Origin of the sequence: Lysinibacillus sp. NPDC096382, from assembly GCF_044762845.1 — a bacterium.
Taxonomy (GTDB): domain Bacteria; phylum Bacillota; class Bacilli; order Bacillales_A; family Planococcaceae; genus Lysinibacillus.
The window spans coordinates 57,672-115,342 of the sequence record NZ_JBIWFC010000002.1; the positions used below are offsets into that span (position 1 = coordinate 57,672).

Here is a 57,671-nt window from a genome sequence, read left to right on the forward strand (position 1 = left end):
AATCGGATTTAGTTTTTACCCGTACATTTACGTCGCTATTGATTGCCCTAATATTATTTAGAGATAACGCAGACGATTTTTTATCCCAACAGAAAATCGCTGATTGTAAAGATAAAATACTAGCTAATTTAGCAGCAGAGAAGGATGTAAGGGGCTATGTGCCAGTGAAAGGGTGGGCTCATAGTGTTGCCCACACGGCTGATGCAATCGATGAATTGGTGAAAAATCCAAAATTAAATAAAGCTTCTTATATTGAAATTGTAAGTGCATTATACAACGCCATTTTGCAAGAAAATTATGCTTTCATACATAATGAAGATGAACGGATTTTAGTACCTATTTTCACAATGCTTGGGCATGGTTTAGAGGAGCAAGAGATCATTAAATTACTGCAAGTATTACCTGCTACTTTAAAAGTAAAAAAAGAACAGCTCGATGTACAGCATCATAGAATCTTAGTTTTTAACTGTAAATCCTTTGTGAAAAGCTTTTATATTAAAACAAATGGGAATCCTAAGTTCGCGACTCTTCATAAAAGCCTCGAAGCATGTCTCGATGAATTATAGGAAAATTATTACCAATATTAGTACTTTGAAATTATTGACAGACAAAAATTAGTTTGTTAAGATGAGTGACAATAAAAGCATACAAATTCGTTGATGAGAAAGAGTAGTGTTTCATTTTGTTCTACAGAGAGCCGACATATTGGTGGAAGTCGGTGTGCAGGTGTTACGTGAAGATCCTCTCTGAGAAGATTGGCTGAACATAGTAAGCTAATTCGGGTGTCTACCGTTAAAAAGAACACGTATGATTGTACGTTGCTGAGTGCTATTGAACGTTGCTTCAATAGAATTAGGGTGGTATTCGCGGTTAACCCCGTCCCTTACTTGGGACGGGGTTTTTTGTATGCCTTTTATACACTTAGTATAGGAGGAATGTACATGCAAGTCGAAGAAAAAAAAGAAACAACTGTAGAAAGAGAAACAAGGATTCGTCGATTGTGGGAACAAGAAGGAACGTTCCAAGCTTCTGTGGCGAACCGTTCTAGCAATAAGCCTTTTGTTTTTTATGAAGGTCCGCCAACTGCGAATGGTTTACCACACGTAGGTCACGCATTTGGCAGAACAATTAAAGATGTTGTGGCTCGATATAAAACGATGCAAGGTTATTTGGTTGAACGTAAAGCTGGCTGGGATACACACGGTTTGCCTGTAGAGTTGGGCGTAGAAAAAAAGCTAGGAATCTCTGGCAAGCAAGAGATTGAGAACTATGGTGTTGAACAATTTATTCAAGAGTGTAAGGGCAGTGTCTTTACTTATGAGAAGAAATGGCGCTCCTTTACGGAACAGCTCGGCTATTGGATAGACATGGATGACCCGTATTTAACGCTAAGTAATGATTATATTGAGTCCGTTTGGAATATTTTAAGTCACGTGCACAAGAAAAAGCTTTTATATAAAGGGCACAGAGTTTCACCATATTGCCCTAGCTGTCAAACATCATTAAGCTCTCATGAGGTTGCACAGGGCTATAAGGATGTAAAGGATTTGTCTGTCACAGCAATGTTTAAGCTTACAGATAAAGATGAATATTTTCTAGGCTGGACAACGACTCCATGGACATTACCCGCCAATGTTGCATTAGCCATGAATCCTAAGCTTATGTATGTTCGAGTGAAGCAGCACAATAAAGTCTATATCGTAGCAAAATCACTAGTGCATAAAGTTTTTGCTGATTCTGTTGAAGTGTTAAGTGAACATGAGGGGCATGAATATGAAGGTGTGTCGTACACCCCACCATTTTCTTATGTCAAAGTTAATAAGGGGCATGTCGTTGTATTAGCGGATTATGTCACAGAGCATAGTGGAACTGGTATCGTCCATATCGCACCTGCGTATGGGGAGGACGATTATAAAACGGTACAGCAAAATGAGCTGTCGTTTGTTAATGTTGTTGATTTAAAGGGCTGCTATACAGAAGAGGTTCCAGAGCTTGCTGGTAAATTTGTGAAGGATTGTGATGTCAATATTATTAAAATGCTCGCTAAAAAGGAGCTATTGTTTGATAAGGGAAAATATGCGCATAGTTACCCTCATTGCTGGCGTTGTGATTCACCATTGCTTTATTACGCAACTGACAGTTGGTTTATCAAAATGTCTTCATTGAAAGATAAACTTTTACAAAATAATAAACAAGTTACATGGTATCCTGATCACATTAAACACGGTAGATTTGGCAATTTCTTAGAAAACTTAGTGGACTGGAATATTAGCCGTAATCGCTATTGGGGTACACCGCTAAATGTGTGGGTTTGTCAGGATTGTGGTCATGAAGAGGCACCAAATAGTATGGCATCTTTAAAAGAATTAGCGAAAGGCACTTTACAAGACATCGAGCTTCACAAGCCGTATATTGACGAGGTTGTGTGTACTTGTCCGAAATGTAGTGGTGATATGAAACGTACACCAGAAGTGATTGATGTATGGTTTGATAGTGGATCCATGCCATTTGCGCAGCATCATTATCCTTTTGGAGACCTTACTACTTTTAACAATCAATTCCCTGCTGATGTTGTCATCGAAGGCATCGACCAAACACGAGGCTTTTTCTATAGTTTATTAGCGGTTTCGACTTTATTTACAGGAAAGGCACCTTATAAAAATGTCCTTTCCTTAGGGCATGTTTTAGATGAACATGGGCAGAAAATGTCGAAAAGTAAAGGGAATGCATTAGAGCCAGTTGAACTAATAGAACAGTACGGAGCAGATGCTTTAAGATGGGCGTTCTTAGTGGACAGTTCTCCTTGGAATCCTAAACGCTTTTCTAAGAAGATTGTGACGGATGCGAAATCAAAGTTAGTCGATACACTAGATAATACGTTCAAATTTTATCAATTATATGCGGAAATAGATGGCTTCCAGTACGATGCTGAAAAGATAGGTACACGTACAAAGCTAGATCATTGGATACTTTCTCGGTTACACCACACAATTCAGCTTGTGACAAAATCAATGGATGACTATCAATTTACACAGGCAACACGTGAAATCGGCAAGCTTGTGGAAGAACTAAGTAACTGGTATATCCGTCGCTCACGAGCAAGATTTTGGGCAAACGGGCTGACAGAGGGTAAACGAGGTGCCTATAGTACACTGTATGAGCTACTAACGACAATTTGTCAATTACTAGCACCATTCACACCATTTATTGCGGAAGATTTATACCGACAATTAACAGGGAAAAGTGTTCATTTACAAAACTACCCAACATACAATCAATCGCTCGTTAATGCTAAGCTTGAAAAAGAGATGGCGAATATTTTAACAGTCGTAGAGCTTGGCCGTAGCATCCGTAATAGTCAAGGAATCAAGGTAAAGCAGCCGTTGAGTGAAATCATTGTTTCTGTAGACGGCGAGTTAACAGATTATCAACCATATAGCGAGCTCGTGAAGGATGAATTAAATATAAAAGAATGCGTTTGGACAAATGATTTTTCAGCTTACGAAACCGTTCATTATAAGCTTAATTTTAAAACAGCAGGTGCAGCATTTGGAGCTAGAGTGAACAAAGTAAAGGATTATGTAGTGAATTTAAATGACGAGGAGAAAAATATATTACAGCGAACGGGTTCAGTTGCTTTATCGATTGATGGGGAACAGGTAACATTGTTAAAATTGCACGTGTTAATCGAATCCATTGTAAAGGACCAGTATATGTTAGCAGAAGATGCTTCATGCCGAGTTCTTATCAATGTTCATCTGACATCTAGCTTACTTGAGGAAGGGCAAATTAGGGAATTAATTCGCACAATTCAAGATAAACGCAAACAATGGCAACTCCCTGTTGAGCAATATGTATCGATTTCGATTACTGGAAGTGCCAAAGCAATAACCATCATCCAGCAGCACGAAGCGGTACTAAAGGCAAATGTGTTATTAAATGATATTCATTATGTGAGTGACCATCATAGTGAACAATATATTGAGACAGAAGTGTTTGATGAAAAAATTACTGTTTATTTCAAGCTATAAAATTCTTTATGCTCAGGTAAGTTTCAAACGCTCTGGTCGACAGAAGAAGTGATCAGGTAAGCCCAGAAACTGCTCCGGTACCAGTATTTTATAATGCACTTAAAACAAGCTGAAATAGGCTATTTTTAAGCTGAACTAATTTTGCTATTAGTTCAGCTTTTTTATGTTTAAAGATATAGTTTGAGTATATAAAAGTATAGTATTTGTAAATTTTCTAACGGAGCAGATATAAAAGTGCAGTATTATATTTGGTGAATATCTAAAACAAATTGTGTAGCGAGGATAATAAATAAATGGAAAAACTCCTTTTTAAAAAAGATTGATTAATGAAGTTTTATCAATTAAATGACCATTATTCAACTAAATCGACCGTAGACGGATGTTCATGTTGTTTCTTTTTTTTACTTACTATACAGCCTATACAACCAACAATAAATATAAGGATTGCAATTATTTCAAGTGGCACGAATAAAGTCAGAAATCCTATTCCTGCAAATCCGTCTTTTTTTATGTCTGCATAAATGAATGAACCAGCAACAGTGAATATAGGCGTAAAAAATAGCGCTAAGTACATGCCCCATATCACAAAATTAAGTGACCAAGAACGTTTAAAAGTAAGAACGAAAGCCATTATAAAAAAAATTATAAGCACTGCGGATAATGAAGTTATAATTTGAACCACACCCCTTTAATTTTCCATCTTTTCAAACTACTTGGTTCATCACCAAAAGTTGTGGATGACTTTTGTTAAAACGTCTACTATGTAAATAGTTGATTGGAGTGGAGACTGGGCGACTCCTCGGGGATCAGCAATAGAGGAACGAAGGCTAAAAGCATCACATCCTGTGATAACGCCTTCGTGACCAACATCGTGTTGGCCCGAGACCCTGCAGCGCAGCGGATGTTTTCTGTGCGAAAGCGTAGCGACAGCAACACCAAAAGCGGCTCATCGGACGGCCCCCAGGAAGCTTTGCTCTGTGCGAAAGCGAAGCGTCAGCTACAAAGCGCCCAGTCGGAACGGAAATCAACCACATGTTTTGGTGATGATTCAACTACTTTCGATTTTGACATAAATATTCAATGGAAAATCAGCTCTAGACTTTATCATAGACGAACAATCCTTCTTTTTTACAAAGCTAAACTGGGGAATATAGGAATTAAACAAAAATAGAGCGAGTAAAACGCTCTATAATCCCACTATTTATTCAAATAATTACTTATTTTTTTCAAGTTCTTCGATACGTTTTTCTAACTTTTTAATCTTAGCATCAGCTGAGACAGCAAAGGTGAATGATAAACAAGCAAAAGAAAAGGCTATAAGTGCAAAAGAGTTCATGTAAATACCTCCGAATTATAATAAAGGAATACTGTTTTACTTTACGTATAAAAATGGAAAAGGTTTCAAATAGTTCATGGCGATTGAAAAAGAAAAAGCTGCAGCGTCGTTACACGCTACAGTAAATGAATGAACACTAGTACTTATCGAATATCAAGAATTTGTGAAGAATCATATTTGAACTAACAGCGCAGGTTAGTTGAAGAAGGAAATAGTTGGATTTATATCGAAATATTATGTAATAAGATAGATTGGAGTGCCTACAATGTTAAAATTTTTTAAATATAACTGGCAAGTAAGAGATGAATGGTTTGATTGGTGCAATCAACTGACAATTGAAGAGTTGTTAAAAGACCGTAGGGGTGGGGTAGGAAATATATTATATACACTTTTTCACATAATTGATGTGGAATATAGTTGGATTCGTGGTATTCAAGGGAAAGAAGATGTAGCATTTCAGTTTGTTAATTATAATACACTTGAGAAGGTTAAATCTCTTTCAGCTAAATCACGAAATGAAATAGCTGAATTTTTAGAAACAAATTTAGAGAGTTTAAAAGAAAAACTAGTCAGTGTTTCTTGGGATGAAGATACATATACTGTTGATGAGATATTACACCATATCATTACTCACGAAATACACCACATGGGTCAACTTTCTGTGTGGGCGAGAGAATTAGAACTAAGCCCTGTACCTGCTAACTTTATTGGAAGAGAGTTAATGAGGAGGACTATTAATGAAAAGGAATGAAAAAACATATTTAAGTATAGAAGAGATTATTTCATTACCAACCTTATCCGATACAAACATAAGTGATGATGGCAAAAACGTAGCATTTGTCAAGAAGATAGCTAACTGGAAAGACAATATTTATAGGAATCATGTATGGGTATATGAAAAAGATAAGGGGCAGTGCTCCCCATTAACAACTGGGGATATGGATAGTTCAAACCCTATATGGTCTCCAGATTCTAGAGCTATCGCATACCTTAGTCCAGTTGATGACGGGCATAATAAAAAAAACCAGATCTTTGTTAAGTCTAAAGATGATTATAGGGGTGTTCAAATTACTGATGAGAAAGAAGGGGTCAGTAAATTCAAATGGGAGCCTACTGGCAAGGGTTTATATTATGTTGCACCATCAAAAGAATCTAAGGCGATAAAGAAACGTAAGGAACTATATGGAGATTTCCATCATATAGGTAAGGAATACCAGAAAAATTGTTTATATTATATTGAAATAGAAAAAGTGATACAAAATGATAAAGATGAACACGAAAATAGCGTTGTTAATCAACTAACTGATGGTAAGGATTTTCATGTCCATGAATTTGATATTTCGAATGATGGGAAAAAGGTTGTATTGATGGCTACTCCAAGTCCAAATATGGACGATTATAATAATGGAGTTCTATACATACTAGATATTAAAGCTAGGGAACTACAAAAGATAACGATAGATAAGTTGTTGGCAGGGAGCGTTTGCTTTTCTCCTGATGGCAGCAAAATATGTTACTCAGCAAGCATAAGGGAGAAGGATTACTATAAGACCCATATACAAGACAGTACGCTAGAGATATACGACATTAATAATGGAGAGCTAATTCACCCTTTAACAGATTTTGATAGTACGGTTATGCCATTACAGTGGACAGCTAAAGGAATATTAATTAGATGGCAGAATAAAACTAATTATCTTATTGGGTTGTTATCTGAGAATGGCACTGTGGAAATATTAAGCGAAAAAGTAGATAGCTTTATAATGGATGCTTCTATAACAAGGGATGGAAATCATCTATCCTATAATAAGGCTATAACAAATGAGACCTTTGAAATCTATTTAGACGATAAAAAAATAACGAATGAAAATAGCTTTTTCAAAGGAAAGCTTAAAAGTAATAGGGAAATAGTCTCGTGGCAAAGTAGAGATGGTCTTGAAATAGAGGGGGTTTTATCAACCCCAGTCGACTTTGACGCGAATAAAAAATATCCCTTATTAGTGGTAGTCCATGGTGGTCCAGCTTGGGCATCCTTTCCAATATTTTCAAACTGTTTTAATGAGAAATATCCTATTGAACAGTTTATCGAAAAAGGCTTTATCGTTTTAGAACCAAACTATAGAGGAAGTTCTGGTTATGGTAATGAATTTTTAAAAGCAAACTATAGAAAACTGGGGATTGTTAACTACGATGATGTTATATCTGGAGTGGATAAATTAGTTGACAAAGGGATGGCAGATAAAGATAGAGTAGGGGTTATGGGTTGGAGCAACGGGGGATATATAGCAGCTTTCTGTTCTACATTTAGTAGTAGATTTAAAGCTATTTCTGTTGGAGGCGGAATAACGAATTGGCGTACCCATTATGTAAATACAGATATACCTTACTTCATCAGGACGTATTTAGGAAATGATCCATGGAATGATCCAGAGATATATACTAAAACATCACCAATGACATATATTAAATCGGCCTGTACTCCTACTTTAATTCAACATGGCGAACAGGATGCAAGAGTACCAACTCCCAATGCATATGAGCTATACCAAGGATTAAAGGATATGGAAGTTGATACAGAATTAATTATTTTTAAAGGAATGGCATATAGTTCTGACCAGCCAGGAATTAATGTGGCAATTATGAAGCAGAATTTGATGTGGTTTTCCCACTATATTCTTGGAGAAAGTATGAAAGATTTTACGATTTTATGATGATTAAATGGATATCCTCACAGGATGCATAAAGATACAAAGGAACAAATGGTTCTCCATTGATTTTTAAGAAGATTAAAAATGAAGATGGGATTTGGCAAATGTCATTTATGCCTCCAAAGCTTTATTTTGGGTTTATTTATTTTAACAAACTATTTGTACTTAAAGTAGGGGGCGATTGTTCAATTAGAGCGCTTCTACTTTAATGTTACTATTAGTTTAAATGGATTTTTACATAAATAGGGGGATTAAAATGGAAATTCGTTCAGTTACAGGTTCAGACTACTATGTAATTTCACCGCTAATCAATGATTGGTGGGGTGGCAGGAATATGTCGGATATGTTACCAAAACTATTCTTCGACCATTTTACACAAACAAGTTTCATTGCAGAAAAGGATGGTAAACTTGTAGGCTTTCTAATAGGATTCCTTTCTCAAACTCATTCAAATGAGGCGTATATTCATTTTGTTGGAGTTCATCCTGAGTACAGAAAGCATCATATTGGACAACAATTATACAATAAATTTTTTTATGCTGTAAAACAAAATAATCGAAGTATTGTTCGATGTGTAACGTCACCTGTCAACAAAGTTTCGATTGCCTATCATACCAAGATGGGTTTTGAAATTGAAAATGGAGATAGAATTGTTGATGGTCTATCAGTAAATACTGAATATGACGGACCAAATCAAGACAGAGTTTTATTTGTAAAAAAATTAGATTAAATGCTAGTTTCATATAGTTGCCCTTTTTTCTTTATTGAACTAACTTAAGCAAGTTAGTTCAATAAAGAAAAAATGTATATAAAATAGCACTTTAGGGCGAAAGCTAGTAGAATGGGAAATTAGAGATTAGTTTAATAAAATACAGAAAACTCCAGTTATTATTGTGAGAAAAAGTAAGCAGAGAAGGTGTACTATGAACACGAATGATTGGAAAATAAGATTAGCGTTTCTCTTACAAAAGCAAAAAGAGAAAGAAAGAAATGATGAATTGCAGATGCAATTAGGTTGGATGTTGGAGCCGTTTTCGACTAAAGAAAGTATTATGCTGATAGATATTGAGGAAAAGGCGAAAATGAAAACTGAATTTATTACGAGCATCCCAATAAATGAATGGGTAAGTCTAGACTTAGAGAAAATGAATAACAAATTCGTGATACATAATGTTAATAGCGATAAGGTTGCATCGTTTTTAAAAGGTGAAGAACTTTACACCGAGAATTCTGTTTATCTTTTCTTACAAGACGACTTACCACCTTTCAGTACATTACCTTGTTAAGATGCCACTTTCCAAGGTTATTGAAAATATTATTCATTTAGCAGCAGAAGATTCCTATCAACAGTATGTATTTTGCCAATCACCTAAATTTGTAATAGAGTTCGTTGAACCTGACTTAATAACTATTGCTTGGTAACAAGGGGTTCTTGATGGATACGTTTCACTAACGGCGCAGGTTAGAGTAATTATAATAATGATAGTAATATAAAATCACTAGAAAGAATGGAGTGAATGACGATAGATGTAGGTCAATATTTACATAATGCTTTTCCAGGGCTTACTTTGGCACCTAGTCTTTATCATCAATGGAGTATAGGAATTCACTTTGAATTAGGAACGGGGATTTATCAGCTTAAAGATGATGGTAGTCTGAATCACGAAGTGTTTGACTGCGTATACAGTCAAGCATTGTCTATTTTCAACGAACTTTTTTCTGATTTGGATGAAATTTTTCTGGTTACGAATGTTTATCAGCACAGGTCTAATAAAATTAAGAAAAATCGAATAAAGGTTTATGATCGCTATGTAAAAAATAAAAAATTAAAATGCCATTTAACACAAGAAACTTTACCGTATGTATTTGATGCTGAAGAAGTTGACGATTATTATACTTGTCGATTTTCCCTAAAGTGCCGCAAACAAGATTTTAAATTCCCATTGCTTATTAAAGCAGCGTGTAATGAGGATTTCCCCTTAAAACCTAGGTTTGATAAAAAATGGGGGTCAGGTACAAACTATCCAGATGTGTTTTTTATAAATATGACTAAAAATGTGATCTTTTTTATTTATGATGATAGAGGATGCGAGGTCATCGCAACTAATAAAGAAACCATATACCCTTTATATAAAAAATACGGCGATTGGATTGATGAATACTCACGAGAAGAAATTATTAAACGTTTTAAATAAGAGTGTCATTATGTAATTTTCAACTTCTATAATCACTTGTTCTGGCAAAAGTGGTACATACGTACTAACAGAGGCATTTATTAAGATCATTGAGTTGCATATGCAGCTCTTTTTTATTGAACTAACGAAGCGCAATTTAGTTGAATAAGGAAAAAATTACATATATTAAATTCAGCCATACATTGTTAACATTTGATAGGTCAAGTATTCTATGGAAAGAAATTAGAGCGGAAGCGTTTCTCCAACAAGTGGAGACTTTCTTTACTAAACCATTGAATTAAAATATAGCTTCTACAAGGGTTGAAGTGTTTGATGAAACTTCAATTGAGAAACACGAGGTGAAAAGTAATGTATCAATTCCAACACGAGAGACAAAGAAAAGATATTTAAGGTATATGTCATTTTATTTATTATATCTGTATTGATAAATGTAGTTTCATTCTTTGTAGAAGGTAGTATCCTTCGTGGAATAATCAGTCTTTTATTTTTTTCTATTGTTCTACACTATGCTTTACGACAGAATGTTTGGGCGGGGTTATTCGTAAAATATATAGTATGGATACATATAGTTTTATTGTTTCTTATATTTCTCAATATGTTAATTTTAGTTTGTACCTTATTCAACTAGTTCAATAAGCGGTTGGTAACGTTACTTGGTATAATAGAAAGAATTTATATAAGGGAGTAACTCCAATGAAGGAAAATATAATGAAGTATATAGAAAGCCATTTTCCTAACCTAACAAGTGAATTGCATCTAAGGTTTGAACTTGGCGAGCCCTATGAAAATGGAACGGAAGATAGATTAAATCAAGTTGTAAAAAGAGTTACAACATTGTTTGAAGAAGTGTTCAAGCCCGATGATTCTATTTATATGTATATAAAAGATTGGGAAGTTACAGAGGATATTATGTTTGGAAATACTACTCCAGAATATCTGTATAGTTTATTAATTGATCAAAATATAGAAGAGGAAACGTTATTGGAGATAGAGAAGGATTATGATGAGGTAACGTCTCAAACAATAGAAGTTAAGAATGAATACAAAGTGAAATTTGTATACGCACAATTAAAGTCTGTACCCTACCAGGAAATACTTAAGGGTATAGGAAATTATGAACAAGGAAGAGAACCTTCTATTGGACAATCTGTGTACTTTATTAGTACTGATAAGAATTTAATATTTCATATGTATGACGATAGAGGTTGTTTAATACATTCTAAAGATGTGAAGAAATTGTTGCCTTTGTATCATACATATAATAATTGGCTAGTTGACTATTGGCGTGATTACTTTGATAGCATTTTCAAGATGGCATAATCTTTTTCATTCGACAAACGGAGTTCGATTGTCCAACACGCAGAAAACTTATTATAGGGAAGCATTTTCTTTAGTAAAAAAGCACTTTCAATTATGTGCTTCCCTAAGTATAAGAAAAATAAAGGGTTATGAATCCTACAAAATTTACGAAATGAAAAATCCTACTATATAATGACTAACAAAAATTGCAACATAGATTAAAGTAATATAAGGTTGATAATCAATATAAAATTCTTTATGTGTTAACCTAAATTTATGGGGAATTAAAACCCAACTAATATAATCAATTATTATAGAAAGTATTGTCCATTGGATAACCGTATTAAGCATAAATTCTTTTACATTATCCGTATCAATCCCTTTGCTATATAGCCATAGAAAAATTGGAAATATTAAAACATTGTAAAGAACCTGGTAGGGTCTAGATTTAACATAAACTGGTGATTTTAAAAAAGTTGTTCCTGCCTGCTTCGCATTTTGTACACCGTAAAATTTATTGGAGATTAACATATGAATAAAAACTACTAACGTTGCGACTGTATAAGCAAGTAACATCCATAAAAAAAACATACATATAAAATAAAATATTCCGGAAAATAGCCACTATTACTTCGATACTTTTAAAACCGCTCTGCTGCGTTCGTTGAATAACAGATAGAAAAACTTACAGATACTATAAATATACCTACCTATATCTTTAAACAAAAATATAAGCTGAACTACTATCGAAATTAGTTCAGCTTAAAAATTGCATTTGTTGCACATTGTATTTAGGATCGGGAAATATAAGAGCCTTACTCAACTCTTGGCTTTTCAAAAAAACAGTATCCTGAGCGTTTTTTTATGACATAGATTACAGTAAACCACTAACAAGGTAAAGAGCGGTTCCCCAAATAAAAATCGCTGAGCATTTATTAAAAATATTCATAAGCTTACCAGAGCTATCCAGTTTTTTTAAGGATGCTCCAGCAATGATAAGACCGAAAAACCATAACCAAGAAATCAAAACACATGCTGCAGTGAACAACATTTGCTCCGTCCCACTATATTTTAAAGCACTCGTTCCGATAACACCTATTGTATCTAAAATAGCATGTGGATTTAAGAGAGAGACCGAAACTGCAAATAAAATTTGTTTTTTTACAGGAAGTGCTTCGTTATTATCGGTAGATGCAGGATTTGAGCGCCAAATTGTATAGCCCATATAGAGTAAGAAAAGTATCCCAACACTCATCAAGGTGATACGTAACCACTCAAATTGCAACACAATTATAGATAAACCAAATACCGCAAGTAGTATTAGAAGCGTATCACAAATTGAGGCAGTGATGCTGGCGGGTAAGGCACGAACTAGATGGGGCTGTGTCGCACCTTGGGAAAAGACAAAGACATTTTGTACGCCAAGGGGCAAAATAAGTCCAAATGCTAAAATCATTCCATGTAGAAATGCTTCCAATGAAATACCTCCTTTCACTAAACATTTTAAATATGTTATAACTAAAAGAAAACGACCAATTGGATGGTTTTTAAGCCATCCAATTTCGAAAGTTTGAGGTGATACGGATGAGCTGGCAACCAAATAGAGAGGGAAAAATGACATTACAGCAGCAAATTATTCAGTGGATTACTGAACATATTGAACGGGGGGATTGGGTGGCAGGAACAAAGCTACCGACACAAAGACAGCTAGCGATGCAGTTTGGGATAAACCGTAGTACTGTTCAACAGGCGTTAGAGGAGTTAAAAGCGGTAGGAATATTGGAATCGAAAGTAGGTTCAGGTATTTATGTGGCACAAAATTCCTGGGATTCATTAATTGTACAAACACAACCAAATTGGCAAAAGTACATAGACACAAGTCTCCATAAGCCCAATTATCTTACCATTCAATTAATCAATGAATATGAGCAGCGCGATGATATCATTCGATTGGGCACTGGCGAGCTAGCACCTAGTTTATTGCCCACCACTGAAATTGAAGCTTCTTTGAAAGAGCTCTCTTTGCAGCCGAAAGCTTTAGGCTATTCATCACCACAAGGTAGCGATAAACTTCGAGAAGCAATTTGCGAATACGTGAAAAAAAGAGGGATCCATGCAAAGCCGCAAAATGTTTGTATTGTATCTGGTGCACTTCAAGCATTGCAGTTGATTGCTGTAGGACTACTTGAACAGGGTTCTATCGTATTCCAGGAACAGACGTCTTATTTAAATTCAGTCCATCCTTTCCAGTCTGTAGGAATGCAAATGCTATCTATCGATCGTGATGAACAGCTCGCACAAACGTTAGCCCAAAAGAAAAGAAAAAGGCAGGCCGTATTTTATGCTGTTCCCACTTTAAACAATCCGACTGGTGGGGTATGGACGTCGTTTGAAAAAAGGCAACTATATCAAGCGTGTAAAGAATCTCGTATTCCTATCATTGAGGATGACGTCTATCATGAATTGCTCTTTGAAGCCACAACGCCACCAATTAAATCAATGGATGAAAGCGGGCAAGTCCTTTATATTGGCAGTGTTTCGAAAACATTAAGCCCCGGACTTCGTATTGGCTGGTTAATAGGTCCAACTACAGTAATTGAGCGATTAGCAGATATAAAAATGCAAACAGATTACGGATCAAGCGCCATCTCACAGGAAATTGTGCTGCATTGGTTGCAATCAGGGAAGTATGAAAAGCATATTAAGAGTTTGCGGAAAGAATTAATACGGAGGGCCAATTTTGTTGAGGGTATATTACAAGAAAAATTTGAGGACATTGCTAGTTGGGATAAGCCGAAAGGTGGCTTTTATATTTGGCTAAAGTTTCATGAGCCAATCGTTGATAAAGAGTTATTCACCAAGCTATTGCATCGACAAGTTCTCATTAATCCTGGCTATATTTACGATCCGCAAGATACTCAGCATATTCGATTATCATATGCCTATGGAACAGAAGTAGAGTTGGAAAAAGGCTTAAATATCCTTTTTGAAATTGCAAGCAAGAAAAAATAAAGTTTTAGGTAGATTCTAAAAGAAGCCCGCTTTTCGAATTTCCTGCGACAAAAACCACACTCATAATAACTAGAAAGGTAAAGCTTGAACTCGAATAGTAAGATCAATAAATGCTTACGGGTATGAAAGATAAATGCTATTTATAAGAGAGTGATTCATGGCATGCGGAAGACAAATTTGACAAAATTAACTTCCCCTGAAAGAAGTCCCCGATTTTTAAAGAAAAAGGTGGGAGAATATTAAAAGTTTAGCAAATCCCTAATAAAAAAACTGACAACATTAGTTGTCAGTAAAAAGAATGATATTACCTATCTTTATGTTTATTTTTAGACTTTTGAACTTTGATCTTTCGAATATATTCTTTGCGTTCTTCTTTAAGTCGTTTACTGGTAATAGATTTTTCTTTTTTTCTAAGTGCCAATTCTGCTTTTATCGCTTCTTCGGCCTTAGAGGTGATACTTGGATTCCTTAGTTCTTTTGCAACTTTTCTTTGAAGCCTTTTAGGGTTGATTTTCTTCATTTTAATTTGTTGGATAGGTATTCCATCATGTTTATCATTATTTTTGATAAAATCCAACAAATTTTTATTTACAAAATCAAAGACTTCTTGATCTTTAGGTTCATTCCCAAAAGTATACTTGTATGCTTTGTATTTGTTTTCGGAAATGGTTTCAATTAGCCCTATATAAAATTGGCCATCATAAAAAATGGTTAGTTTCATAGTAGGTCCCTCCTCATATTAAAATCGAATGATGGACATCCCGAGGAGGGGAAGGTTACTGACATCATATTAATGATGCATCCGGACTACCAACCGAATCGTGTTTTTTCATTCAAATAGTATTATAAACGATTTGTTATTATTTGTAATGGAAAATTTATGATTCCGCTATAAATTATCAATTGATCTTGGTGGCTCTTTTCAGGCGTAACCTTTTGAGAAGAGAATAATTAATTCAAGTGAAGAGTTTGGCATGATTCAATTGTTGATAGGAATTAATTTATCAAGCTATTGCGTCGACAAGTCTATTCAATCTCGTGTATATCTTAATGTTTAACTTTTATTAAAATTGTATTTGAATAATAGTGTCATACCGATATTCATTAAAAAAATGTACAAGAAAAGGTACTAAGATATTGTTTGTTTGACAATAGATCCATCCGAAAATTAAACTTGGAACGGTTATATTTATTAACATTATAGGTTTTTTGAAGTATTGAGTATGCATCCCGATGAACAATAAAGTTGTAATGATAATGGCAGTGCATTGGTGTTCTAGAAATACAAGAAGTAAATTTTGAATAATTCCCCTAAACAAAAATTCTTCAAATAACGCGCCTATAAACATAAAGGCACCAATACTTAACAACGAATAGTCTTGATAGATTTGGTTAGTTTCGTCTATGTATTTCGATGGAATAAACAATGTTAAAATTACTCCAAACAAAAGTAGACCAAGTGAAGCGAGAACTACGCTTATTACCATGGTGAATGGCTGATTGAATGATAGGAAATCACGTATTGCGAATACATCATAAACTATTAAAGCGAAAATGATTGCTACACAAACGAATGTAAAAAAAGAGTATACAAAAATAGCGTCTTTCGGGCTAAAATCCTTCTTAATTTTTTTTTGATTTGTTTTTCTCCATATCTTCCCATCTTTCCTGATGCTTAAAGAATAAAGAGATATTTTACCATAATATTTTTGCGAAAAATGCAATTGCAACTACTTTTCCGACAAATCGTTTTTTTTTGAGAAAAAATCGAGGTTAGTAAAGGAAATCATGTAATCATTTATATTCATATATTCTAGAATTAGTGAAGTGAGCGTGCTTGGGGTAAATTACACAAGGGGAAATATTTTATGTTTGAACTTGTTTTTTGGAGGATATATTCAAAAATATGCTAAATTACTTTAGTGAAATATATACTTATTATGTATTAATGGTTTAGCGTAGTTTCTTTATAATGAGTTTTTATTGTGCCTTTTAGAATTATTTCCAATTGCTATTATGAAAATCGCTACAACAAAAACACACTGTCCTATATGTGTAGCGGAAGACCTCTTTTCTAGGGTTGGTTATGGTGAATTAATTCTCCCAATAAAAGGTCTTCCTTTTTTGTCGTTTTATCCATTTACACTCTCTTTTTTAATTGTCTATTAATACTCACTAATAAGCTCATAATAATAGAAAGTAAAGTAACTATTATTAGCCCAATAGACATTAGTATACCATCAATATAGTCAAGGAATCCTGTTGCGCCTAAAGCAAAAAAGCTGACGACACTTAAAAATAAAGTAAGGAAAAAAACTTGGAAATAATGCATGTTATCCACCTCCTATTTTTTAGATATGGAACGGATTTTCTTTAACTTCTTTCAGCAAATGTTTTTTGTAGAAAAGGCGAAGCGTCAGCTACAGAAGTCTACCACTCCTATAGGTGGTGAGATAAATGCGGGTTTATACGTGTGTTCAAACAGAGGAACCCAGTCTAAGAACGCCACGTCATGTGGCAACGACTGAGTGACCAATATCGGTGCTGTTGCTGACGCTGCGCTTTCGCACAGGCAAAAAACATGTTGCTGACGCTGCGTTAGCACTACGCTTTCGCGCAAAAAACATTTATATGCCTAAGCACAAAGCCGTTCCGGACGTAATTATGCCGAGGCATAATTGATTTTATTGTTATTTTTATATTAGCAAAATTCATGTATTCCCAAATTGGTAAAGAAAAAGGTTATTAGATTCTTGCTCTGATGTGGCTGAAAGGTTGATTTCAGTACTTTTGAGCTAGAACAGTTCCTATAGTGCTTGAGTAGTTCATTTCTAAATGATTAATTTTTAATCCAAGTAAGTAATCTTACAAGAGGAAAGAAACTAATAAAGAGTCACTCGGCTGGAAGTGACCCAAAGTTTAACTATAAGAGACTATTTAAACTTCTCAACTTTCTTAACTTTCATTGAAGCTACTTCTCCGCAATTCGTACAAATAGTCAAAATTAGTGGCGAACTCGAAAAATGGACCATATCGAGCTTAATGGGTTTTACATTTGCCATAGATCCGCCTAATTCACCTTGTGCGAAGGAATCACTACCACAAGCCTTACAAACTAAAGTATTATTTTCCATGTTAGCACCTCGTTATGTAATATATGTAAATTTTATCATGGAAATAGCCGCCGTGCCACCATACGCTACAGCAACTAAATGAACAATATGAGTATTTAATTAAAAAAAGAGCGATTAAAACTGCGCTCTAAAATTTAATTTATTCATTTGGTCTACTAACTTTTAATTTGTTACTATACCACTGACAGTAGGATAGATATTGCATTCATCGGTACAACTCCCCATTTTTATCTTTTTATACTATGAAAAGCCGCAGCGTTCGAAGGCTTTTGCGGACCTCAAATAATACTTGATTTATCTGGGAAATTAAAATAATGGTGTGATAGCAAACTGCAAAGACGTTTGGGGCGATGCATAATGTAAGCTATCCTGAAGTAAATATATGTAAAATTATTTGATAACATTCCAACTGTAAATATGGTTAAAAAGGGATAATAAAATAAGATGGGTTAAGCATTTTAGGTAAAACCGTTATATATAAGTAGCGATTACTCTGAAAAAGAAATAAATTTATGAAAAACTGCATCGCACCTCTATTTAAGGAAGCGATGTTTTACAAAGGGATTTTAAGGGGAAAAGCGAATATATAGTTTAAAATCGTAAAGGTGATTGGTCATTATGTTATCGAAATATCGCTCCAATACATATATTCCGGAAATGGTGAAGGCATGTAAAATGTTAGGCCAAAGACATGATTTCGAGTATTCTTGCTCAGATGAGGCAGGAAGATTGTTGTCAGTGCTTGTTAGTCAAATTACACATGGGACAATCCTTGAAGTCGGGACTGGCTTTGGGGTAGGCAGTGCTTGGATACTTTCTACCATTGCACCAAATGTTCAGTTTGTCTCAGTTGATCATGCAAAGGAAAAAATCGATGCTACTGCTCAAACACTTCATCATCAGCAGGCAGAATTTTTAGTAGGTGACTGGAAAGAAGTGATAGCGAAGGGTCCTTTTCAATTTATTTTTGCTGATGCAGCTGCTGCCAAAACGATTGAAGGCGTACAACTATTGTAGGCAATAGCAGTTGGAGGTATGTTAGTGATGGACGATTTTACACCAGAAGAACATTTTCCAGAAGAATGGAGAGGGAAACCTGATAAGGTTAGGGACTTTTGGTTAAATCATAATGAATTAAGAGCTACAGAAATCTATTTGACACCAACATCCTCTGCTATCCTCGCAACTAAACTGAAAGGGAAAGAATAATCCGAGTAAAGAATCCATACATATTTACATAACGATTTCTTTATGAAGAGGTGAATCATTGGAGAACATGCCAGAGGGCTATTCTTATGTTCCGCAGCCTATTCGGAAAGATGGGGCGGGGTGGGTTGATAAAGGGCCGAGAGATTTTATGAGAGATCTGGAAAATCCTAATATGCTTGTCCCTCCAAAAACAGATGCTGGACTTGTACCAAATTTAAAATTCTCTTTTTCTGATACGCATATGGTTTTAAAACATGGCGGTTGGTCTCGAGAAATTACTGTTCGTGATTTGCCAATCGCCACTACATTGGCAGGTGTTAATATGAGTTTGACACCAGGTGGAGTACGGGAACTGCATTGGCATCAACAAGCAGAATGGTCGTATATGCTTCTTGGTCATGCACGCATTACAGCAGTCGATCAAAATGGGCGTAATTTCATTGCTGATGTAGGACCGGGAGATTTATGGTATTTCCCACCTGGAATTCCACATTCCATACAGGGTCTTGATGATGGCTGTGAATTTTTACTGGTGTTTGATGATGGACATTTTTCAGATCTTAGTACATTTTCAATATCTGATTGGTTTGCTCATACTCCTAAAGATGTGCTGTCCTCTAACTTTGGCGTTCCTTTGAGTGCTTTTAAACATATCCCGAAAGAACAGGTCTATATTTATCAAGCTAAGGTTCCAGGACCTCTAGACTCACAAAAAGTACAATCCCCATACGGTACAGTCCCTCAAACCTTCAAGCATCGCCTGCTTGCCCAAACTCCTATTAAAACTCCTGGTGGTAGCGTTAGAATTGTGGATTCAACAAACTTTCCTATTTCAAAAAATATCGCCGCAGCGCTTGTCGAGATTAAGCCTGGTGCAATGAGAGAGCTGCATTGGCACCCGAATAACGACGAATGGCAATATTACCTTCAAGGTCAAGGCCGTATGACAGTGTTTGCTGCAAATGGTATGGCTCGAACATTCGATTATCGTGCAGGAGATGTAGGGTACGTGCCGTTTGCAAATGGTCACTACATTGAGAATACCGGCACAGAGACATTGTGGTTTCTTGAAATGTTTAAAAGTGATAGATTTCAGGATGTTTCGTTAAATCAATGGATGGCTCTTACTCCATCTGAGCTAGTACAAAGCAATTTAAATATTGGTCCTGAACTTCTTAACGTATTGAGAAAGGAAAAGTGGCCAGTTGTATAGATAGCTTGGATTTTCTAATTATCCAATGTGAGCGTTTAGAAAAGCAGGTAGGAAAGATCAAAGAACTTTCCTACCTGCATTTTTTTAATAGTGATATTTATTTCTAGTAGCAAGCAGTATCCCGATTGCTGGAACGGTACAAATAAGCATTGCTGCAAATGACAGTCCAGGAGAGATTTCGTATAAATAGCCGCCTAAAAATGTAAGGATCGCTGTACTTAATCCCATTGCTAATGCAGAGTAAATGCCTTGTGCATTTGGAATTTGCTCCTTCGGCAATGTTTTTGTTAAATAGCCGATAAAAGCGAAATGTGCGAGAGCGAAAGAAAATGCATGCAATGTTTGAGAAGCGATAAATACCCAGACATTAGGGAATAGGTAAATAAGTAACCAACGTAGCGAAGAACTACTTGCTGCTAAAAGTAATAAAGATGATGAACTCCATTTTTTAAATAATGTATCAGCCTTCATAAAGTATAAAATTTCGCAAATAACGGCGATGTTAATAATCATCCCCATATAGAATGGATCAACATGTAAATCCCCTAAATATAAATAGCCATAGCTGTAATAAGAAGCATGTGCGCCTTGCAACAGAATAACGACTAATAAAACAATAGGGAAGCCTTTAATAGACCATAATGTTTTCATCGACAATGATTTTGCCCGTTGTTCTTTCGTCGGTACAACGAGTAACTCTTTAGGTGTTGCCATTTGTTGCATCAGCAGCATACCGATCAGGCCGACCACCATACTCCAGAAGATAATGTCATTGCCAAATGCACCTGTCAGCATACTAATGATTAATACTGCAATGACAAAGCCAAGGGAACCATAGGAACGGCTTTTGCCATAGTGTACATTTCCATGCTGTACGAGCGTTGCCGCACTACTTTCAACGGCAGGTAGCAGTGCCGGATAGAAAACGCTAAATAAAAGGGTAACAATAAGAAGCGAGATAAAGCTCGTGCTTAGTATGTAAAGTAAAGTTGTGATTAGTGCACCTATTGCAAGAATACTAATGAGTCGTTTATTATGCACATATTTTGCAAGCGTCGGGAAGAAAAATAGATTTGATGTTGCTCGTGCTAAAAGACCACAGCCCATTACGACGCTAGCCTGTGAAACAGTAAGATGTTTGGCATCAACAAGCCAACCAGTCCAGTAAGGTAAGAAAATACCCCATGTAAAGAAAAATGCAAAGAAATTTTGAGAAAGCCATCGTTGATTGTTCATAAATTTTTTTGTACCTCCAATTTAACTATGTTGAATAATAGCACGTTCATCGTTACAATAATGTGAGATATCTCACATTTCGGAGGAGAGAGTAAAATAATGCATATACTGACAGCTGAAGAACGTTCTTATTATCTTGATAAATATCCAATAGATGATTTTTTTTCTTTTGAAATTGATCCATTTCTAGAAATATGTAAGTTTGACAAAGGGGAATGGATTTTTCAAGAAGGGTCATTTCCAGATACGCTATACTACATGATCGAAGGAAAGGCGAAGCTATACATGACACATAAAAATGGCAAGGTCTCGCTTATCGATTACTTGGAGGCACCACGTTTTATGGGGGAAATTGAGTTGCTTAATGAGGCAAGATATACGAAGGGGATTCAGACAGTAACCGAGACGATTTGTTTTTCGATTACACAGTCCTGCAAAGAAAAGTTACTCACGGATGTACTATTTTTGCGTAAACTTTGTGTGTTTTTAGGGGAAAAGGCGTTCAAAATGACGTCAAAATATACACAAAATCAAGCATTTCCACTTGAAAATCGATTGGCTGCATTTATTCAATTTTCGTCAGATCAAGGAGTTTATAAAGAAAAGCATACTGAAATCTGTGAATATTTAGGGGTTTCCTATCGACATTTATTATATGTACTTGCGCAATTTTGCGAAGAAAAAATTTTAGAGAAGATAAAGAATGGCTATCACATTATTAATGAAGAGCGTCTTGCCGAATTGGCACAGGAAATACAATAAAGAAAGGATACAGTTACGAAAGGTTATAAACAATAAATAAATGAACAGTCCAAGTTTATTTCATAGAATTGAGACTTCCACCCGTAAACGGCCAAGCTGGCTCCAGTGGGATTCTTGAATGATTTAACGTTCGCAGTCAATTTCTGTTTTAAACAGCCTTCAAGATTGGGGTATCCCATTACCCCTCCCTATCCAGTGTCTATAGAAGATAGCGCTACGCTACAATGACTATAGCGTATCGCTTTTTTGTCTGATTTGTTTTAGCGTCTTTGTCTTGACGACACATATAGTTTTACCAATCGCATGAATTAGGCGATGAACCTCATACTATATCTACTTTTCAATGAACGAGGATGTTTTAGAGACTTCTATACCAAAGAATGAGGTGCTTTTTGTATACCTAAAAATAGTGTCAAGAAACATAAATCCATTACAGTGTAACTTATAGCCATCTGTTTGGGGCTGGTTTATCTAGCTGCGAAGTTCGAGTAGTTTTAAAAAAAGGTAGTTGAATGTTCGATTTAATTTAGCTTTTAACTACTTGAATAAATTGCTACTTTGGCTTTAATAATCCCTTTAGTAAATAATCTTTTTCAATGATGTTAAAATATTAGGTCGTTAAGTATCTATCAAAAATCGCTGAATGTTACTTTAAAAGAGGAACGTTCAGCGATTTTTGATTTATGTATCATCTCGACAATCATTGAAGAACTTGTATTGAACGGATTACATTCATCTGTTGACGATAGGTACACTGTTTTAACTTTTACACTTAATATTGTCTTTTCATTTTCATACTTTGAACATATTCGTTTTTTCATGGAGGTCTTCAGCCATTTTAGAAATTGCCGAAGTAGATGCAGTAATTTCCTCCATAGAGGCTAACTGTTCTTCTGTTGCTGCTGAAATATTTTGTGTTCCTTCTGCAGAACTTTGGGCAATCCCACTGATTTGTTCCATGGATTTGGTCATTTGATTAGCTCCTACAACTATCTGTTGTACTGAAGATGATACTTCTTGAATTTGAACAGACACCTCATTAATGGCATGCTTAATCTTTTCAAAGGAACCACCTGCAATGTTTACATTGTTAATACCCGTTTCCACTTCATGCGTTGTATACTGCATAGAATCTACCGCTTTATTCGTTTCCGTTTGAATTCCTATAATTAACTCAGAAATTCTCTGTGCAGATATAGAGGATTCTTCGGCCAATTTTCTCACTTCTTCCGAAACGACAGCAAAGCCTTTTCCGTGTTCTCCTGCTCTTGCTGCTTCAATAGCTGCATTTAACGCCAGTAGATTGGTTTGTGCTGCAATACCAGTTATAACTTCAACAATTTGTCCAATCTCAGCTGAGCGTTCACCTAAACCTCTAATTACCTCACCTAGACTATCAATAGAAGTTTGAATCGAGTTCATTTGTTGAACAGCGGTATTTATAATATCATTTCCATCCACTGAAAGTTGTTCTGCTTGAATAGCAGCATCCGAAACATTAGTAGAATTTCTAGCTATTGTTTGGACATCTTGTACAATATGATCCACAACATCTGATGTTTCTATAGTCGTTCTAACTTGATCATCCGAACCACTTGCCACCTCTAACGTAACAGACGCAATGTGTTCACTTGCCTCACTTGTTTGTTCCGCACTTGCTGCAAGCTCAACTGAGAATGCAGCCAACTGTTCAGAAGATGTTTTTACCTGACCAATTAACTCTCGTAAATGAGCAATCATTTGGCTAAATGAAGACGTTAAGATACCTAGTTCATCCTTGGAATCATAGTCCACACTGAAATTCAGTTCCCCAGCTTCTGCTCGTTGAACAGCAAGTTTTAATTTTTCTATTGGGGAAATTAGATATTTTCGTACACCTATAAAACCTAACGCAACAAATAAAATTCCTAATACAATTGAAATGATAAGAGAGGTTGTAATTCCTTGACTTGCTTTTGCTTTACTTTCTTGATTCAAATTACTTGTATTTTTTTTATTTAATTCTGTCAGCTCTATTCCTTTTGACGTAATATCGTCAAGTATAGGCTTGGCACTTGAATTAAAGAGATTTGTTGCTTCTTCATTCTTATTAGCAACACTTAGTTGAAAGACTTGCTCCATGCTTTCTTTAAAACGTGGATATTGCTGAGTCAGTTCACTTATTATTTTTTTCTCATCTGGGTTCATATTGGCTGCTTTAAGAATTTCAAGATTCTTTTCATTTTCTTTAAAAGCAGTCGTTACTTCATCTTTAATTTGTGTCACAGTTGATTCATCAATAAAAAACATAGAACGATACATATTTGAAACAATAATCCAATTATTAAGTCTATAGTCAGACAGAACAATACTTGGTTCAAGACGATCTTTAAAAATATTATCTGTATTATTCTGTAAAGTTTTCATAGTCATATATCCATTCACTTGGATAATACCAATTGTTAAAATGGATATAAACATCAATAGGACCAACTTTTTAAATATGGACAGATTGCGTAGCATGGTTAAAACTCTCCTTTTTGAATTCAGTAATTTGATGAATGGTAGACAATGAATCGTTCCCTATTAAGGGTACGAGCAAACATGTTTTTAAATTACTACATGGCAACATGGAGGCTAACCATCTTGTTTGATCCTTTGTTTTCATTAAATTTATTCTCCTAGTCGTATACCTTTATTCTTATATACTTCCCTTACTTTTTATCTCCTCTCCTATAACACTAAAGTATTCTAATGATACTATTTACGATATATTTCGACATGCTTCGACGTTTTTTGAACAAAATATCGACAAACTAAAACAATTGAGGAAATAGTCCTGAATTACTACCGAATTATGGTGGGCTCGGTTCTATAAAATATTGATGGAATTAGCGAAAAAGTAGAGAGGACATCGATTTTTGGAAAGACTTCTCTCTTGGTGCGGTTTCGATTTTTAAAAAATGGTCGGTTTTATCTTATTCGGTTTGAAGTCGTTGAATCCGGGTCAGTACATTCCAAAAGAATCGTTCATATACGAAACTAGAGGACAGTTTAAAATACAGCGAGCGCCCAGATTTCACCAGTTTACTCGCTACTTTAATGAGTGCGTGCGAATCGTATGTATTTGAATGTCCTTGTGTTGAGGTAGGAAAGCAAGCGTACGCATCCAATTCGTTAGATTGTAAGCAAGCAGACTCAACATCATGCGTACTTCGTTGACAAGGAAATCATGGCTTTTCATCTGATCAAAGCCAAAACCATTCTTAGCTTCTTTAATGAAATTTTTTATCGTGCCTCATTTTTGATAAGACTGCACAATGGCTTTTGGAGAGAAACTTTCGCTGAAATTGGTCACGAAGAACGTGTGCGAGAAGAATAGTTCCCCAGCTGGACGAACGGATTGAATGATGACTCTTCTCGGTTTGGACCAAGACGCTGCCTGATAAATCGTTTCATCCACATATCGTTCTGTTACAGAAACGTCTCGTATTTCGGTAGCTGTGTATAGTTCTTCTGCGAGCGTTTTTAATTTGGCGTTCGCTTTAAACGAATGATGTAGAAAATAGATTCTTTTCCATAACTCATAAAGCTCAGGTTCCGCAAAACCACTATCTCCCCGTTTCAGGGAGTTGTTCGTTGTTGTGTTCAATGAGTGGTCGCATAAAATCAACAACGCCACTCAACGTATACACATTACCTGAACGTAATTGGGCTTTCAGAAAATCACCTGTCAATCCGTCAAAAGCGACTAACGGATGGTAGCCGACTGTACGATAATGAGCATTATACGCCGTTTCCTCTTGTGACTATATGTATCAGCGTGAGTCGAATCTAGATCGATAATAAGTGTTTTCGATTGTCTGAAATGATGGACACGATCTAGTAGTGTTTGATTGACCTGTTGTAATTGGTCGAGTGCTTCTTGGTCAAATCGGTTGAAAAAACGCGAAATACTCGGTTGAGAAGCGAGAGCAGGAATGCCTAGTGCTCATGTAAATATCGGATCATAGGTAAGTTGGTCCGTTGCATTGTCTGTATGATAACAACAATTAATTGATAAATTTTTTGACGTAATAAGTTATCATTTTGATGGAGGCAACTGAACGTTCATCCTTTAAGCGAAGATGCTTAGCGATTGTTTGAGAGAAGCCTAATTTTTCTTCAAATTCACGAAATAAAAGTTCACCCGTGTCCGAAGAAAGAGTAAGGTCAATTGCGGTAAAGTACCTATTAGAAGAATCTTTTCTATTTGGTTTTGTTTCGACGCAATAACCTTGAAAAGCTAATCATACAGCTTTTCAAAGGGGATTTTTGTAGTATGGTGAATAATCTAGGTTTAAATAAATAAAAAAGTGGTTATTCTATGAGTTTGAATGCAGAAAGAATCTTAAAAGAAGTCAGATAAATTCAATGAATCCAATCTTTGAATTTGATGAAGAAATGTTTTATTTATGGGGAAGACTACCTGGCTATTCTATTTTTATTTTTTCCAGTTTCACTTAAATTAGATACTTCTAAAACTCCTTGGGGGAGCGAGGTTAAATAAGTTAATTTAAACGTTCGAACCATTAGATGTAGCATATTAATTTATGATTCTCTATATGGTTATTACGCCCCGTAAGTTCTTCATTTTGTTTTTCTATTTCTCATGCAATTAGTTTTCTTGTATAGTTAGATGTAATTTCAGAAGCAAGGAGTGAATTTTATGCTTCACCAATAACAGTTCACTCACAAAACTTCAAGGACAAGCTTTAACCTTTATGTACGGTAATACCTAGAAAAGAAGGGCGGAAAGACTGAAGCCTCAATCTTATGCTGAAGAAATAAAGAATATAATAAGGTTAATTCAGTCCTTGTCTTATTATATTCACTTTTCTTAATCAGCCATCGTGCAATCTCCTTTCCGCTATGGTAAAAGTTAGCCTCATTGGCTCTTTGGTTTTGTATGGAGATATTTAGGGTTTCTTCTATAACGCCAAAAGGTATAACCCTTAAACATTGGTGTGTGTTCGGTGGAATCTTTGTGTGCCTTACCTCAGTTTCGATATAAGCTGTATTAGATTTTTGTGCATTTTGGAATGGATGAGTAAGTAATTCTCCTTGTTCCATTGTTGTGCTTGGTGAATAACAATTACCTTTCATTCAACATGCCCCCTTTGTCGTTAGTGTTATTGTACAAGACATACGGTCGGAATAGTCTCAATTTACAAGGCTTTAACGAAAACTTAAAGGTTAGTCGTTAGATTTGTAAAATGTAACCGTATTCATGCCATTAACGAATAGAAATCATAGAAAACTTGTATAATTTCAAGAGAAAAACACGTACTCGAACTATTGTGAATTTTCCTAACAAAACGTATTATTGTAATTAGATTTAACGTGAAAAGTTTCACAGAGTCACGTAATCGTGAGGAGGAATTTTTAATGGGTGCAATTCGAGTAGGTATTGTAGGTTATGGAAATTTAGGGCGCGGAGTAGAGTATGCTATCTCGCAAAATCCAGATATGGAATTAGTAGCGATATTTACACGTCGCGATCCTTCAACTGTAAACATCGCAAGTAATGCAAGTGTATATTTAGTAGATGATGCTGAAAAATTCCAAAATGACATTGATGTAATGATTTTATGTGGTGGCTCAGCTACAGATTTACCAGAGCAAGGACCACATTTTGCACAATGGTTTAATACAATTGATAGCTTTGATACACATGCGAAAATTCCTGAGTTTTTCGATGCAGTCGATGCAGTAGCTCAAAAATCTGGAAAAGTATCAGTCATTTCAGTTGGCTGGGATCCGGGTTTATTCTCATTAAATCGTATACTTGGGGAGACAGTTCTACCAGTGGGCACAACTTATACTTTCTGGGGAGATGGATTAAGTCAAGGACACTCAGATGCTATTCGTCGTATCGAAGGTGTTAACAATGCTGTACAATACACAATACCAATTAAAGAGGCTGTAGACCGTGTTCGCAATGGCGAAAATCCTGAGCTGACAACGCGTGAAAAACATGCACGTGAATGCTGGGTTGTTCTTGAGGCAGGTGCAGATGCTGCAAAAGTTGAGCAAGAAATCGTGACGATGTCGAATTATTTTGATGAGTATGACACTACAGTAAACTTTATTTCTGAAGAGGAATTTAAAGCAAACCACACTGGCATGCCACACGGTGGATTCGTAATTCGTAGTGGTGAAAGCGGCGCTAACGACAAACAAATTCTTGAATTCTCATTAAAGCTTGAGAGCAATCCAAACTTCACGTCTAGTGTTCTAGTAGCTTTTGCACGTGCAGCTTATCGCTTAAACGAAGCAGGAGACAAAGGTGCAAAAACAGTATTCGATATCCCATTCGGTCTGTTATCATCAAAATCAGCTGCTGAATTACGTAAAGAACTTTTATAATAATCAAAAATATCCACTGAAAGAAGTTAAAGCCTCCGGCGGATGTACAACTGCTGAAAAGTAAATTAAACTTGCATTCATCTCACAACTTTTAGAGAGGTGAGACTAAGGCTGAAAGAGGTTTAACTATCTATTAAGAGGCTGGGACATAACTAAATGGTTCTTTCATAAAGCCGAATAATCTCTAAATTAACAAAATACGATAACTAGAAAAACCGAACTATTCCGAAACACTTCATAAGAGTTTCATTGGATAGTTCGGTATTTTTGTTGACTGAAACACATTTGTCCTTTGTAAGTGAACGCATCGCTCCAAATATGTAAGGCAGATTTTTACACTAACCGTTCGGGTGCATACATATAAACCATCGCTCTAACGGTTGTATAAGGAAAATTATATTCACGTTTTTGAAAGTTGAATCCTTGATTTTCGTAGGCTAACAGTTCCCTTACTTACCGGAAATCTGTTTTTTCCTTAACTTTTTATATTAGAAGTATGACTTTTTCTTCTTATGAGAGTGTGTACGAGAAACAGCATCATTCTTGTCTACTTTATAAGCTTACTTTGCGTTTATAAAGTAAACTAGATGATCAGTCCATTTGTCGTCCTCGTATATGAATCCTTTCCTCGTGCATTCATAAACCATTCCAACACCTTCTGCTAACTTTATAGATGCTATATTATCAAGGTTTATGTGAGCTTCTATTCGATGATACTTTAATTTTTCAAACGCTAGAGCAATGGCTGCTTTTACAGATTCTTTACCATAACCTTGTCTCCAAAAGTGGTTATGAATTGTATATCCGAACCTGGCCCATTGAAATTCTTCCCTCATAATTGTCGAAAAGTCTATAAAGCCAATATGAGTATTGTCTACTTTTCTAAACACTCCAAATACATATACTTTGTCATCCTTAGCCATCTGATGATGTTTAGTAACTAAATCACGAAACCATTCTTTCGTACAGATGCTCATATCTAATTTACCTTCATCGTATTTATGTTGAGAAGGTAAACGATTTTCATATTGGGTAAGCCAAGTAGCATAATCACTTTCTTCTATTAATCGAATAACTAATCTTTCTGTTTCAGTTCTTATCTTATTCAATCGAACACCTCATCTATTCTATTCTTATATAGTATATTCGATATATGGAATTTATCTCCTTCTAATCAATTATGCCTCGGTAATAAATGCAACACTATATTGATGCACGACTCTTCCTGGAATATAGAAGTTAAACGGCTGAAATGCACTACAAAAAATTACTGTAAATCTTGCGAAGAATCCAGATGAAATATTTCGTGTTGGCGATAAGGTAAAAGTGGGCTATGATGGTAAAATAAAGGATAAAGTGCCAATTGGAATTGCTACACTTTCTTTAGAATTAATTTAGTAGTTGTACAATGTAACGTTGTTGCTTTGTAATTGGGGGGAGTTTTATATGGAAAAAGTAAATTTTTTTAATAGTGAACTATTTCATGAAAATGCTGAGAAAACTTTTTTAATACACAAAAATAAAATAACAGAATTACTACCAGAGGCTGATATCCAGCATGTTGGTAGTTCAGCAATTCCGAATAGCCTTACTAAAGGTGATTTAGACATCCAAGTACGTGTTAGTGCTGAACAATTTTCGAATGCAGTAGAACTTCTATCTAATTTATATGAAAGTAATGATGGAAGTGTCAAAACAGATACATTTAGGGCATTTAAAGATGATACAACTAAACCTCCTTTAGGAGTTCAATTAACTGTAATTGATTCTGAATTTGATTTCTTTTGGAAGTTTAGAGAAGTTTTATTGGCAAATAATAAATATCGAGATGCATATGATAAATTGAAGAAAGAATATGAAGCCAAATCAATGGATGCCTATAGGGAAGCTAAAGATATCTTTTTCCAAAGACTCATGGAAACCTCTGAGTTTAAGAAATATGATAAATAATCTTTGTGCTGAATTTTACCATTCGTCGATGGTAAAGAAACTTGAAAAAGATAGTAGTAAAATCAATTTGATAAACAAGGAGTATAAAACGGTAACTCCTCTCGTAATTTGTTTCAGCAACAATTACGATACGTGAGTTTTCTCATAAAATTATTAGATTTTAAAAGTTCAACCTCAAGTTACGGTGATGAACTATAACGCATAAAAAGTTTAGGATGCGTTTATAAGTATGCCATATATATTAGTTGATTGGAGTGGAGACTGGGTGACTACTTGAGGATTAGCGTCACAGATGAGACCCGGCTCATCCGACGCCCAAGGAAGCTTTTCTTTGCGCGAAAGCGAAGCGTCAGCACCAAAGCGCCCAGTCGGAACTGAAATCAACCCCACGTTATGATGATGAGTCTATAATTTAATAGATTTTAAGCTTTGAAGACTTGAAACCTTACATAACCAGTTGAATGGGGAGGTTATCACCAAATGACTACAGACATTATTATTCAATCAAAGTGTATTCCACCGAGTCCTTACAATCATTGTATTAGTAGAGCTATATTAATGAAAACATTGAAAAAAAGCCTAAACCATTCTTGCACACTAATTCATAGTGGAGCAGGGTATGGCAAAACAACCATGCTTACACAATTTCTACATGCACAATCAAGCAATTTTTCCTGGTATAGTGTGTCGGAGGAAGATGATAATATATTGCCGTTTTTAAGACATTTATTTTTTAGTATCACACGTATTGTTCCGAGCTTTGGTCAAGAATTTGATGCATGGAATCAATTATCCCGTTTTCCGAAAATAGAGGAACTTAATCGTTGGTTTAAGCTATTTGTCAATAGTTTATGTGAAATCCAAATGCCGATTTTAATTGTCATTGACGACTACCATCTTGTTGATCATGAATTTCATATTAATTATGTGATGGAAAAGATAATTGAGTTTTCACCACCGAATATTCATTTTATCATCGCCTCTAGAACGTTGCCGAATTGGGATATTATGAGAAGATTAAAGCTACAAAAAAAATTACTCGTTATTTCAGAAGGTGAATTAGTGTTTTCTTCAGAGGAAATCGCTGTTTTTTTCGAGGAATATGTAGCAGTGCATTTAACAGCAGAAGAAATAACTAAGGTTTTAGAAATTACAGAAGGTTGGGCAATTAGTATTTCTTTATTAGCTGAGCAATGGAACAATGAATCCTTAGAGCATTGGCTAAATGTCTCTACTAATGATCTATTCACCTATTTATCGGAGGAAGTTTATGTTAAGATGTCAGCATTCGAACAAGAGACCATACTAAAGCTGGCGATTTTCCCCACATTTTCTGAGGAGTTTATTGCAAAATTTTATGGTTCGGAAATAGCAGAGGCGTTAAAACTGTTTGTACAGCGACATTTATTTATTCAACCGATCACAACGGATGGTCTATATCGTTTTCATGCATTGTTCATTCGCTTTTTAGAGCTAAAATGGCGACAAAATGCTTCACAATATATTGCATTACATAAACAAGCAGCATTGTATTATGTAAAAGAGAACAATATACAAGCTGTTCTTCATCATGCATTTAAAACGAATGATCAGGATTTTTGTGGTGAATTATTACAAAATCATGCTGAAAGTCTAGTTCGTGCAGGGCAATTTGAGTGGCTATTAGAAAAAATAAATCGATTTACAGCTGATAAAAAATCGAAATATTACAAATTATTTTATTTTGAAGGTGAGTGCCACCGCTATCGTGCTTATTATGAAAGAGCGAAGCAGTCCTATGAACATTGTGCAAGCATCGCGAAAAATAAAAATGATTATCTCTTTATGACGAAATCGCAAGCAGGTTTAGCACATATTTATCTCGATACAATCCAGCCAGCATTGGCAGAGCCATATTTGAAAAAGGCATTAGAGCTAGCGAATCATACACCGTTAAATGAAGAGGAACTTCTCGAATTGCAACGTCAATATGCAGAAAATTTGGTGAATTTAGGAAAGGCTAAAGGTGCACAAATTTTTATAGGTGAGGTTGCTTTGACGGAGGATGTGCTACAAAGAGTAAATGTCGATGTTCGAATATTGTTAAGAACAGGGCAGCTACTAGAAGCAAAGGAATTGCTGACGCGGCGGTTGGAATTACCGCCACAGCTTGTCGCGACACATAGAGAGAGTGAGCTGTTGGCATCATTTGTCTATGCGTTATTAGGGTTGGGGAAGGATGCATGGTATGCCGCTCAGCATGGGATTCGTAGGGGATTACGGGAAAAATCGGTTTTTATTGAGGCTGTTGGTTATATTCGCAAAGCACATGCTTTACTATTAATAGATTTTCCGGACTATCAAGGAGCCTGCAATGCTTATGAAAAAGCCCTTACATTGTTGAATACCATTAATATTTCTCGCGTAAAGGCCGAACCGTACATGGGACTAGCAATTGTCAAACATGCACAAGGAGATATTGTTTCTGCTAAAAAATATGTAGCACTTGGATTACGGGAAACGGAGCAAGTTCAAGATGCATGGATGACCGCTCTTATATTAATCGCCGAGGTTAAAATTATTATTTCACAACAGGAATTTGAACAAGCGCGGCAATTATTAAAAAAGGCACAGCGACTATTCCACGACTGTGGCGATCAAAATGGTGAGATGCATGTACTATTCTTTCAATCTGTCATTGCCTTCAAAGAAAATAATCTTCAACAATTCAATCATTATTTTCAGCAGTTCGCCCAGTTATGCATCAATAATGGCTATGACTACTTTTTACAAAGGAAGACCATTCTCGGTCCACTAAATCGGATGATTTTTTATGAGCTTCTACAATTTAGTAGAAAATGTGATGGAGAAAATACCGCTATTTTGGCAATGCGTAACTATTTTCAAGTAGAGGACAATATCGTTTATCCGCATGAGGAAGTGCGGGTGAATTTATTAGGAAGTTTGAATTTAATAAGAGAGCATCGAAAGCTTGAAGATAAAGAGTGGCAGCGCGATAAATCGAAGGAGCTCTTCGTCTATTTATATTGTCATCGCCACCGTTTTGCACCAAAGGAAGAGATGGCACAGGCATTATGGCCAGAGCGGAATGTTGATTCACTAGATCGGGATTTCAAAGTTGTATTGAATACGTTATTAAAAGTTCTTGAGCCAAGTAGAAATGCGCGTCAGGACAGCTTTTTTATTCAGCGTAAAAATAATATGTACCAATTGCAGCAAATTCAAATTCTGCAAATTGATGTCGAACGCTTTCATTACTTTTATGAATTAGGGATGGAGGAGTTCGATCCGCAATTGTCAAACGAATGGCTGCAACTTGCTGAAACAAGCTATACGGATGCACTTTATGCTGAAAAAAAACAATTAGATTGGCTTATACAGGATCGTGAAAAGTTACAGTCATTATATATTGAAGTATTAGAAAGATTAGCACAAAATGCGACGAGACAACAAAATTATAAGCAAGCTATTTTTTATGCAGAAAGAATGATTCGTGAAGATCCATTATGGGAAGAAGGGTATAGGTTGTTGATGTATAGTTACTATCAATTACAAAACCGCTCCCTTGCTTTAAAATGGTATGAAAAATGTGTGCAGCAATTAAAAAATGAACTAAATACAACACCGATGGAATCGACGATGGTTGTTTATGATTTAATAATGGGCTAGTACGAATTAGGGAACTGGTTATTTTCAGGGCATTACCGAGACTTGGCGTTATTTCCGTTCGACTGGGCGCCTCCCTTTCGCGCAGAGCAAGCTTCCCGGGATCGTCCGATGGTCCGCTTGGGGCAACAGATGTTTTTTGCGCGAAAGCGAAGCGGCAGCGGCAGAATGTTTTTTGCGCGAAAGCGAAGCGGCAGCAGCAGGATGTTTTTTGCGCGAAAGCGAAGCGGCAGCAGCAGGATGTTTTTTGCGTGAAAGCGAAGCGACAGGATGTTGGTCACGAAGGCATTATTACAGGATGTGATGGTTTTAGCCTTCGGTTCACTATTGCTAATCTCCAAGGAGTCGCCCAGTCTCCACTCCAATCAACCGATCCCTATAAGAATAAACCGAACAACTTTTGATGACCATTTTATTTATTAAAATATTGGAGGAACTACTATGTCATTTTGTAAGGTAAGTAAGGCGAATATTTACTATGAAATAATAGGGGCCGGAACACCAATCGTTATGCTCCATGGATATTCGCCAGACCATAGACTAATGAAGGGATGTATGGAGCCTGTTTTTGCAGAAAGGGAGGGCTGGAAACGAATCTATATTGACCTTCCAGGGATGGGCAAAACGACAGACTACGAAAAGATCGATAATTCAGATGAAATGCTAGAGGCCGTAGTAGAACTAATTCACTCATTAATACCAAATGAACGTTATTTATTGGTAGGAGAATCTTATGGTGGATATTTAGTGCGAGGAATCTTGAGGGAGTATCATGAACAAATTTTAGGAGCTGGGTTTATTTGTCCACTGATTATTCCTAATAAACAAAGTCGAACAGTACCAGTACAAAGTATTGTTTCGGTGGATAAAGAATTTTTATCGACATTAACGAGAGAGGAACTAGAGGATTTTAGCTCACATCTTGTTGTTTTAGATGACTATAATTGTCATCGCTATACAAATGAAGTGTTAGCAGGTCAAAAAAACGCAGATGTAGAATTTTTAGAAAAAATCCAAGAAAGCTATAGTTTTTCTTTTCCTGTAGATGAAATTTCATTTGATAAACCTTGCTTATTTTTGATGGGTAAACAGGATTCCATGGTTGGCTATAAGGACGCTTTTGCCATTTTAGATAAATTCCCAAGAGCAGCCTTCACAATTTTAGATAAGGCCGGGCATAACTTGCAAATTGAACAAGCGGAATTGTTTACGAGCCTAATGAGTGAATGGTTGGATCGGGTAGAAGAATTTAATAATTAATCTTTTGGGCTAACTATAAGGATTCACCAAATTAGGTGAGTCCTTTTTATGTGCGCTCAGAAAACTGTGAATTTCTGAAAGATTCCGATAAATCAATAAAACATTCCGATAAAATCAGAAATTGTTCCGATAAAAAACAATTTTATTCCGATAAATCTCACTTTGCTTCAAAAAAGGGCTGCAGCTAAGATTTGCTCCACTTTCGTCAGGTTGCTACTGAAAAAGCGTAGAGTACATAAATGTCGATATATTTTAAAAGTTGGGTGATAAATTGATAAAGTTGGTCGATAAACAATCAAAATTTCTCGATAAATCTTAAAAATGTTTCGATAAACCTTCATCCCCGGAAAAAACACACTTTCGCGACACTTGTAACTAATTTGTAACTGAAGTTTTATATAGTGTTTTCATAGCAACGAAAGCGCTTTCTATTTTAGTTCATGATGAAAGGGGTTTTGGGATGAAGAAGCATTGGTTATTTGTGCTTTTATTGATGCTGACGATGTTGATGGTGGCTTGTAATTCAGAGGAATCGAAGGATAAAGCTTCAGAAGACGATACAAAGGGGACTGCTGGGGGAGGGGGCACTATTAAAATTGGTGTGCTTGCGTCATTGACGGGTGCCCTTGAGTCGTATGGGAAACAAACAAAGAATGGCTTTGAATTAGGGATTGATTATGCTACAGGAGGCACGATGGAAGTTAACGGTAAGAAAATAGAAATTGTCTATGAAGATACAGAAACAAAGCCTGAGGTTGCGGTACAAAAAGCGACAAAGCTATTAGAAGATGACAAGGTTGATTTCTTAGTAGGTTCCTCTAGCTCAGGTGATACGCTTGCCGTTCTACCCCTAGCGGAAGAATACCAAAAGATTATGGTGGTGGAGCCTGCAGTAGCGGATAGCATTACGGGCTCAGAATTTAATAAGTATATTTTCCGTACAGGTCGAAATTCTTCCCAAGATGCTTATGCAGCGGCGGCAGCGATTGCAGGAAAGGGTGTTAAGATTGCAACATTTGCGCCGGATTATTCTTTTGGCTGGGATGGGGTGAAGGCATTTAAGACTGCTGCGGAAAAGCTAGGCGCAGAAATTGTTTTAGAGGAATATGCAGATCCAGCAGCAACTGACTTTACGTCCAACTTGCAAAAAGTAATTGATAAAAAACCAGATTATTTATTTGTTGTATGGGCAGGTGCAAACTCACCGTGGAATCAAATTGCAGATTTGAAAATTCAAGAAAAGGGCATAAAAATTTCAACGGGTGCACCAGATATTATTGCATTAAAGTTTATGAATCCGTTAATTGGTATGGAAGGGTTCTCCGTTTATTATCATACGTTACCACAAAATGATATAAATAAATGGTTAGTTGAGGAACATAAAAAACGCTTCAATGAAGTTCCGGATTTATTTACGCCAGGAGGCATGTCTGCAGCCATCTCAATTGTAGATGCGCTGAAAAAATCAGATGGTGATACGGATGCAGAAAAACTTATCGGCATTATGGAAGGGATGTCATTTGAAACGCCTAAAGGAAAGATGACTTTCCGAAAAGAAGACCATCAAGCATTACAGTCGATGTATTCTATCCGTCTGGAAAAACAAGATAGTGTAGATTATCCGGTGCCAGTGCTAATTCGTGAGCTTAGCCCTGAAGAAACGGCACCTCCAATTATGAATAAGTGAAATTACGAGACAGATCTTTTTCTGTCTCTCTTCACCCACTTTCAAATGAGAATGGGTGAAGAGAGATAGAAGTACTTGAAAGGAGAATACGATGGAACCTATTTTACGAACAGAAAACTTAAGCATTCGTTTTGGTGGACACACAGCTGTCGACCAGGTGAATTTTAATATGCCGGAAAAACATTTGAAATCAATTATTGGACCAAATGGAGCTGGAAAAACAACCTTCTTTAATTTGCTTAGTGGAGAATTAAAGCCGACAGCCGGGGATGTCTATTTTAAGGGACAATCGCTTGCGCAAAAATCAGCTATTGAAAGAACGCGAATGGGGCTAGGGCGCTCTTTTCAAATTACGAATGTTTTCCCAAACTTAACCGTTTTAGAAAATGTCCGTTTAGCTGTGCAATCCAAGGAGAAAATTCGTTATCAATTGTTGCGCCATTATAAAAGTTATAAGGCGATTACAGAAAAAGCGGAGGAACTATTATCACTCGTCTTGCTTGACAATAAAAGAGATGCCCTTACGACAATGCTGTCCCATGGGGAAAAGAGAAAGCTTGAGATTGCTATGCTGTTAGCACTTGATACGGAAATCCTTTTACTTGATGAACCAACGGCAGGCATGTCCTTAGAGGAGGTTCCAACGATTTTAGAGGTGATTCGCACTATTAAAAATCAAGGCGATAAAACCATTCTCCTCATTGAGCACAAGATGGATATGATTCTAGATTTGTCGGACTCGATTATGGTGCTATTTAACGGCCAGCTTCTTGCGGATGGAACACCAGGGGACATCATGAAAAATGAAACCGTACAAAATGCATATTTAGGAGGTTTGTACGATGAACACCTTACTTAAATTAAATAATGTCCACACATATATCGGTCAATATCATATTTTGCAAGGGGTCAATTTTGAGGCAAAGGAGGGGCAGGTAAGTGTATTGCTCGGCAGAAATGGTGCGGGCAAAACGACCACCTTAAAAACGATTATGGGCTTAACACCTGCTTCAAAGGGCGAGGTGGAATTTCACTTACATTCTATTAAAAAAAGTCCGACCTATAAAGTTGCAAAATTAGGAATAGGCTATGTACCAGAAAACCAAGGGATTTTTGCAGACTTAACAGTTGAGGAAAATATGAAAGTGGCCATGCGTAAAGAAGATACGGCTACTTTAGAGCGACAAAATTATGTGCTGGAGTTGTTTCCTGATTTGAAGAAATTTTGGAAGAAGGCGGGCGGACATCTATCAGGTGGTCAAAAACAAATGCTGTCCATGGCACGGGCATTTATCAATGATAGTAAGTTAATGTTGATTGATGAGCCTTCTAAAGGACTAGCGCCGATAGTGGTAGAGAAAGTGATGGAGGCCATCGTTGAAATGAAAAAGCAAACGTCCATCGTTCTTGTTGAGCAAAACTTTATAATGGCGAGCCGAATTGGTGATACGTATACGTTGATCGATGATGGTAGAACAGTTCACTCGGGCAACATGCAGGATCTTATCCATCATGAAGAATTAAAAAGAAAATATCTTGGAATCGGATAAAAGGTGGTGTACTTTATTGGAGCTATTCGTCAATTTACTCATTAATGGCCTGGCAACTGGCATGTTAATTTTTTTACTGGCGGCGGGTCTGACGTTAATTTTTGGATTAATGGATGTTTTGAACTTTGCTCATGGTGGTTTATTTGTTTGGGGGGCTTATGCTGGCATATTTACGTATATGTTCACTGAGAGCTTTCTAATTGGCGTTGTAGGTGCCATCGTAACAGGCGCTTTGCTCGGTCTCATTACTGAAAAATTAATTATAAAACCTGTGTATGGCAATCATATTCAGCAAATTTTAATTACATTAGGGCTAATGCTTGTGCTACAGGAGTTGATTAAAGTTGTTTTTGGTCCAAATGGTGTGGCAGTAAAAACACCGAGCTACTTAACAGGTAGCTGGGAAATTGGAGACGTTATTATTATAAAATATCGATTATTTATTATTGTAGTAGGTTTTATCATTTTCAGTATTTTCCAATACATGTTAAAGGAAACGAAAATTGGGTTAATTGTTCGAGCGGGTGTACAGGATAAAGAAATGGCACAAGCACTCGGCATTCATATAAAGCGGGTATTTTTATATGTTTTTATGGTTGGTGCGGCACTCGCAGCACTTAGTGGCATGTTAATGGCTCCGTATTCAGGTGTCATCTATGCGGAAATGGGCATGGAGTACGCGATTTTAGGTTTTATCGTTGTCGTAATCGGAGGAATGGGCAGTTTTTCAGGCTCGCTATTGGCAGCAATATTAGTCGGTTTAGCAGGTAGCTTTATGGCTTATTATGTGCCAGTGCTATCGCTTGCGGTCAATATGATTTTAATGGCCATTGTTTTAATTTTCCGTCCACAAGGTTTATTTGCTATGAGAAAGGAGAGATCGACATGACAATGAGGCTATCATTGCAGCATCTATGCTTTTTCCTCCTATTAGCGATTTTAGTACTTCTCCCTTTCGTTAATGATTCAAGGACGCTCCTCATTTTATTAACGCAAATCTTTATTTTCGGTATTTTAGCGATGAGCTATGACATTCTCCTTGGCTATACGGGTATTGTGTCGTTCGGGCATGCGATGTTTTTTGGTTTAGGTGCCTACACAACGGCTGTTATGCTGAAACAAATGGAGCCAACACTTGCAACATTTTTATTATCGATCGTAGTCGGCATGTTGCTAGCAGGGTTTATTAGTTTCTTAGTAGGATTACTGACACTTCGATTAAAAAGTCATTTCTTTGCGATGCTGACATTATCTTTTTCGGGACTATTTTTAGTAGTGGCAGAAAAATGGCGTTCTGTTACATACGGAAATGATGGTTTTACGTTTAGAGCACCCGAAATGTTTAGAGATCGAATGACGTTTTATTTCATCGTGCTAGCATGCTTAGTCATTATTTTTATTGCGCTAAATCGTTTCGTTAACTCGCCAACTGGTCGAATTTTAATTGCTGTTCGAGAAAATGAACAACGAACAAAATCATTAGGCTATAACACCTTGTACTATAAAGTGATTGCATCAGTTGTTGCAGGAACCGTTGCAAGTTTAGCAGGCTCCTTATATGCTGTGTCACTACGATTTGTCAATACGAGTGTGATGACAATGGACATTACGCTAGATGCATTATTAATGACGATTATTGGCGGTGTGGGCACATTAGTTGGACCATTACTAGGATCGGCTGTTATTGAATATGCCCAGCATGCACTTTCGGGGTTAGCTCGTGATTATCCAATATTTGAACGTTGGATTATCTTCTTTGGAATTCTTTATATTTTAGCTGTTATCTTTTTCCCAAAAGGAATTATTGGATCACTGCGCCTGATGTTTTGGAAATGGCGATTAAAGCATAAGGAAATAAACCAAACATCGGTTGTCCCGTCGCAGGAGAAGGAGCGATTTGAATGACAGTAGGCATTGTAAGCACAGGAATCTATATTCCACAAACGAAAATGACCTCTAAAGAGATTGCGAGGCTTTCCAATATTCCAGAGGATATTATTCGACAAAAAATGGGCATCTATGAAAAGCCTATTCCCGGTGAGCAAGATCATACGGTTCAAATGGGGATATGGGCAGCGCAGGACGCTATACGCAAAGCTCATATCGACCCAAAAGATATTGATGTTGTGATTTATATGGGAGAGGAGCATAAGGAGTATCCCTTGTGGACTGCCTCTATAAAAATGCAGGAGGAGCTAGGGGCCGTAAATGCTTGGGCATTCGATGTGCAATTAAGATGTGGCACGACCATTATGGCGCTAAAACTAGCGAAAAGCTTAATGGCGTCGGATGATTCCATTCAGACTATCCTCTTAGCTGGTGGCTATCGAAATGTTGATTTTATCGATTACAGCAATCCTCGAACACGCTTTATGTACAATTTAGCGGCTGGTGGTGGCGCTATCCTGTTACAAAAAAACTATGACAAAAATCATTTGTTAGAGGCGGATATTATGACGGATGGCTCGTTCTCAGAGGATGTAGTCGTGCCTGTCGGTGGTACAAAAAAACCTTTAACGCCTTCTGATTTAGAAAATAATTTGTATCAGCTCGATGTAATCGATCCGATTGGGATGAAGGAGCGCTTAGAGCAAAAATCTTTAAGTAATTTTTTAAAGGTAATTCGAAAATCCTTGGCGAAAAGTGGATTAAATGAGGGGGATATTCGTTATTTAGCGATGCTTCACATGAAAAAATCAGCTCATGACTATATTTTATCTGAACTCGGCTTGCAGCAGGAGCAATCCATATATTTACGAGAGTATGGTCATATTGGACAGATTGACCAAATAGTATCATTGCAGCTGGCGTTAGATGAAGGACGTATCCATGATGGAGACATCGTCACACTTGTTAGTGCAGGTATTGGTTATGTCTGGGGAGCTATTACGATTCGATGGGGATAAGGGGGAAATGCGATGTTAAAAACTGTTCAGCTATCTAATGGAGAAACGATTGCTTATCGTAAACGTCAAGGGGGAGAACGAGTTTTATTACTTATTCATGGCAATATGACATCCTCCAAGCATTGGGACGTTCTAATCGATGCGTTGGATGAAAAATATACAATTTATGCGCTGGATTTACGAGGTTTTGGTGGTTCATCTTATCATAAACCAATTTCTGCGATTAAAGATTTTAGCGATGATGTGAAGCTTTTTGTGGACGCCATTCAATTGAAACAGTTTGACATGATTGGCTGGTCAACGGGCGGGGCTGTATGTATGCAGTTTGTCGCACAGTATCCAGGCTATTGTCAGCAGCTTATTTTACTAGCTTCGGCATCTACGAGAGGCTACCCATTTTACACGGATTTAGGTACTGGCAATCAAGCTGCATTAAAAAGGGCATTTACCTATGAAGAAGTACTCGTCGATACATTTAAAACAAAATTAGTACAAGGCTTCTATGATTCGAAAAATGTGCAAGGCTTACAGTCGGTCTGGAACGCACTTATATACACTCATAATCAGCCTAGCCCGGAACACTATCAGACATATGTGGAGGATATGTTGACGCAACGAAATTTAGCTGAAGTTTATCATGCATTAAATGTCTTCAATATAAGTGCTGTTAATCATGAGGTCGCCAAAGGCACTCATGAGGTTCAACAGATTACCATTCCAGTTTTAGTGTTAAGAGGGGATCGTGATTATGTCATAACAGAAGGAATGAATGAAGAAACAATGCTCGATTTAGGCGCGAATGCACATTTCGTCAGTTTAAAAGACTGCGGTCACTCCCCATTAATTGATGATTTACCACAGCTTACAACTGAAATTGAAGCATTTTTAGAAATTGGAGGAAAAAATTATGCGTTTAAACAATAAAGTTGCCATTATTACAGGAGCAGCGAACGGGATAGGCTATGCTGCTGCTGAACGATTTATTGAAGAGGGTGCATTCGTTGTCATTGCAGATTTTAATGAAGAAGCGGGTACTTCAGCTGCCCAGCAATTAGGTGACCAGGCATTATTTGTGCAAGTAAATGTTGCAGATAGAGAAAGCGTCAAGAAGCTAGTGGCAACGGTTATAGGGCATACAGGCCGAGTTGATATTTTAGTGAATAATGCAGGTATTACTCATGATGCGATGTTAACAAAAATGACGGAAGATCAGTTTCAACAGGTGCTTGATGTGAATTTGACTGGAGTATTTCAGTGTACACAAGAAGTAATTCCACATATGATTGCTGCCGGTGGGGGAAAAATTATTAATACATCCTCTGTTAGCGGTGTCTATGGCAATGTTGGCCAAACAAATTACGCTGCCACAAAGGCGGCTATTGTTGGCATGACCAAAACATGGGCGAAGGAATTGGGGCGCAAAGGCATCAACGTGAATGCGGTTGCACCTGGCTTTACAGAAACAGATATGGTGAAAAAAATGCCAGAAAATGTGCTAGCACAAATGCGCTCCATCGTACCACTGCAAAGATTAGGAACACCTAGAGATATTGCCAATGCTTATTTATTTTTAGCATCTGATGAGGCTTCCTATGTCCACGGTCACACGCTTCATGTGGATGGAGCAATTATGATGTGATAAGGAGGCTTTCAAGATGTTTGTAGAGCAATCCTGGATTTTAAAACGTGCATTTCTAACACCTAAACGTCTAGCATTGGTGAACTTAGAAACTAAGGAACAGTGGACTTATCAGCAATTAACAGAGGAAATCACAAAATGGAGTCATTTTTTTGAGCGCCAAAACTTGCAAGCAGGGAGTCGTGTAGCCGTATTTGCGAAAAATCATATTCAGCTTTTTGCTGTCTTATTCGCCTGCGGATTAAGAGGCCTTATCTACGTGCCATTGAATTGGCGTATGAGTACGAAGGAATTAACTGATATTTTGACGGATGCTACGCCTTCTTTACTGCTTTACGATGAAGAAATGAATTGCCCTGTATCTTTCGAAAACATGCATTCCCTTCGTTTAGTTAATGAAGGAGCTACTCTAACCATTCGAGCAGTAGACCTTAATGACCCTTGGTTAATGATTTATACAGGGGGCACAACTGGTAAGGCGAAGGGTGTTGTCCTATCCTTTAATTCTGTAAATTGGAATGCTATAAATACAATTATTAGCTGGGGCTTGAGTGATAGTGATTGTACGTTAAATTATATGCCGTTGTTCCATACAGGAGGTTTGAATGCCTTATGTATACCGCTGCTAATGGCTGGCGGTACAGTTGTTATTGGTGATAAGTTTGAGGCAGAAAAAGCTCTTAAGGCGATTAATCAGTACAAGACAACGATTTCGCTTTTTGTGCCAACAATGTACCAAGCGATGATTGCAGAGGATTACTTTAAGAACAGTAGCTTCCCTTCAGTGAAAGTTTTTTTATCAGGGGGCGCACCATGCCCGTACCCAATATATGACGCATTTTTTAAGAAGGGACTATTTTTTAAAGAAGGCTATGGTTTAACAGAGGCGGGGCCCAATAATTTTTATATTTCACGGGAGGCCGCTTATTTAAAAAAAGGTGCTGTGGGGAAGAGCATGCAATTCAATGAAGCTAAAATTATCAATAGTGCAGGAGAAAGCTGTGCGCCAAACGTAGTCGGAGAGCTATTAGTTAGAGGAAAGCATATGTTTCGCTTTTACTGGAATAATCGGCAGGAGACTGAAAAAATCATTCAAGATGGGTGGTTAAAAACTGGCGATTTAGCACTGATGGATGATGATGGTGATTTTTACATTGTCGGTCGCAGTAAAGAGATGATTATTTCTGGTGGAGAAAATGTTTATCCCCAGGAGGTAGAGCAATGCATTTTACGCCATCAGCTAGTGCAAGAGGTTGCGGTGATTGGAATGGTTGATGATTATTGGGGAGAAATCGTGGTGGCCGTTATCGTTTGCCAGGATAAGCAAGATACTATATTAGAAGAAATCAAAGAAATCTGTAGTAAGTATTTAGGTCGCTACAAAATTCCAAAAAAAATTATGTTCATCGATGAATTGCCAAAAACAAGTGTTGGAAAGATCGATAAAAAAGTATTACAAATGTATGTGAAAGCCGCGAATTAAGCCATTTCGCCTTGGAGAAGAAAAATATTTACTGAATAAAGATAAAAAACGCTTGGATATCCAGGCGTTTTTTGCTGCTAATAAGCAACTTCTTTTTAAAATCATCCTTATCCAAGTAAGGACTAATATCCCTTAAAGACGAGGATAAACAGATAGAAGAGGCTTTCACTTTGTAGTTATGTTAAAATATTGCGAGTGAAATCGGGTTTTTTACGATTTTATCAAGTATCAAGGAATAGAATTCGGAAACGAAGAAAGGGCAGTACTAAAATGGAAAACGTATCAAATGTAGAAAAATTGGAATCAATAAAATCGTTACAATCGACAATCAATAAACTCGAAAATGCCTTATCCCAGATGATTCAGAAAGGCGCAAATACTACCTTAGTAAAGAAACGACTCAAAGCTGTTTGCATTGGATTAGCAATACTAGAAAACGTTTGGCATCAAAGCCCCCATCATTACACCCAGGAAGAATTAGCAGATGCTCGCAATGTTCTTACTGGTTTATTTCCATCAATTGAGAAAGTATATGTTAAGTCAAAGGCTGGTAGTCCCCAAAGAACGCTTTTAGAAAGAAGAATTAAAGCGTTGGAACTAGCTGTTCTAGCGATTGATGAACTTTCCAATAAATAACTTATTCGACGGCCACTTTTCTAGATATATGAAGAATAATTTAAACTCCCCCCTAAAATGAAATATTTATTTACTAGTGAGGGTTGGTGACAGTGGAGACTGGACTTCTCCTTGAGGATTAGCGTCACAAAGGAGAACTTTCAGCAAAGTGAAGCGGCTCATCGTACCCCCTCAAGAATGCGCACAGTCGGAACAAAATCAACCTCACATTGTAAATTTACCGTCTTTCCTACACTCGAAACACCCTATAATGATTAAAAATGTTAATTTATCGATAATATATTGAAATTATTTACATAATAATGTTTAATAAACTTGGCTTATTTTTTATACATAATATTCCTAATAAATATGAGAAAGGAGAGAAAAATTTATTGCGTACTTTTAAAATTAGTACAAAATTTAATTTGCTTTTAGTGGGAGTCATCCTATTTTTAAGCGTTATGATTGGATTTGTTTCTCATATACAAGTAAAACAAATTATGCGTAACAATTTTGAACAGAGCATAACCCATATTTCAAAGGTTGGTTATATGCTGCTAGAGGAACGATTTAAGGGAGATTGGGCTATACAAGATGGGGATCTTTACAAAGGGGATACAAAAATCGTTAATCAGGAAGCCTTTGTAGATGAGGTAGGAGAAAGCATCGATGGCGGTGTAACCATTTTTCAAGGTTCAAAAGGACTGATCACCAACCTAAAGCTAAATGGAGAACGTTTAGTGGGCAAAGATGCTGATCCAAAAGTCGTTGAAAATGTCATGAATAAAGGGGAAACCTTTATAGGTGAAGCTGATGTAGTAGGAACGAAATATTTAACACTCTATGCACCGATTAAAGATGCAAATGGAGACATCATTGGCATGTGGTTTGTCGGTGAAACAATAGATGGGGTTAAAACAATTATTTTTGCATTTATCGGTAAGCTTCTCATTGTATTGTTCATCGGAGCAATCATAGCTATATTAGGTAGCTTCCTTTCCACAAGAGCATTTGTGAAACCGCTTCGTGAAATAAACAATCAACTACGAGATATTGCGGATGGAGAAGGAGATTTAACAAAACAGTTACAAATTAATTCCAAGGATGAAGCAGGGGAGCTAGCGCAATCTTTTAACAAAATGCTGACAAGTTTAAAAGTATTAATGCAACAAATAGCACAATCGTCTAAACAGGTTGATGTATCTTCTGATGGCTTAACGACTAAATCGCAGCAAACAGCAGATATGACGAGACAGCTAACGTCAACATTAGAAGATATAGCGGATGGTTCAAAAACTACATTACAAAGCACAAGTGATAGCCTAACTGCCATGCAGGAAATGGCGATAGGCATCCAACAAGTTGCAAAAACCGCTTCAACTGTTTCAGATGCTGCTGATTTAATGAGTGATGAGGCTGCACAAGGCAATGATTCTTTGAATCGTGTATTGCATCAAATGTCAATTATTAATGAATCATCTGGCAATGTAGAGGCACAGGTCCGTATATTAGGTGATCAGTCACAGCAAATTGGCAATATCGTTGATGTGATTACAAGCATCGCCGATCAAACGAATTTGCTGGCCTTAAATGCAGCTATTGAAGCGGCTCGTGCTGGTGAACAAGGAAAAGGCTTTGCTGTCGTTGCTGATGAAGTTCGCAAATTAGCAGAACAATCAAAGGAATCTGCTGACCAAATAGCAACACTTATTCATTCAATTCAAAATGATACAGCCAATGTAATTTCGGCTATTTCTAGTAACTCGAAGGAAGCTGCGTCAGGTATGGATGTTGTAGATGATACAAAACTGGCCTTCCACAAGATTATGCAGTCAATTAAAGGGGTTAGTACGCAGTTACATGACATCTCTGCCGTGACGGAGCAAATGTCCGCAAGTGTTGAAGAAGTTACTGCCTCAACAGAAGCAATGGCACGCATTGCGAGCAAGGCAACCGAAAGTACGGAGCACGTTACGCTAACAGCGAAGGAGCAATTAACTTTCATAGACAATATGGCCTCTTCAGCCAAAGAGATGGCACAACAGGCAGACGAGCTTCAAAGCTTATTAAAAAAATTTCAATATTAAGGAATGTTGAAAAACGCTTGGATATCAGGCGTTTTTCAATTTTTATAGGAAAAAGAGGAATATTTATTTTTATTGTAGAAAATGTAAAATAATTGTATGTGGGGGAATTGAAATGACAGAATTCACATTGCAGCGCAAAGAGATAAAGAAATTGAGGAGTTAAAGCTAGTAGGTTTTCGGGTTTTATGTCCAGCTGATCAATAGATAATCGAAATTCCTAAAACATCCTTGCAGTTAAAAAAACGAATTGGCGAAATGAAACATGTAGAAAATTCTTCACAGCAAGTTGGTGCTTTTGTCGTAGATCATGATTTTGAAGATGAAGATGGTTACTGGGTTTGTGTTGAAGTGAAAAAGTACGAACATATTCCAGATGATACGGTAACTCTAACAATCCCATCTCAAAATTATGCCGCTTTAAGACATAAAGGGGCCAATTATAAAATAATGGAACCTATAAAAACCTACATATATGGATTGAAGAGAATAAATATCAAAGACTTAAAAATAAATGGCATCTAGAAATATTTCATAGCTGGGAAATAGCGAAAATATAGATGTTGAGCTATTAGATACTAGTGAATAAAAACAATCTAATGTTAAACACGAAATAAGGGGAAAATCTCTATTAATCGTTATTTTAAAAAATAGCTTGAGCTATTGATATTTATTTTTTCACAAAGGTTCCCATAATACGAACATATCAGTAAAATAGAGTAGGTTAGGGGGACTATATTTTGAAAGATCAACGCTTTAAAATTGCGCATCGAGAGGCGCTTATCGGTATCGGGCTTGTTATCGTTAACTTTGCGATTTGGTTTGGCTTTGCCTATGGTCTAGGCTCTGGTGATCCAACAAGCTATACGTATGTATTCGGTTTCCCTGCATGGTTTTTCTATAGCTGTATTGCAGGGACAGGTTTTATGATTATGTTAATCTGGGTCGTCATGAAACTCTTTTTCAAAGAGGTACCATTTGACGATGAGGAGGTGGATCAATAATGCATTGGCAAGTTATTTTTCCACTGCTATTATTTCTAGTCATCATTTTTGGTATTGGGATCTGGTCAAATAAGTATGTACGCTCTTCCAATTCATTTTTACAGGAATACTTCCTCGGTGGTCGTGAAATGGGAGGCTTTATCCTCGCTATGACAATGATTGCTACGTACGGTAGTGCAAGTAGCTTTATTGGTGGTCCAGGCGTTGCATACACGAAAGGGCTTGGCTGGGTATTGCTGGCGATGGCGCAGCTTCCTGCAGGTTATTTCGTCTTAATGATTTTAGGGAAGAAATTTGCTATTATCGCAAGACGGTATCAAGCCATCACGTTAATAGATTTTTTACGAGAACGCTATAAGAGTCATGCTATTGTTATCCTATCGGCCATTAGTATTATCATCTTTTTATTTTCCGCAATGATGGCCCAATGGGTAGGTGGTGCTCGATTAATAGAATCATTAACTGGCTTAAACTATACAACTGCACTCTTTATATTTGCGATTTCGGTATTAGTGTATGTGATTATTGGGGGCTTCCGTGCTGTTGCACTAACGGATACGGTGCAAGGCTCTATTATGGTTATCGGAACCATTATTTTATTAATTGGGACAATCATCGCTGGTGGAGGAATCGATAATATTATGGCCTCACTTGTCGCTGAGAATCCGAATCTTGTGTCTCCATTTGGAGCAGAAGGTGAGTTAACGCCATTATACGTATCTACATTTTGGATTTTGATTGGTGTTGGAGTTGTGGGACTTCCACAAATCGCAGTTCGTGCTATGAGCTATAAAGATTCTAAAAGTATGCATTTAGCTATTATCATTGGCACTATTGCCATTGGGACAATAATGTTTGGGATGCATCTAATCGGTGTTTTTGCACGACCAGTGATACCGGGTATTGAAATTGGTGATAAAGTTATGCCAATGCTAACATTAAAAGTTTTACCACCATTTTTAGCTGGCATTGTTTTAGCAGCACCGATGGCAGCAACGATGTCTACAGTCAACGCGTTACTTATGCTTGTAAGCTCCACAGTAGTGAAAGATATTTACTTAAATTATATAAAACCTACAGCGAATGATACGGAAATTAAGCGTGCAAGTTTTATTGTTACGACAGTGATCGGTTTAGCCGTTGTCGTTTTTGCACTAAATCCACCAGATTTATTAGTATGGCTAAATTTATTCGCTTTTGGCGGACTTGAGGCAGTCTTTATTTGGACCGTCGTATTAGGACTATATTGGAAAAAAGCCAATAAGTATGGTGCTATAGCGTCAATGATTTCGGGTATGATCCTTTATATAATCATTGATCGTTTTTATCCTTCTGTCTTTGGTATGCATACCGTGACAATTCCAATCGTCGCTTCCTTAGTGATATTTATTATTGTTAGCTTATTAACAAGTCATAAATTTAAAAATGAAAAGTTGTATATTTAAATTAGAAAACGCCGTAGTGATAAAATATCTACGGCGTTTTATATTGCAGACAATAAGCGATGGATAGAATGTTCGTAATGATGGATAGACTGTCCAAAATCGTGGATAGAACATTCGAAATCGCGGATAGAATCTCTGAATTGATGGATAGAAAGTTCGAAGTGACGGAAAGCCTTTTCAGAGCGACGAATAGCTCCTCCAAATGATGGATAGAATCACCGAGTCGTTGATAGAACCTCCAAAATCGTGGATAGAATTTCTGGATGGATAGAAAGTTCAAAGTGACGGAAAGCCTCTCCTGAGCGACGAATAGAATCCCGAAAATCGCCGATAGACCCTCCGAAATGACAAAAAGCCTCTTCAAATTAAAGAAACAGAACGCCAAAGATTGTCGACAAGTTAAGACACCGTAGAGCTAGATATCTACGGCGTTTTTTATGTAATCATAAGCATTTTTAGTTAACAAAGTAATCGTTACGATAATAAATAATACGCGGACAAAGCCGCTACCTTTTTTAATCGCCATACGTGAGCCTACAAATGCACCGGCAATTTGAGCGATACCCATTAGTAAACCATAGACATAATGAATCTGACCTAAGTAGGCGAACATTAAAAGGCCGGCAAAATTACTTGCTAAGTTTAAAAATTTCGCGTTTCCTGCTGCCTTTAAGAAATCGAAGCCGACTAATAAAAAGCTAAAGATTAAAAATGAGCCAGTTCCTGGACCAAGAAACCCATCATAAAACCCAATTGTAAATAACAACAGCATGAATAGGACTAAGTGCGTAAACTTTAAATTTTTGACTGCAGCTACAGAACCCCAATCTTTTTTAAAGATTGTATAGACTGCAACAGCAGCAAGCATTATGAGCATAAGTGGTTTTAGTAATTCAGGATTAATTAAATGAACTGTCCATGCACCAAAAAGTGATCCCACAAAGGCTAGGGGAAAGTATTTAATAACCGAACGAATTTCTAGCTGACCAGATCGATAAAAAGAAAGGGTTGATGTTAAAGAACCCATGGTGCCGGCAAGTTTATTAGTGGCTACTGCCGCTGCTGGATTTAAACCAGCAAACATAAGGGCAGGTAACGCAATTAAGCCACCACCTCCAACGACTGCATCCACAAAGGCGGCTAAAAATCCAAAAGATATTAATAATATGACTACATTTACATCTACTTCAAATAGCATGTTTACACCTCTTTTGATAGTTACTACTGAAATAGTAACTAAATTTCACAGGGCTGTAAAGACTAATTTTTTTCGTTGGCGTATCTTCATAGCCTTAACTTATAATAGAGGTAATGGAGGGATCGAATGGTTGAATTAATCGCCCAATTGAAAGAGCTGGGATTCACAGAATATGAAGCAAAGGCCTATACTGCACTCGTACAAAATAGTCATGTTAGTGCCTATCAAGTAAGTAAAAACTCCGGTATCCCTCGTGCAAGAATATACGATATACTTGATGTACTTGTTGAAAAAGGGTTAGTACTGAAAGAAGAAACGGCAGATCAAACGACATACTCTTCCATTCCTGTCGCTGTGTTTTTACAGCAAATTCAGCAACGTTGGCAATCTAATTTTACGTCGATTAGTGATCGATTAGAAAAATTAGAAGTAAAAGAGCAGGAAGCGGAGCATAAAGTTGTCACGTTAAAAGGAAAAGAGGCAATCTTCAATTATTGTCAGTCATTATTAAAAAAAGCGGAGAAAAAAGTCATATTATCAATGTGGGAAGATATGTATGAAGAATTGCGGGAAGATTTACATGAGGTAGCGAAGCATGTACCTGTTCAGGGAATTACCTTGTATGTGGAGGACCATTTAGCTTCCATTGACCAACACCGTATCACTCCCTATACGAGGAATGCGTCTACACCTCATTGGTTTATTTTGTCTGTAGATGGTCAAGAGATGATTTATGGTCACTCTCCGGCAAATCAGGAAACGGCTTTTATTACCAATGATCCTGTTCATATCTATTTATTAGAGGATTATGTATGGCATGACGTGCTTATTAATCGCCTTTTAAAGCGCGATGATACGGAGCTTGAGGAATGGATTACTAAAGAACGTAAAGCATTTTTCTTAGAATAAAAGTATTGAAAAAGAATCTGCAAGCCGTCATGTACATTACAGAGGGCAAGCAGATTCTTTTTTTTCGTTAAATATTAATAAAATACTTTATCAACATTGTATTTAGCGCGGAATGAATTGATCGCGTACGTTTCATAAATTTCACGTTCCATTGGATCTTCCACTTCATACACTTCAATTTTGAAAATTTCATCACGATGATTTTTCATCGGTGACACATTGTCCTCAAAATGCTTTTTAATACGTTGACGAATTTTACGTGCTTTACCTACAAATAATAGTTCGTTTTCTTCATTGTAGAATAAGAAAATACCACCGTTTTCACGAGTGATTTTATGGAAGTCGATAAAACCATGGTATGGTGTGATTGGTACATCTCCTGGCTTTAAATCTTGTTCGCGTTGGCGGATTACTAAATCTGGTTTTGGAAAATCAATTTTAATCAAACTATTCACGTTCCTCTCTGTTACTAAAGGTATATGTTAACATAAGTACAGCATGTTTACCATCAAATAATGAATGTAAACATTCAAGTTTAGTGTTAAACAAATTACATAATGACATGCATGATTAATAACAAAATATTCTATGTATTATTGATATTCTTAATTGTTCATGTTACAATTCTTTTTAATTAAATAATCTTATCATGAGAAGTTGAGGGATTTGGCCCGATGACGCTTCAGCAACCTCTAACGAAAGTTAGAAAGGTGCTAATTCCAGCAAAGGATTTATCCTTTGAGAGATAAGAGTGAACGTGGAAAAATCCTTCTCATTCTATCTCATATGGAATGAGGGGGATTTTTTAATTTCATCGTTTGATATTTGAGCTTTGCGCAGGGCCTGTGCATTGATGTAACAAAAGAAATAAAAGAGAGGGGAATGCAAGATGCCAATTAATATTCCGAAAAACTTACCAGCTGGAGAACATTTACGTGAGGAAAAAATCTTCGTTATGGAAGAGGACCGAGCGAAAACGCAACAAATTCGTCCGTTAAATATATTAATTTTGAACTTAATGCCAGAAAAAGAAAAAACAGAGCTGCAATTACTTCGTTTATTGGGGAATACACCGTTACAAGTGAATATTACATTTTTAAATACAGCTACGCATGAATCGAAAAATGTCAGTAAATCACATTTACAGTTATTTTACACGACCTTCAATCAAATCCGTCATCGCCGTTATGATGGTATGATCATTACAGGTGCACCAGTAGAAAAAATGGAATTTGAAGAAGTGAACTACTGGCAGGAAATTTCAGAAATTATGGATTGGTCTAAGACAAACGTAACATCGATTTTACATATATGTTGGGGTGCACAGGCGGCGTTATACCATCATTACGGTATCGGTAAAATTGGACTTCCTGCTAAATGCTCAGGTGTATATTCCCATGTTATTACGGATTTAACAGTGGATTTAGTACGTGGCTTTAGTGATTCATTTACTGCACCACATTCACGATATACATCCGTATCAATTGATGAAGTACTAAGCCATCCTGATTTACGATTACTATCTTATTCTGAAGATGCTGGTGTTTTTATTGTGCAATCTAAGGATAATAAAAACATTATGATTACGGGCCATCTTGAATATGATGCAACGACTTTAGCTGATGAGTATAGTCGAGATGTTGCGAAAGGATTAGATATTGAGGTACCAGTGAATTACTTCCCACATGATAATCCTGCAAATGAACCGATTAATACGTGGCGTGCCCATACACATTTATTATTCTCAAACTGGTTGAACTACTATGTTTACCAAGAAACACCATACGAATGGGATTTCGTCGATCAAATTGAATATCATATTTAATGCCATTTAATAGCAATTAAAAATGATGACCTTGATATGATAGGGTCATCATTTTTTTATGCCTTTATACTGTTAATTTTCTGATGAATTTTTATTTTTATCACTGTTTGGCGTATTGCCGGTATCGCTATCATTCTGTGTAGTATCGCTGCTACTAACACTCTGCGAAGGATTTTCGCTATTGCTACTACTTGCACTTTGAATAGAATCTTCGTTATTATTACTACTTTCATTTTGAGTAGTATTTCCGGCATTGCTATTACTATCACTTTGAGTAGAATTATCATTATTACTACTACTTGCACTTTGAGAAGCATTCCCGGCATTGCTATTACCATCACTTTGAGTAGAATTATCATTATTACTACTACTTGCACTTTGAGAAGCATTCCCGGCATTGCTATTACCATCACTTTGAGTAGAATTATCGTTATTACTATTACTTTCATTTTGAGAAGCATTTCCGTCATTGCTATTACCATCACTTTGAGTAGAATTATTGTTATTACTACTACTTTCATTTTGAGAAGCATTTCCGTTATTACTACCGCTTTCATTCTGTGTACTACAATTACTTTTTGTATTATTTCCTTGATTACCGTTAATTTTGCGAATTTTCGCGACAAGTAATAAAACTAATGGTAATAAGATTGCGAAAATAAAAGAAAAAATAGGCCAGGTTTCTCTATTGTAAATATCTGAATGAATGATACTAGGATGAATAATTTGTGAAAGTCCAAGGATAATCATTCCGAATGGAAAAATGAGCGGTCGATGATTTTTAATTTTACATATTTGTGCGATGCCGATGACCCCAGCGTAAAAAAACATAAAAGTTTTAATATAAATTGATATTAACCACATGGCTGCCATAATCACTTCAATACGTTGTAAAAAATTCCCGATTGAAATTCTTTGGGCTAATGAATAGCTAGGAAATGTCCTAGAAGCAGTATTTGCCGGACCTAGGACAAGGATAGCTAGTGTGATGATAGCAATTAAGACAATCCCTCCAAGAATTGTGCCAATGTAAAAACCTTTTTGTGCTGATTTATGGACGTTAACAGTAGAAGGAAAAATCATTAATAATATGACAAGTGGGAATGAAAAAATACTCATTAATCGAATCATACTAATGAATAATGATTTTGCTGGTGCCTCCATTATTGGCTGTAGATTTTCCATCTGGACAGATGGTGAAATACAAACTACGAATAAAATAAAAATTAAAATAAAAAATGGGAATAGTATTTCTGCAGAACGGGCAAAAACTTCAATCCCTAAAAATGCAGCATAAATAATGATAATACTGAACAGAAACGCAAAGGCCATTGTAGGTGTTTCTGGCAAAACTTCTGTTTTCATGAAAATGCCAATGAAATATAATAATTCACCGGCAGAAAGTAAGGATAGAATAATAAAACCAATCGAAGTTATTTTTCCGAAAAAGCGACCTAATATCTTTTCATTAGCTTCTACAAATGTAAGGGTAGGTGTCCGTTTTCCTACAGTAATGAAAAGCTTTATTAAAAGTAAACTTAAAACGACACTAATAATCGCGGCAATCCAGGCATCTTGTTTTGCTTCTCTTGTTACACTAGCAGGGCTAATTAAAATGGCTGTTCCAATTGAAGCGAGAAGGGTAATGATCATAAATTGTCTTGAGCTAATTATTTCTTTTTCCATTTGAACGCTACCCCTTTTCTCTTAACATAAAGATCCTTATTATTTTGTCAGGGAGACAATTAAATCTTTAATTGGTGAAAAAATAAAGGTAAGCAAGTCTAATGGGCTTGGAATTTTGATCCTTTATAAGACCCCAATATTTAATGTAGCACCGAATCTTTATTATTTAAATTTTGGAATCATTCGTTTGATTCCTTTTTTTCGTATTAAAATGACCCTGACAGTATTTTTTTGACTAATTAAGTGTGGTCGAGTCAATAAAGCTCTACGAGGGAACAACAGTCTTTTTGATCCTTTAGAATTAATGGGCCGAATGGACTTAAATATGGGACACAAAAGTTCGTAAGCGATGATCATAAGGACAAACATTAAACCAAACAATCCAACTATAGCTGCTAAAATCATAATGGAAAACGAAGAGCACGAACTGTATTTGATAAGCTATTTACATAGATGATCGATAACGCATACTTTTCAGCTTTTCCAATGGTCATTTCTCGTATGATAAGGTCATTGTTATTCCCTAGTGTGTTTTTCAAATTTTGAGAAAGAGAACTATAGCATCAGCAATTATAGAAATAGACATTTCCATTCCTCCTCAAGATTTACATAACTATATAATGTACAATTTTGAGAGAAGATAAACAAAGGTTGGAATTGAATTCATATAACTTCTTTCAGCTGGTGTCCAAACACCTGTACCTGTCGCTACGCTTTCGGTACAAAAGATATCCGCTCAAAGAAGTTAAAGCCTCCGGCGGATGTCACGGAACTATACCGAGACATAATTAATTAATTTTCAATAGAAGTGTAAAGAAAAAATGATGACCATGAAACGATCAGGTTCATCATTTTTTATGCCACTATGTTATTAATTTTTTGGAGAATCTTTATTTTTATCACTATTTGGAGTATTGCCGGTATCGCTATCATTCTGTGTATTATTGCTTGAAGCGTTATCACTTGTGCTCGGTGAGGGATTTTCGCTATTGTTGCTACTATCACTTTGAGTAGAATTAACGTTATTACTGCTACTTTCAGCGTGTGTAGCATTTCCGCCATTGTTGCTACTACCACTTTGAGTAGAATTATTGTTATTACTACTACTATCATTTTGAGAAGCATTACCGCCATTACTGCTACTACCACATTGAGTAGAATTATTGTTATTACTATTACTATCATTTTGAGAAGCATTACCGCCATTACTGCTACTATCACTCTGAGTAGAATTATCGTTATTACTACTACTTTCATTTTGTGTAGTATTACCGCCATTGTTGCTACTACCACTTTGAATAGAATTATTGTTATTACTACTACTTTCATTTTGAGAAGCATTACCGCCATTACTGCTACTATCACTCTGAGTAGAATTATCGTTATTACTATTACTTTCATTTTGTGTAGTATTACCGCCATTGTTGCTACTACCACTTTGAGTAGAATTATTGTTATTACTACTACTATCATTTTGAGAAGCATTACCGCCATTACTGCTACTTTCACCTTGTGTAGCATTTCCGTTTTTACTATCATTTTCATTTTGTGTACTACTATTACATTGTGTATTATTTCCATTAATTTTGCGAATCATTGTGACTAGTAATAAAACTAATGGTAATAAAATCATTAAAACAAAGGAAAATATAGGCCAGATATCTCTATTGTAAATATCTGAATGAATAATATTAGGATGAACAATTTGTGAAAGTCCAAGGATAATCATGCCGAGTGGAAAAATGAGCGGTCGATGATTTTTAATTTTAAATATTTGTGCGATACCGATCACCGAAGCATAAAAATACATAAAAGTTCTAATATAAATTGATATTACCCACATGGCCGCCATAATCACTTCAATACGCTGCAGAAAATTCCCGATTGAAATTCTTTGAGCTAAAGAATAACTAGGAAATGTCCTAGAAGCAGTATTTGCCGGACCTAGGACAAGGATAGATAGTGTGATGATCGTAATTAAGACAATTCCTCCCAAAATTGCGCCAATGTAAAAACCTTTTTGTGCAGATTTATGGACGTTAACTGCGGAAGGGAAAATCATTAATAATACAACAAGCGGGAATGAAAAAAGACTTATAAATCGAATCATACTAAAGAATAATGATTTTTTTGGTGTTTCCATTATTGGCTGTATATTTTCAATCTGGATGGATGGCGAAATACAAATTACAAAGAAAATAAAAATTAAAATAAAAATTGGACATAGTATTTCTGCAGA

General features: G+C 36.3%; 50 protein-coding genes, 1 pseudogene, 1 riboswitch and 1 other annotated feature (2 of these 53 cut by a window edge). Of the genes and pseudogenes, 33 read left to right on the plus strand and 18 right to left on the minus strand.

Annotation, left to right across the window (positions count from 1 at the left end; all coding sequences use genetic code 11):
* Nucleotides 1–566 carry the 3' portion of a DUF2785 domain-containing protein gene (locus ACIQZA_RS04085; protein WP_402880648.1) on the plus strand. It extends 286 nt beyond the left edge of the window, so only the last 566 of its 852 coding nucleotides appear in the window; its start codon lies off the left edge, out of view; it ends in the stop codon at nucleotides 564–566.
* 81 nt (nucleotides 567–647) lie between these two features.
* Nucleotides 648–887, plus strand: a binding site (T-box leader).
* A 54-nt stretch (nucleotides 888–941) separates the two neighbouring features.
* A complete protein-coding gene (ileS, locus tag ACIQZA_RS04090) occupies nucleotides 942–4,031 on the plus strand; it encodes an isoleucine--tRNA ligase (RefSeq protein WP_402880646.1) in 3,090 nt (1,029 codons plus the stop codon).
* Between the two features lie 352 nt (nucleotides 4,032–4,383).
* Here ileS and ACIQZA_RS04095 read toward each other — a convergent pair whose 3' ends face one another.
* Together ACIQZA_RS04095 and ACIQZA_RS04100 are read right to left on the minus strand one after the other, a co-directional pair.
* Nucleotides 4,384–4,713 (minus strand): hypothetical protein, encoded by a 330-nt coding sequence (locus ACIQZA_RS04095; protein WP_402880644.1) that lies wholly within the window; start codon nucleotides 4,711–4,713, stop codon nucleotides 4,384–4,386.
* Nucleotides 4,714–5,244: 531 nt separating this feature from the next.
* Nucleotides 5,245–5,367: a hypothetical protein gene (locus tag ACIQZA_RS04100; protein ID WP_402880643.1), complete on the minus strand. Its 123-nt coding sequence runs from the start codon at nucleotides 5,365–5,367 to the stop codon at nucleotides 5,245–5,247.
* Nucleotides 5,368–5,632: 265 nt separating this feature from the next.
* On the opposite strand from ACIQZA_RS04100, the gene ACIQZA_RS04105 reads away from it, so the two are divergent.
* The 6 genes from ACIQZA_RS04105 to ACIQZA_RS04130 all read left to right on the plus strand — a co-directional run bounded on the left by ACIQZA_RS04105 (nucleotide 5,633) and on the right by ACIQZA_RS04130 (nucleotide 11,590).
* On the plus strand, nucleotides 5,633–6,118 hold the full coding sequence (locus ACIQZA_RS04105; RefSeq protein WP_402880642.1) for a DinB family protein: 486 nt from the start codon (nucleotides 5,633–5,635) through the stop codon (nucleotides 6,116–6,118).
* The gene (locus tag ACIQZA_RS04110) at nucleotides 6,105–8,078 is read left to right on the plus strand and encodes a S9 family peptidase (RefSeq protein ID WP_402880641.1); all 1,974 of its coding nucleotides are present in this window, start codon (nucleotides 6,105–6,107) and stop codon (nucleotides 8,076–8,078) included. The genes ACIQZA_RS04105 and ACIQZA_RS04110 overlap by 14 nt, the downstream gene beginning before the upstream one ends.
* A 253-nt stretch (nucleotides 8,079–8,331) precedes the next feature.
* A complete protein-coding gene (locus ACIQZA_RS04115) occupies nucleotides 8,332–8,805 on the plus strand; it encodes a GNAT family N-acetyltransferase (RefSeq protein WP_323657658.1) in 474 nt (157 codons plus the stop codon).
* Nucleotides 8,806–8,998: 193 nt separating this feature from the next.
* Entirely contained in the window at nucleotides 8,999–9,361 is a 363-nt protein-coding gene (locus tag ACIQZA_RS04120) for a hypothetical protein (RefSeq protein ID WP_400938663.1), read from the plus strand.
* Nucleotides 9,362–9,592: 231 nt separating this feature from the next.
* Nucleotides 9,593–10,270: a DUF3885 domain-containing protein gene (locus ACIQZA_RS04125; protein ID WP_402880639.1), complete on the plus strand. Its 678-nt coding sequence runs from the start codon at nucleotides 9,593–9,595 to the stop codon at nucleotides 10,268–10,270.
* A 693-nt stretch (nucleotides 10,271–10,963) separates the two neighbouring features.
* Nucleotides 10,964–11,590: a DUF3885 domain-containing protein gene (locus ACIQZA_RS04130; protein ID WP_402880637.1), complete on the plus strand. Its 627-nt coding sequence runs from the start codon at nucleotides 10,964–10,966 to the stop codon at nucleotides 11,588–11,590.
* Nucleotides 11,591–12,443: 853 nt separating this feature from the next.
* Here the strand turns inward: ACIQZA_RS04130 and ACIQZA_RS04135 are convergent.
* Complete coding sequence (locus ACIQZA_RS04135) at nucleotides 12,444–13,046, minus strand: LysE/ArgO family amino acid transporter (protein ID WP_323657699.1); 603 nt, start codon at nucleotides 13,044–13,046, stop codon at nucleotides 12,444–12,446.
* Nucleotides 13,047–13,153: 107 nt separating this feature from the next.
* Here ACIQZA_RS04135 and ACIQZA_RS04140 point away from each other — a divergent pair, with 107 nt between their 5' ends.
* On the plus strand, nucleotides 13,154–14,581 hold the full coding sequence (locus ACIQZA_RS04140; protein WP_402880634.1) for an aminotransferase-like domain-containing protein: 1,428 nt from the start codon (nucleotides 13,154–13,156) through the stop codon (nucleotides 14,579–14,581).
* Nucleotides 14,582–14,885: 304 nt separating this feature from the next.
* On the opposite strand, the gene ACIQZA_RS04145 is transcribed toward ACIQZA_RS04140, so the two are convergent.
* The 4 genes from ACIQZA_RS04145 to ACIQZA_RS04160 form a co-directional block, all read right to left on the minus strand.
* A complete protein-coding gene (locus ACIQZA_RS04145) occupies nucleotides 14,886–15,302 on the minus strand; it encodes a YjdF family protein (RefSeq protein WP_402880632.1) in 417 nt (138 codons plus the stop codon).
* 343 nt (nucleotides 15,303–15,645) lie between these two features.
* A complete protein-coding gene (locus ACIQZA_RS04150; RefSeq protein WP_403009859.1) occupies nucleotides 15,646–16,068 on the minus strand; it encodes a CPBP family intramembrane glutamic endopeptidase in 423 nt (140 codons plus the stop codon).
* A gap of 653 nt (nucleotides 16,069–16,721) precedes the next feature.
* Entirely contained in the window at nucleotides 16,722–16,913 is a 192-nt protein-coding gene (locus tag ACIQZA_RS04155) for a hypothetical protein (protein ID WP_400938647.1), read from the minus strand.
* Nucleotides 16,914–17,514: 601 nt separating this feature from the next.
* Entirely contained in the window at nucleotides 17,515–17,715 is a 201-nt protein-coding gene (locus ACIQZA_RS04160) for a hypothetical protein (protein ID WP_400938645.1), read from the minus strand.
* A 618-nt stretch (nucleotides 17,716–18,333) separates the two neighbouring features.
* Here ACIQZA_RS04160 and ACIQZA_RS04165 point away from each other — a divergent pair.
* The 3 genes from ACIQZA_RS04165 to ACIQZA_RS04175 all read left to right on the plus strand — a co-directional run bounded on the left by ACIQZA_RS04165 (nucleotide 18,334) and on the right by ACIQZA_RS04175 (nucleotide 20,137).
* Complete coding sequence (locus ACIQZA_RS04165; protein ID WP_402880631.1) at nucleotides 18,334–18,732, plus strand: O-methyltransferase; 399 nt, start codon at nucleotides 18,334–18,336, stop codon at nucleotides 18,730–18,732.
* A 24-nt stretch (nucleotides 18,733–18,756) separates the two neighbouring features.
* The gene (locus tag ACIQZA_RS04170) at nucleotides 18,757–18,924 is read left to right on the plus strand and encodes a hypothetical protein (RefSeq protein ID WP_402880630.1); all 168 of its coding nucleotides are present in this window, start codon (nucleotides 18,757–18,759) and stop codon (nucleotides 18,922–18,924) included.
* Nucleotides 18,925–18,991: 67 nt separating this feature from the next.
* On the plus strand, nucleotides 18,992–20,137 hold the full coding sequence (locus ACIQZA_RS04175; protein WP_400938675.1) for an oxalate decarboxylase family bicupin: 1,146 nt from the start codon (nucleotides 18,992–18,994) through the stop codon (nucleotides 20,135–20,137).
* 84 nt (nucleotides 20,138–20,221) lie between these two features.
* On the opposite strand, the gene ACIQZA_RS04180 is transcribed toward ACIQZA_RS04175, so the two are convergent.
* Entirely contained in the window at nucleotides 20,222–21,373 is a 1,152-nt protein-coding gene (locus ACIQZA_RS04180; RefSeq protein WP_402880629.1) for an MFS transporter, read from the minus strand.
* Nucleotides 21,374–21,472: 99 nt separating this feature from the next.
* Here ACIQZA_RS04180 and yeiL point away from each other — a divergent pair, with 99 nt between their 5' ends.
* Nucleotides 21,473–22,135, plus strand: coding sequence for a transcriptional regulator YeiL (gene yeiL, locus ACIQZA_RS04185; RefSeq protein WP_400938638.1), 663 nt, complete (start codon nucleotides 21,473–21,475; stop codon nucleotides 22,133–22,135).
* A 792-nt stretch (nucleotides 22,136–22,927) separates the two neighbouring features.
* Here the strand turns inward: yeiL and ACIQZA_RS04190 are convergent.
* The 4 genes and pseudogenes from ACIQZA_RS04190 to ACIQZA_RS04205 all read right to left on the minus strand — a co-directional run bounded on the left by ACIQZA_RS04190 (nucleotide 22,928) and on the right by ACIQZA_RS04205 (nucleotide 27,259).
* Nucleotides 22,928–24,595: a methyl-accepting chemotaxis protein gene (locus ACIQZA_RS04190; RefSeq protein ID WP_400938635.1), complete on the minus strand. Its 1,668-nt coding sequence runs from the start codon at nucleotides 24,593–24,595 to the stop codon at nucleotides 22,928–22,930.
* A 16-nt stretch (nucleotides 24,596–24,611) separates the two neighbouring features.
* On the minus strand, nucleotides 24,612–24,782 hold the full coding sequence (locus tag ACIQZA_RS04195; protein ID WP_400938632.1) for a hypothetical protein: 171 nt from the start codon (nucleotides 24,780–24,782) through the stop codon (nucleotides 24,612–24,614).
* Between the two features lie 426 nt (nucleotides 24,783–25,208).
* Nucleotides 25,209–26,096 (minus strand): annotated as a pseudogene (locus ACIQZA_RS04200) (IS1380 family transposase).
* Nucleotides 26,097–26,875: 779 nt separating this feature from the next.
* Nucleotides 26,876–27,259: a hypothetical protein gene (locus ACIQZA_RS04205; RefSeq protein WP_400938629.1), complete on the minus strand. Its 384-nt coding sequence runs from the start codon at nucleotides 27,257–27,259 to the stop codon at nucleotides 26,876–26,878.
* A gap of 282 nt (nucleotides 27,260–27,541) precedes the next feature.
* Between ACIQZA_RS04205 and ACIQZA_RS04210 the strand changes: the two genes are divergently transcribed.
* Entirely contained in the window at nucleotides 27,542–28,522 is a 981-nt protein-coding gene (locus ACIQZA_RS04210) for a diaminopimelate dehydrogenase (RefSeq protein ID WP_402880627.1), read from the plus strand.
* A 560-nt stretch (nucleotides 28,523–29,082) separates the two neighbouring features.
* Here the strand turns inward: ACIQZA_RS04210 and ACIQZA_RS04215 are convergent.
* Nucleotides 29,083–29,631 (minus strand): GNAT family N-acetyltransferase, encoded by a 549-nt coding sequence (locus ACIQZA_RS04215; RefSeq protein ID WP_400938624.1) that lies wholly within the window; start codon nucleotides 29,629–29,631, stop codon nucleotides 29,083–29,085.
* Between the two features lie 337 nt (nucleotides 29,632–29,968).
* On the opposite strand from ACIQZA_RS04215, the gene ACIQZA_RS04220 reads away from it, so the two are divergent.
* Both ACIQZA_RS04220 and ACIQZA_RS04225 read left to right on the plus strand, forming a co-directional pair.
* Complete coding sequence (locus ACIQZA_RS04220) at nucleotides 29,969–30,472, plus strand: GrpB family protein (protein ID WP_400938621.1); 504 nt, start codon at nucleotides 29,969–29,971, stop codon at nucleotides 30,470–30,472.
* 480 nt (nucleotides 30,473–30,952) lie between these two features.
* Nucleotides 30,953–34,141, plus strand: coding sequence for a BTAD domain-containing putative transcriptional regulator (locus ACIQZA_RS04225; protein WP_402880625.1), 3,189 nt, complete (start codon nucleotides 30,953–30,955; stop codon nucleotides 34,139–34,141).
* A 32-nt stretch (nucleotides 34,142–34,173) separates the two neighbouring features.
* On the opposite strand, the gene ACIQZA_RS04230 is transcribed toward ACIQZA_RS04225, so the two are convergent.
* Nucleotides 34,174–34,503: a hypothetical protein gene (locus ACIQZA_RS04230; protein ID WP_400938615.1), complete on the minus strand. Its 330-nt coding sequence runs from the start codon at nucleotides 34,501–34,503 to the stop codon at nucleotides 34,174–34,176.
* Between the two features lie 76 nt (nucleotides 34,504–34,579).
* Here ACIQZA_RS04230 and ACIQZA_RS04235 point away from each other — a divergent pair, with 76 nt between their 5' ends.
* The 15 genes from ACIQZA_RS04235 (at nucleotide 34,580) to panF (ending at nucleotide 49,814) form a co-directional block, all read left to right on the plus strand.
* Complete coding sequence (locus ACIQZA_RS04235) at nucleotides 34,580–35,398, plus strand: alpha/beta fold hydrolase (protein ID WP_400938612.1); 819 nt, start codon at nucleotides 34,580–34,582, stop codon at nucleotides 35,396–35,398.
* A gap of 460 nt (nucleotides 35,399–35,858) precedes the next feature.
* Entirely contained in the window at nucleotides 35,859–37,085 is a 1,227-nt protein-coding gene (locus ACIQZA_RS04240) for a substrate-binding domain-containing protein (protein WP_402880623.1), read from the plus strand.
* Nucleotides 37,086–37,176: 91 nt separating this feature from the next.
* A complete protein-coding gene (locus ACIQZA_RS04245; protein WP_402880621.1) occupies nucleotides 37,177–37,944 on the plus strand; it encodes an ABC transporter ATP-binding protein in 768 nt (255 codons plus the stop codon).
* Nucleotides 37,928–38,635 carry an ABC transporter ATP-binding protein gene (locus ACIQZA_RS04250; RefSeq protein WP_402880620.1) on the plus strand — a complete coding sequence of 236 codons (708 nt, stop codon included), beginning with the start codon at nucleotides 37,928–37,930 and terminating at the stop codon, nucleotides 38,633–38,635. Before ACIQZA_RS04245 ends, ACIQZA_RS04250 begins: the two co-directional genes overlap by 17 nt.
* Nucleotides 38,636–38,651: 16 nt before the next feature.
* Complete coding sequence (locus ACIQZA_RS04255; protein WP_400938600.1) at nucleotides 38,652–39,524, plus strand: branched-chain amino acid ABC transporter permease; 873 nt, start codon at nucleotides 38,652–38,654, stop codon at nucleotides 39,522–39,524.
* 2 nt (nucleotides 39,525–39,526) lie between these two features.
* The gene (locus ACIQZA_RS04260) at nucleotides 39,527–40,540 is read left to right on the plus strand and encodes a branched-chain amino acid ABC transporter permease (RefSeq protein ID WP_400938673.1); all 1,014 of its coding nucleotides are present in this window, start codon (nucleotides 39,527–39,529) and stop codon (nucleotides 40,538–40,540) included.
* Nucleotides 40,537–41,541, plus strand: a complete 1,005-nt coding sequence (locus tag ACIQZA_RS04265; RefSeq protein WP_400938598.1) for a 3-oxoacyl-ACP synthase — start codon at nucleotides 40,537–40,539, stop codon at nucleotides 41,539–41,541. Before ACIQZA_RS04260 ends, ACIQZA_RS04265 begins: the two co-directional genes overlap by 4 nt.
* 12 nt (nucleotides 41,542–41,553) lie before the next feature.
* Nucleotides 41,554–42,465: an intracellular short-chain-length polyhydroxyalkanoate depolymerase gene (gene phaZ / locus ACIQZA_RS04270; protein ID WP_400938595.1), complete on the plus strand. Its 912-nt coding sequence runs from the start codon at nucleotides 41,554–41,556 to the stop codon at nucleotides 42,463–42,465.
* Nucleotides 42,449–43,180 (plus strand): 3-oxoacyl-ACP reductase FabG, encoded by a 732-nt coding sequence (gene fabG / locus ACIQZA_RS04275; RefSeq protein WP_400938593.1) that lies wholly within the window; start codon nucleotides 42,449–42,451, stop codon nucleotides 43,178–43,180. The genes phaZ and fabG overlap by 17 nt, the downstream gene beginning before the upstream one ends.
* 16 nt (nucleotides 43,181–43,196) lie before the next feature.
* Nucleotides 43,197–44,663 carry a class I adenylate-forming enzyme family protein gene (locus ACIQZA_RS04280; protein WP_400938590.1) on the plus strand — a complete coding sequence of 489 codons (1,467 nt, stop codon included), beginning with the start codon at nucleotides 43,197–43,199 and terminating at the stop codon, nucleotides 44,661–44,663.
* A 270-nt stretch (nucleotides 44,664–44,933) separates the two neighbouring features.
* A complete protein-coding gene (locus ACIQZA_RS04285; protein ID WP_400938587.1) occupies nucleotides 44,934–45,299 on the plus strand; it encodes a hypothetical protein in 366 nt (121 codons plus the stop codon).
* 374 nt (nucleotides 45,300–45,673) lie between these two features.
* On the plus strand, nucleotides 45,674–47,368 hold the full coding sequence (locus tag ACIQZA_RS04290; protein WP_402880617.1) for a methyl-accepting chemotaxis protein: 1,695 nt from the start codon (nucleotides 45,674–45,676) through the stop codon (nucleotides 47,366–47,368).
* A gap of 255 nt (nucleotides 47,369–47,623) precedes the next feature.
* Nucleotides 47,624–47,890: a GyrI-like domain-containing protein gene (locus ACIQZA_RS04295; RefSeq protein WP_400938582.1), complete on the plus strand. Its 267-nt coding sequence runs from the start codon at nucleotides 47,624–47,626 to the stop codon at nucleotides 47,888–47,890.
* A 215-nt stretch (nucleotides 47,891–48,105) separates the two neighbouring features.
* A complete protein-coding gene (locus tag ACIQZA_RS04300) occupies nucleotides 48,106–48,369 on the plus strand; it encodes a YhdT family protein (RefSeq protein ID WP_142510426.1) in 264 nt (87 codons plus the stop codon).
* Nucleotides 48,369–49,814 (plus strand): sodium/pantothenate symporter, encoded by a 1,446-nt coding sequence (panF, locus tag ACIQZA_RS04305; RefSeq protein ID WP_402880615.1) that lies wholly within the window; start codon nucleotides 48,369–48,371, stop codon nucleotides 49,812–49,814. Before ACIQZA_RS04300 ends, panF begins: the two co-directional genes overlap by 1 nt.
* Nucleotides 49,815–50,229: 415 nt before the next feature.
* Here panF and ACIQZA_RS04310 read toward each other — a convergent pair whose 3' ends face one another.
* Nucleotides 50,230–51,012, minus strand: coding sequence for a TSUP family transporter (locus ACIQZA_RS04310; protein WP_402880613.1), 783 nt, complete (start codon nucleotides 51,010–51,012; stop codon nucleotides 50,230–50,232).
* A gap of 126 nt (nucleotides 51,013–51,138) precedes the next feature.
* On the opposite strand from ACIQZA_RS04310, the gene ACIQZA_RS04315 reads away from it, so the two are divergent.
* Nucleotides 51,139–51,921 (plus strand): TrmB family transcriptional regulator, encoded by a 783-nt coding sequence (locus tag ACIQZA_RS04315; protein WP_400938574.1) that lies wholly within the window; start codon nucleotides 51,139–51,141, stop codon nucleotides 51,919–51,921.
* Between the two features lie 74 nt (nucleotides 51,922–51,995).
* Here the strand turns inward: ACIQZA_RS04315 and ACIQZA_RS04320 are convergent, their stop codons facing one another.
* Nucleotides 51,996–52,367: a nucleotide excision repair endonuclease gene (locus ACIQZA_RS04320; protein ID WP_142510422.1), complete on the minus strand. Its 372-nt coding sequence runs from the start codon at nucleotides 52,365–52,367 to the stop codon at nucleotides 51,996–51,998.
* A gap of 195 nt (nucleotides 52,368–52,562) precedes the next feature.
* Nucleotides 52,563–52,673: riboswitch (SAM riboswitch) on the plus strand.
* A 137-nt stretch (nucleotides 52,674–52,810) separates the two neighbouring features.
* Between ACIQZA_RS04320 and metA the strand changes: the two genes are divergently transcribed.
* Nucleotides 52,811–53,746 (plus strand): homoserine O-acetyltransferase MetA, encoded by a 936-nt coding sequence (gene metA / locus ACIQZA_RS04325; RefSeq protein ID WP_132360682.1) that lies wholly within the window; start codon nucleotides 52,811–52,813, stop codon nucleotides 53,744–53,746.
* 72 nt (nucleotides 53,747–53,818) lie between these two features.
* On the opposite strand, the gene ACIQZA_RS04330 is transcribed toward metA, so the two are convergent.
* Together ACIQZA_RS04330 and ACIQZA_RS04335 are read right to left on the minus strand one after the other, a co-directional pair.
* Nucleotides 53,819–55,432 (minus strand): GerAB/ArcD/ProY family transporter, encoded by a 1,614-nt coding sequence (locus ACIQZA_RS04330; protein WP_402880611.1) that lies wholly within the window; start codon nucleotides 55,430–55,432, stop codon nucleotides 53,819–53,821.
* 871 nt (nucleotides 55,433–56,303) lie between these two features.
* Nucleotides 56,304–57,671 carry the 3' portion of an endospore germination permease gene (locus ACIQZA_RS04335; RefSeq protein WP_402880609.1) on the minus strand. 429 nt of this gene lie beyond the right edge of the window, so 1,368 of the gene's 1,797 nt are visible here — the last part of the coding sequence; its start codon lies beyond the right edge, outside the window; its stop codon occupies nucleotides 56,304–56,306.

Bases quoted from the DNA above. Each gene is read 5' to 3' on its own strand.
- ileS (WP_402880646.1), top strand. From the start codon at position 942: ATGCAAGTCGAAGAAAAAAAAGAAACAACTGTAGAAAGAGAAACAAGG.
- ACIQZA_RS04100 (WP_402880643.1), bottom strand. From the start codon at position 5,367: ATGAACTCTTTTGCACTTATAGCCTTTTCTTTTGCTTGTTTATCATTC.
- ACIQZA_RS04105 (WP_402880642.1), top strand. From the start codon at position 5,633: ATGTTAAAATTTTTTAAATATAACTGGCAAGTAAGAGATGAATGGTTT.
- ACIQZA_RS04110 (WP_402880641.1), top strand. From the start codon at position 6,105: ATGAAAAGGAATGAAAAAACATATTTAAGTATAGAAGAGATTATTTCA.
- ACIQZA_RS04115 (WP_323657658.1), top strand. From the start codon at position 8,332: ATGGAAATTCGTTCAGTTACAGGTTCAGACTACTATGTAATTTCACCG.
- ACIQZA_RS04120 (WP_400938663.1), top strand. From the start codon at position 8,999: ATGAACACGAATGATTGGAAAATAAGATTAGCGTTTCTCTTACAAAAG.
- ACIQZA_RS04125 (WP_402880639.1), top strand. From the start codon at position 9,593: ATGACGATAGATGTAGGTCAATATTTACATAATGCTTTTCCAGGGCTT.
- ACIQZA_RS04130 (WP_402880637.1), top strand. From the start codon at position 10,964: ATGAAGGAAAATATAATGAAGTATATAGAAAGCCATTTTCCTAACCTA.
- ACIQZA_RS04140 (WP_402880634.1), top strand. From the start codon at position 13,154: ATGAGCTGGCAACCAAATAGAGAGGGAAAAATGACATTACAGCAGCAA.
- ACIQZA_RS04145 (WP_402880632.1), bottom strand. From the start codon at position 15,302: ATGAAACTAACCATTTTTTATGATGGCCAATTTTATATAGGGCTAATT.
- ACIQZA_RS04150 (WP_403009859.1), bottom strand. From the start codon at position 16,068: ATGGTAATAAGCGTAGTTCTCGCTTCACTTGGTCTACTTTTGTTTGGA.
- ACIQZA_RS04155 (WP_400938647.1), bottom strand. From the start codon at position 16,913: ATGCATTATTTCCAAGTTTTTTTCCTTACTTTATTTTTAAGTGTCGTC.
- ACIQZA_RS04160 (WP_400938645.1), bottom strand. From the start codon at position 17,715: ATGGAAAATAATACTTTAGTTTGTAAGGCTTGTGGTAGTGATTCCTTC.
- ACIQZA_RS04165 (WP_402880631.1), top strand. From the start codon at position 18,334: ATGTTATCGAAATATCGCTCCAATACATATATTCCGGAAATGGTGAAG.
- ACIQZA_RS04175 (WP_400938675.1), top strand. From the start codon at position 18,992: ATGCCAGAGGGCTATTCTTATGTTCCGCAGCCTATTCGGAAAGATGGG.
- ACIQZA_RS04180 (WP_402880629.1), bottom strand. From the start codon at position 21,373: ATGAACAATCAACGATGGCTTTCTCAAAATTTCTTTGCATTTTTCTTT.
- yeiL (WP_400938638.1), top strand. From the start codon at position 21,473: ATGCATATACTGACAGCTGAAGAACGTTCTTATTATCTTGATAAATAT.
- ACIQZA_RS04190 (WP_400938635.1), bottom strand. From the start codon at position 24,595: ATGTTTATATCCATTTTAACAATTGGTATTATCCAAGTGAATGGATAT.
- ACIQZA_RS04195 (WP_400938632.1), bottom strand. From the start codon at position 24,782: ATGAAAACAAAGGATCAAACAAGATGGTTAGCCTCCATGTTGCCATGT.
- ACIQZA_RS04205 (WP_400938629.1), bottom strand. From the start codon at position 27,259: ATGAAAGGTAATTGTTATTCACCAAGCACAACAATGGAACAAGGAGAA.
- ACIQZA_RS04210 (WP_402880627.1), top strand. From the start codon at position 27,542: ATGGGTGCAATTCGAGTAGGTATTGTAGGTTATGGAAATTTAGGGCGC.
- ACIQZA_RS04220 (WP_400938621.1), top strand. From the start codon at position 29,969: ATGGAAAAAGTAAATTTTTTTAATAGTGAACTATTTCATGAAAATGCT.
- ACIQZA_RS04225 (WP_402880625.1), top strand. From the start codon at position 30,953: ATGACTACAGACATTATTATTCAATCAAAGTGTATTCCACCGAGTCCT.
- ACIQZA_RS04235 (WP_400938612.1), top strand. From the start codon at position 34,580: ATGTCATTTTGTAAGGTAAGTAAGGCGAATATTTACTATGAAATAATA.
- ACIQZA_RS04240 (WP_402880623.1), top strand. From the start codon at position 35,859: ATGAAGAAGCATTGGTTATTTGTGCTTTTATTGATGCTGACGATGTTG.
- ACIQZA_RS04245 (WP_402880621.1), top strand. From the start codon at position 37,177: ATGGAACCTATTTTACGAACAGAAAACTTAAGCATTCGTTTTGGTGGA.
- ACIQZA_RS04250 (WP_402880620.1), top strand. From the start codon at position 37,928: ATGAACACCTTACTTAAATTAAATAATGTCCACACATATATCGGTCAA.
- ACIQZA_RS04260 (WP_400938673.1), top strand. From the start codon at position 39,527: ATGAGGCTATCATTGCAGCATCTATGCTTTTTCCTCCTATTAGCGATT.
- ACIQZA_RS04265 (WP_400938598.1), top strand. From the start codon at position 40,537: ATGACAGTAGGCATTGTAAGCACAGGAATCTATATTCCACAAACGAAA.
- phaZ (WP_400938595.1), top strand. From the start codon at position 41,554: ATGTTAAAAACTGTTCAGCTATCTAATGGAGAAACGATTGCTTATCGT.
- fabG (WP_400938593.1), top strand. From the start codon at position 42,449: ATGCGTTTAAACAATAAAGTTGCCATTATTACAGGAGCAGCGAACGGG.
- ACIQZA_RS04280 (WP_400938590.1), top strand. From the start codon at position 43,197: ATGTTTGTAGAGCAATCCTGGATTTTAAAACGTGCATTTCTAACACCT.
- ACIQZA_RS04285 (WP_400938587.1), top strand. From the start codon at position 44,934: ATGGAAAACGTATCAAATGTAGAAAAATTGGAATCAATAAAATCGTTA.
- ACIQZA_RS04295 (WP_400938582.1), top strand. From the start codon at position 47,624: ATGAAACATGTAGAAAATTCTTCACAGCAAGTTGGTGCTTTTGTCGTA.
- panF (WP_402880615.1), top strand. From the start codon at position 48,369: ATGCATTGGCAAGTTATTTTTCCACTGCTATTATTTCTAGTCATCATT.
- ACIQZA_RS04310 (WP_402880613.1), bottom strand. From the start codon at position 51,012: ATGCTATTTGAAGTAGATGTAAATGTAGTCATATTATTAATATCTTTT.
- ACIQZA_RS04315 (WP_400938574.1), top strand. From the start codon at position 51,139: ATGGTTGAATTAATCGCCCAATTGAAAGAGCTGGGATTCACAGAATAT.
- metA (WP_132360682.1), top strand. From the start codon at position 52,811: ATGCCAATTAATATTCCGAAAAACTTACCAGCTGGAGAACATTTACGT.
- ACIQZA_RS04330 (WP_402880611.1), bottom strand. From the start codon at position 55,432: ATGGAAAAAGAAATAATTAGCTCAAGACAATTTATGATCATTACCCTT.